59 protein-coding genes, 2 pseudogenes and 1 riboswitch (1 of these 62 running past the window's edge) are annotated in these 53561 nt (G+C 68.3%); of the genes and pseudogenes, 24 read left to right on the top strand and 37 right to left on the bottom strand.

From position 1 onward, the window contains the following. Positions 1 to 351 (top strand): annotated as a pseudogene (locus tag L632_RS22595) (hypothetical protein); the annotation flags it as partial. Here the strand turns inward: L632_RS22595 and L632_RS24900 are convergent. The 4 genes and pseudogenes from L632_RS24900 to L632_RS0111930 form a co-directional block, all read right to left on the bottom strand. Continuing rightward, a pseudogene (locus tag L632_RS24900) lies at positions 342 to 542 on the bottom strand (fumarylacetoacetase); the annotation flags it as partial. The pseudogenes L632_RS22595 and L632_RS24900 overlap by 10 nt on opposite strands. 67 nt (positions 543 to 609) lie before the next feature. Continuing rightward, a complete protein-coding gene (locus L632_RS22600; protein ID WP_198021825.1) occupies positions 610 to 2409 on the bottom strand; it encodes a sigma-70 family RNA polymerase sigma factor in 1800 nt (599 codons plus the stop codon). After that, positions 2406 to 2768, bottom strand: coding sequence for a YciI family protein (locus L632_RS0111925; RefSeq protein WP_028714216.1), 363 nt, complete (start codon positions 2766 to 2768; stop codon positions 2406 to 2408). The genes L632_RS22600 and L632_RS0111925 overlap by 4 nt, the downstream gene beginning before the upstream one ends. 143 nt (positions 2769 to 2911) lie before the next feature. After that, complete coding sequence (locus tag L632_RS0111930) at positions 2912 to 3628, bottom strand: calcium-binding protein (RefSeq protein WP_028716856.1); 717 nt, start codon at positions 3626 to 3628, stop codon at positions 2912 to 2914. Between the two features lie 243 nt (positions 3629 to 3871). Between L632_RS0111930 and L632_RS0111935 the strand changes: the two genes are divergently transcribed. The 3 genes from L632_RS0111935 to L632_RS22605 are packed head-to-tail and all read left to right on the top strand — an operon-like array spanning position 3872 to position 6272. Beyond that, positions 3872 to 4204, top strand: coding sequence for a PepSY domain-containing protein (locus L632_RS0111935; RefSeq protein WP_028714214.1), 333 nt, complete (start codon positions 3872 to 3874; stop codon positions 4202 to 4204). After that, a complete protein-coding gene (locus L632_RS0111940) occupies positions 4204 to 4887 on the top strand; it encodes a response regulator transcription factor (RefSeq protein ID WP_028714213.1) in 684 nt (227 codons plus the stop codon). The genes L632_RS0111935 and L632_RS0111940 overlap by 1 nt, the downstream gene beginning before the upstream one ends. Further along, a complete protein-coding gene (locus L632_RS22605; protein WP_036698134.1) occupies positions 4884 to 6272 on the top strand; it encodes a HAMP domain-containing sensor histidine kinase in 1389 nt (462 codons plus the stop codon). The genes L632_RS0111940 and L632_RS22605 overlap by 4 nt, the downstream gene beginning before the upstream one ends. A 42-nt stretch (positions 6273 to 6314) precedes the next feature. Here L632_RS22605 and panC read toward each other — a convergent pair whose 3' ends face one another. Together panC and panB are read right to left on the bottom strand one after the other, a co-directional pair. After that, the gene (gene panC / locus L632_RS0111950; protein WP_028714211.1) at positions 6315 to 7163 is read right to left on the bottom strand and encodes a pantoate--beta-alanine ligase; all 849 of its coding nucleotides are present in this window, start codon (positions 7161 to 7163) and stop codon (positions 6315 to 6317) included. Further along, on the bottom strand, positions 7160 to 7990 hold the full coding sequence (panB, locus tag L632_RS0111955; RefSeq protein ID WP_028714210.1) for a 3-methyl-2-oxobutanoate hydroxymethyltransferase: 831 nt from the start codon (positions 7988 to 7990) through the stop codon (positions 7160 to 7162). The genes panC and panB overlap by 4 nt, the downstream gene beginning before the upstream one ends. Positions 7991 to 8467: 477 nt before the next feature. Here panB and argC point away from each other — a divergent pair, with 477 nt between their 5' ends. Together argC and L632_RS24650 are read left to right on the top strand one after the other, a co-directional pair. Continuing rightward, positions 8468 to 9496 carry an N-acetyl-gamma-glutamyl-phosphate reductase gene (gene argC, locus L632_RS0111960; protein WP_028714209.1) on the top strand — a complete coding sequence of 343 codons (1029 nt, stop codon included), beginning with the start codon at positions 8468 to 8470 and terminating at the stop codon, positions 9494 to 9496. Positions 9497 to 9619: 123 nt separating this feature from the next. After that, positions 9620 to 9787: a hypothetical protein gene (locus L632_RS24650; RefSeq protein ID WP_198019378.1), complete on the top strand. Its 168-nt coding sequence runs from the start codon at positions 9620 to 9622 to the stop codon at positions 9785 to 9787. Between the two features lie 87 nt (positions 9788 to 9874). Here the strand turns inward: L632_RS24650 and efp are convergent, their stop codons facing one another. After that, positions 9875 to 10441 carry an elongation factor P gene (gene efp / locus L632_RS0111970; protein WP_028714208.1) on the bottom strand — a complete coding sequence of 189 codons (567 nt, stop codon included), beginning with the start codon at positions 10439 to 10441 and terminating at the stop codon, positions 9875 to 9877. 134 nt (positions 10442 to 10575) lie between these two features. On the opposite strand from efp, the gene epmA reads away from it, so the two are divergent. Further along, positions 10576 to 11622 carry an EF-P lysine aminoacylase EpmA gene (gene epmA / locus L632_RS0111975; RefSeq protein ID WP_028716858.1) on the top strand — a complete coding sequence of 349 codons (1047 nt, stop codon included), beginning with the start codon at positions 10576 to 10578 and terminating at the stop codon, positions 11620 to 11622. Positions 11623 to 11771: 149 nt separating this feature from the next. Beyond that, a complete protein-coding gene (locus tag L632_RS0111980; RefSeq protein ID WP_028716859.1) occupies positions 11772 to 13046 on the top strand; it encodes a lytic murein transglycosylase in 1275 nt (424 codons plus the stop codon). A gap of 592 nt (positions 13047 to 13638) precedes the next feature. Here the strand turns inward: L632_RS0111980 and chrA are convergent. Then, on the bottom strand, positions 13639 to 14850 hold the full coding sequence (gene chrA / locus L632_RS0111985; protein WP_028714205.1) for a chromate efflux transporter: 1212 nt from the start codon (positions 14848 to 14850) through the stop codon (positions 13639 to 13641). 151 nt (positions 14851 to 15001) lie between these two features. Here chrA and L632_RS0111990 point away from each other — a divergent pair, with 151 nt between their 5' ends. After that, positions 15002 to 15244 carry a BolA/IbaG family iron-sulfur metabolism protein gene (locus L632_RS0111990; RefSeq protein WP_028714204.1) on the top strand — a complete coding sequence of 81 codons (243 nt, stop codon included), beginning with the start codon at positions 15002 to 15004 and terminating at the stop codon, positions 15242 to 15244. A gap of 51 nt (positions 15245 to 15295) precedes the next feature. Next, positions 15296 to 15658 (top strand): Grx4 family monothiol glutaredoxin, encoded by a 363-nt coding sequence (gene grxD, locus L632_RS0111995; RefSeq protein WP_028714203.1) that lies wholly within the window; start codon positions 15296 to 15298, stop codon positions 15656 to 15658. 289 nt (positions 15659 to 15947) lie between these two features. On the opposite strand, the gene L632_RS0112000 is transcribed toward grxD, so the two are convergent. The 3 genes from L632_RS0112000 to L632_RS0112010 all read right to left on the bottom strand — a co-directional run bounded on the left by L632_RS0112000 (position 15948) and on the right by L632_RS0112010 (position 18345). After that, positions 15948 to 16658: a phage holin family protein gene (locus L632_RS0112000; protein WP_028716860.1), complete on the bottom strand. Its 711-nt coding sequence runs from the start codon at positions 16656 to 16658 to the stop codon at positions 15948 to 15950. A gap of 8 nt (positions 16659 to 16666) precedes the next feature. Next, positions 16667 to 17095 (bottom strand): YqjD family protein, encoded by a 429-nt coding sequence (locus tag L632_RS0112005; protein ID WP_028714201.1) that lies wholly within the window; start codon positions 17093 to 17095, stop codon positions 16667 to 16669. Between the two features lie 122 nt (positions 17096 to 17217). After that, complete coding sequence (locus tag L632_RS0112010; RefSeq protein WP_028714200.1) at positions 17218 to 18345, bottom strand: aminotransferase class V-fold PLP-dependent enzyme; 1128 nt, start codon at positions 18343 to 18345, stop codon at positions 17218 to 17220. Between the two features lie 140 nt (positions 18346 to 18485). Between L632_RS0112010 and L632_RS0112015 the strand changes: the two genes are divergently transcribed. The 3 genes from L632_RS0112015 to L632_RS0112025 all read left to right on the top strand — a co-directional run bounded on the left by L632_RS0112015 (position 18486) and on the right by L632_RS0112025 (position 21931). Further along, on the top strand, positions 18486 to 19199 hold the full coding sequence (locus L632_RS0112015; protein ID WP_028714199.1) for a type 1 glutamine amidotransferase: 714 nt from the start codon (positions 18486 to 18488) through the stop codon (positions 19197 to 19199). Continuing rightward, positions 19196 to 20554 (top strand): glutamine synthetase family protein, encoded by a 1359-nt coding sequence (locus L632_RS0112020; RefSeq protein ID WP_028716861.1) that lies wholly within the window; start codon positions 19196 to 19198, stop codon positions 20552 to 20554. Before L632_RS0112015 ends, L632_RS0112020 begins: the two co-directional genes overlap by 4 nt. A 66-nt stretch (positions 20555 to 20620) precedes the next feature. Beyond that, on the top strand, positions 20621 to 21931 hold the full coding sequence (locus L632_RS0112025; RefSeq protein WP_028716862.1) for an FAD-binding oxidoreductase: 1311 nt from the start codon (positions 20621 to 20623) through the stop codon (positions 21929 to 21931). Here the strand turns inward: L632_RS0112025 and L632_RS0112030 are convergent. The 4 genes from L632_RS0112030 to folK form a co-directional block, all read right to left on the bottom strand. Continuing rightward, positions 21928 to 22569, bottom strand: a complete 642-nt coding sequence (locus L632_RS0112030) for a DUF2062 domain-containing protein (protein ID WP_028714196.1) — start codon at positions 22567 to 22569, stop codon at positions 21928 to 21930. The two genes, L632_RS0112025 and L632_RS0112030, sit on opposite strands and share 4 nt — an antisense overlap. 12 nt (positions 22570 to 22581) lie before the next feature. Beyond that, positions 22582 to 24699: a bifunctional (p)ppGpp synthetase/guanosine-3',5'-bis(diphosphate) 3'-pyrophosphohydrolase gene (locus L632_RS0112035; RefSeq protein WP_028714195.1), complete on the bottom strand. Its 2118-nt coding sequence runs from the start codon at positions 24697 to 24699 to the stop codon at positions 22582 to 22584. 22 nt (positions 24700 to 24721) lie between these two features. After that, a complete protein-coding gene (gene rpoZ, locus L632_RS0112040; protein ID WP_028714194.1) occupies positions 24722 to 25078 on the bottom strand; it encodes a DNA-directed RNA polymerase subunit omega in 357 nt (118 codons plus the stop codon). A gap of 69 nt (positions 25079 to 25147) precedes the next feature. After that, positions 25148 to 25741, bottom strand: coding sequence for a 2-amino-4-hydroxy-6-hydroxymethyldihydropteridine diphosphokinase (gene folK / locus L632_RS23855; RefSeq protein WP_028714193.1), 594 nt, complete (start codon positions 25739 to 25741; stop codon positions 25148 to 25150). A gap of 12 nt (positions 25742 to 25753) precedes the next feature. Here folK and L632_RS0112050 point away from each other — a divergent pair, with 12 nt between their 5' ends. From L632_RS0112050 to L632_RS0112070, 5 genes are all read left to right on the top strand, one after another. Further along, positions 25754 to 26308, top strand: a complete 555-nt coding sequence (locus L632_RS0112050; protein WP_028714192.1) for an NYN domain-containing protein — start codon at positions 25754 to 25756, stop codon at positions 26306 to 26308. Between the two features lie 148 nt (positions 26309 to 26456). After that, positions 26457 to 26649: riboswitch (cobalamin riboswitch) on the top strand. A gap of 147 nt (positions 26650 to 26796) precedes the next feature. After that, positions 26797 to 27810 carry an ABC transporter substrate-binding protein gene (locus L632_RS0112055; RefSeq protein WP_028714191.1) on the top strand — a complete coding sequence of 338 codons (1014 nt, stop codon included), beginning with the start codon at positions 26797 to 26799 and terminating at the stop codon, positions 27808 to 27810. Further along, positions 27807 to 28856 carry an iron ABC transporter permease gene (locus L632_RS0112060; protein WP_028714190.1) on the top strand — a complete coding sequence of 350 codons (1050 nt, stop codon included), beginning with the start codon at positions 27807 to 27809 and terminating at the stop codon, positions 28854 to 28856. The genes L632_RS0112055 and L632_RS0112060 overlap by 4 nt, the downstream gene beginning before the upstream one ends. Next, positions 28853 to 29614, top strand: coding sequence for an ABC transporter ATP-binding protein (locus L632_RS0112065; protein ID WP_028714189.1), 762 nt, complete (start codon positions 28853 to 28855; stop codon positions 29612 to 29614). The genes L632_RS0112060 and L632_RS0112065 overlap by 4 nt, the downstream gene beginning before the upstream one ends. Positions 29615 to 29624: 10 nt before the next feature. Continuing rightward, complete coding sequence (locus L632_RS0112070; protein WP_028714188.1) at positions 29625 to 30050, top strand: pseudoazurin; 426 nt, start codon at positions 29625 to 29627, stop codon at positions 30048 to 30050. A 141-nt stretch (positions 30051 to 30191) separates the two neighbouring features. On the opposite strand, the gene L632_RS0112075 is transcribed toward L632_RS0112070, so the two are convergent. The 3 genes from L632_RS0112075 to L632_RS0112085 all read right to left on the bottom strand — a co-directional run bounded on the left by L632_RS0112075 (position 30192) and on the right by L632_RS0112085 (position 33819). Further along, positions 30192 to 31583 carry a peptidoglycan -binding protein gene (locus L632_RS0112075; protein WP_028714187.1) on the bottom strand — a complete coding sequence of 464 codons (1392 nt, stop codon included), beginning with the start codon at positions 31581 to 31583 and terminating at the stop codon, positions 30192 to 30194. Beyond that, on the bottom strand, positions 31573 to 33183 hold the full coding sequence (locus tag L632_RS25165) for a hypothetical protein (RefSeq protein ID WP_028714186.1): 1611 nt from the start codon (positions 33181 to 33183) through the stop codon (positions 31573 to 31575). Before L632_RS25165 ends, L632_RS0112075 begins: the two co-directional genes overlap by 11 nt. A gap of 81 nt (positions 33184 to 33264) precedes the next feature. Then, the gene (locus L632_RS0112085) at positions 33265 to 33819 is read right to left on the bottom strand and encodes a gamma-glutamylcyclotransferase (protein WP_028714185.1); all 555 of its coding nucleotides are present in this window, start codon (positions 33817 to 33819) and stop codon (positions 33265 to 33267) included. 92 nt (positions 33820 to 33911) lie between these two features. Between L632_RS0112085 and L632_RS0112090 the strand changes: the two genes are divergently transcribed. Continuing rightward, a complete protein-coding gene (locus L632_RS0112090) occupies positions 33912 to 34919 on the top strand; it encodes a DUF2125 domain-containing protein (protein WP_028716864.1) in 1008 nt (335 codons plus the stop codon). On the opposite strand, the gene L632_RS0112095 is transcribed toward L632_RS0112090, so the two are convergent. The 11 genes from L632_RS0112095 to yajC form a co-directional block, all read right to left on the bottom strand. Beyond that, positions 34916 to 35851, bottom strand: coding sequence for a prephenate/arogenate dehydrogenase family protein (locus L632_RS0112095; RefSeq protein ID WP_028716865.1), 936 nt, complete (start codon positions 35849 to 35851; stop codon positions 34916 to 34918). The genes L632_RS0112090 and L632_RS0112095 overlap by 4 nt on opposite strands. Beyond that, entirely contained in the window at positions 35851 to 36954 is a 1104-nt protein-coding gene (gene hisC, locus L632_RS0112100) for a histidinol-phosphate transaminase (RefSeq protein ID WP_028714182.1), read from the bottom strand. The genes L632_RS0112095 and hisC overlap by 1 nt, the downstream gene beginning before the upstream one ends. Positions 36955 to 37146: 192 nt before the next feature. Then, positions 37147 to 37665, bottom strand: coding sequence for a DsbE family thiol:disulfide interchange protein (locus tag L632_RS0112105; protein ID WP_036698161.1), 519 nt, complete (start codon positions 37663 to 37665; stop codon positions 37147 to 37149). A 13-nt stretch (positions 37666 to 37678) separates the two neighbouring features. Beyond that, positions 37679 to 37822 carry a heme exporter protein CcmD gene (gene ccmD / locus L632_RS0112110; RefSeq protein WP_028714180.1) on the bottom strand — a complete coding sequence of 48 codons (144 nt, stop codon included), beginning with the start codon at positions 37820 to 37822 and terminating at the stop codon, positions 37679 to 37681. Continuing rightward, a complete protein-coding gene (locus L632_RS0112115; protein ID WP_028714179.1) occupies positions 37819 to 38544 on the bottom strand; it encodes a heme ABC transporter permease in 726 nt (241 codons plus the stop codon). Before L632_RS0112115 ends, ccmD begins: the two co-directional genes overlap by 4 nt. Positions 38545 to 38596: 52 nt before the next feature. After that, entirely contained in the window at positions 38597 to 39253 is a 657-nt protein-coding gene (ccmB, locus tag L632_RS0112120; protein ID WP_028714178.1) for a heme exporter protein CcmB, read from the bottom strand. 30 nt (positions 39254 to 39283) lie between these two features. After that, positions 39284 to 39916, bottom strand: a complete 633-nt coding sequence (gene ccmA, locus L632_RS0112125) for a heme ABC exporter ATP-binding protein CcmA (RefSeq protein WP_028714177.1) — start codon at positions 39914 to 39916, stop codon at positions 39284 to 39286. Continuing rightward, positions 39913 to 40269, bottom strand: a complete 357-nt coding sequence (locus tag L632_RS0112130; RefSeq protein ID WP_028714176.1) for an Mth938-like domain-containing protein — start codon at positions 40267 to 40269, stop codon at positions 39913 to 39915. The genes ccmA and L632_RS0112130 overlap by 4 nt, the downstream gene beginning before the upstream one ends. Then, entirely contained in the window at positions 40269 to 41261 is a 993-nt protein-coding gene (secF, locus tag L632_RS0112135; protein ID WP_028714175.1) for a protein translocase subunit SecF, read from the bottom strand. Before secF ends, L632_RS0112130 begins: the two co-directional genes overlap by 1 nt. Before the next feature lie 12 nt (positions 41262 to 41273). Beyond that, positions 41274 to 42938, bottom strand: a complete 1665-nt coding sequence (secD, locus tag L632_RS0112140; protein ID WP_028716866.1) for a protein translocase subunit SecD — start codon at positions 42936 to 42938, stop codon at positions 41274 to 41276. A 15-nt stretch (positions 42939 to 42953) separates the two neighbouring features. After that, a complete protein-coding gene (gene yajC, locus L632_RS0112145) occupies positions 42954 to 43286 on the bottom strand; it encodes a preprotein translocase subunit YajC (protein WP_028714173.1) in 333 nt (110 codons plus the stop codon). Positions 43287 to 43476: 190 nt separating this feature from the next. On the opposite strand from yajC, the gene mazG reads away from it, so the two are divergent. Both mazG and L632_RS0112155 read left to right on the top strand, forming a co-directional pair. Then, positions 43477 to 44328, top strand: a complete 852-nt coding sequence (gene mazG / locus L632_RS0112150) for a nucleoside triphosphate pyrophosphohydrolase (protein WP_028714172.1) — start codon at positions 43477 to 43479, stop codon at positions 44326 to 44328. Between the two features lie 73 nt (positions 44329 to 44401). After that, positions 44402 to 45247 carry a phosphotransferase gene (locus tag L632_RS0112155; RefSeq protein ID WP_232215735.1) on the top strand — a complete coding sequence of 282 codons (846 nt, stop codon included), beginning with the start codon at positions 44402 to 44404 and terminating at the stop codon, positions 45245 to 45247. On the opposite strand, the gene dusA is transcribed toward L632_RS0112155, so the two are convergent. After that, the gene (gene dusA, locus L632_RS0112160; protein WP_084637898.1) at positions 45231 to 46241 is read right to left on the bottom strand and encodes a tRNA dihydrouridine(20/20a) synthase DusA; all 1011 of its coding nucleotides are present in this window, start codon (positions 46239 to 46241) and stop codon (positions 45231 to 45233) included. The genes L632_RS0112155 and dusA overlap by 17 nt on opposite strands. A 112-nt stretch (positions 46242 to 46353) precedes the next feature. Between dusA and L632_RS0112165 the strand changes: the two genes are divergently transcribed. Further along, positions 46354 to 47439: a site-specific integrase gene (locus tag L632_RS0112165; protein ID WP_028714169.1), complete on the top strand. Its 1086-nt coding sequence runs from the start codon at positions 46354 to 46356 to the stop codon at positions 47437 to 47439. Positions 47440 to 47684: 245 nt separating this feature from the next. Further along, entirely contained in the window at positions 47685 to 48905 is a 1221-nt protein-coding gene (locus L632_RS23525) for a Hint domain-containing protein (protein ID WP_028716867.1), read from the top strand. A gap of 8 nt (positions 48906 to 48913) precedes the next feature. Here the strand turns inward: L632_RS23525 and L632_RS22610 are convergent, their stop codons facing one another. From L632_RS22610 to L632_RS0112200, 5 genes are all read right to left on the bottom strand, one after another. Beyond that, positions 48914 to 49219 (bottom strand): hypothetical protein, encoded by a 306-nt coding sequence (locus tag L632_RS22610; protein ID WP_036698139.1) that lies wholly within the window; start codon positions 49217 to 49219, stop codon positions 48914 to 48916. A 34-nt stretch (positions 49220 to 49253) separates the two neighbouring features. Continuing rightward, entirely contained in the window at positions 49254 to 49493 is a 240-nt protein-coding gene (locus L632_RS0112180; protein WP_028716868.1) for a hypothetical protein, read from the bottom strand. Positions 49494 to 49677: 184 nt separating this feature from the next. Beyond that, the gene (locus tag L632_RS0112185; protein ID WP_028716869.1) at positions 49678 to 50169 is read right to left on the bottom strand and encodes a ferritin-like domain-containing protein; all 492 of its coding nucleotides are present in this window, start codon (positions 50167 to 50169) and stop codon (positions 49678 to 49680) included. 606 nt (positions 50170 to 50775) lie between these two features. Beyond that, entirely contained in the window at positions 50776 to 50976 is a 201-nt protein-coding gene (locus L632_RS0112195) for a hypothetical protein (RefSeq protein WP_028716870.1), read from the bottom strand. 3 nt (positions 50977 to 50979) lie between these two features. Continuing rightward, a complete protein-coding gene (locus tag L632_RS0112200) occupies positions 50980 to 51804 on the bottom strand; it encodes an N-acetylmuramidase domain-containing protein (RefSeq protein ID WP_028716871.1) in 825 nt (274 codons plus the stop codon). Positions 51805 to 51987: 183 nt separating this feature from the next. On the opposite strand from L632_RS0112200, the gene L632_RS0112205 reads away from it, so the two are divergent. After that, positions 51988 to 52194, top strand: coding sequence for a hypothetical protein (locus L632_RS0112205; RefSeq protein ID WP_028716872.1), 207 nt, complete (start codon positions 51988 to 51990; stop codon positions 52192 to 52194). Positions 52195 to 52515: 321 nt separating this feature from the next. Here the strand turns inward: L632_RS0112205 and L632_RS0112210 are convergent, their stop codons facing one another. Then, positions 52516 to 52794: a hypothetical protein gene (locus tag L632_RS0112210; protein WP_036698140.1), complete on the bottom strand. Its 279-nt coding sequence runs from the start codon at positions 52792 to 52794 to the stop codon at positions 52516 to 52518. 129 nt (positions 52795 to 52923) lie between these two features. After that, a protein-coding gene (locus tag L632_RS0112215) for a hypothetical protein (protein WP_156933646.1) crosses the window boundary here: on the bottom strand, positions 52924 to 53561 show its 3' portion. 28 nt of this gene lie beyond the right edge of the window; the window shows 638 of its 666 coding nt (coding positions 29-666); its start codon lies off the right edge, out of view — the gene reads right to left on this strand; the stop codon is at positions 52924 to 52926.

Consider the following 53561-nt stretch of genomic DNA (forward strand, 5'->3'; position numbering starts at 1 on the left):
ATCGCCGCGGCCGGCATGGCGTTCATGCCCGGACCGCCGGACACCTATTACGAGATGTCGCATCGCCGGGTGAAAGGCCATCAGGAGCCCATCGAGCGCATGAAGAAGCACGGCATCCTGATCGACGGCGANGGGGTCGTGGGCGGCGGCACGACCCGGGTGCTGCTGCAGATCTTCTCGAAGACGGTGATCGGGCCGATCTTCTTCGAGTTCATCCAGCGCAAGGGCGATGACGGTTTCGGCGAGGGCAATTTCCGCGCCCTGTTCGAATCCATCGAAGAGACGGCAGGATCAGGATCGCCTGACCGTTGGCGGCCCTTCCGTCGAAATGACAGAAGATATCGCGCGTAAGGATCAGGCAAGGCTGCAATAACCTTGCCGGTCCGATCCCCGAAGCCGATGCTGTAGCCGTCCCCCCGGGCGGTGCCGCGCAGGGTCAGGGTATCGTTGTCCTCGACAAAGCTGCGCGCGGCGCCGTTCCAGCTCAGCTCCAGCAGGCTGCCCCTGCTGGCCTTCTCCAGCCCCGCGATCGCCTGGGACCCGAACTGGCGGCGCAGCTGGAAACCGCGCTGCGCCACCTGATGCGCCCCGAGCAGGGGGAAGGCAAGCTCACAGCGATTTCGCCAGCGTCTCCAGCTGGTCGGCGGCCATGTTCCAGCCGTCGTGAAAGCCCATCTGCTCGTGCTGCTTCAGGGTCTCCTCGTTCCAATGCATGGCGCGGGCCAGATAGCGCGTCCGCTCCCCCTGCGGCTCGAACTCGACATGCGAGACCATGAAGGCCCGCTCGGTCGGCACCCAGCCCGGCCGGAAGGCATCGGTCGAGACCAGCCGGCGCTGCGGCTCGATCTCCAGGAAGACGCCGATATTCTCGAACCGCTCGCCCTCGGGCCCGTTCATGACAGAGAAGAATTCGCCGCCCGGACGCAGGTCCATGCGCGCCTCGGACACATACCAGGGTTTCGGGCAGAACCATTGTTTCAGCAGCTCCGGCTCGGTCCAGCAGCGCCAGAGTCCGGCGACCGGCGCGTCCAGCACGCGGTCCAGCGTCAGCACATGGGCAGGTGGGGTGGTCATGGCATTTCTCCTTGTGGGCTTGATGGTCTGCTTCAAGGACGCGGGCCGGGCGGCGATCCCGACAGGGGCCGCGAAAAAATTTTCAACCCGGTTCCGGGCCGGCCCGCAGGCCGTCGAGCTGGCGGCGGATATGCGCCGCCTCGGCTGCCGTGCCTGCCAGCGCGATGGCCCGGGAAACGCCTCGCGCGCCGCGTCGTTCCGGCCCAGCTGGCGCAGCAGGGCGCCGCGCAGCCCGTGCAGGTAGAAATAGCCGTCCAGCCGCTCGCGCAGCGGCTCGACCATCTCCAGCGCCGCCTCGGCGCCTTGCAGCTTCATCACCGCCACGGCGCGGTTCAGCGTCACCACCGGCGAGGGGGCGTGCCGCTCCAGCGCGGCATAGAGCCGGTCGATGCCGGCCCAGTCGGTCTCCTCCGGCCGGGCGGCGCGGGCATGCAGCGCCGCGATGGCCGCCTGGATCTGATAGGGGCCGGGCCGGCGGTGCAGCATCGCCTTGTCCAGCATGGCCAGCGCCTCGGCGATCATGGCGCGGTTCCAGCGGCCGCGGTCCTGATCCTCCAGCAGCACCGGCCCGCCCTCGGCATCGAAACGCGCCGCCTGCCGCGAATGCTGGATGAGCATCAGCGCCAGCAGGCCCATCATCTCGGGCTCGGCGGGGAAAAGGCGCAGCAGCAGCCGCGCCAGCCGGATCGCCTCGTCGCACAGCGCCGCGCGCTCGCTGGCGGGGTTCGCGTCGGTATAGCCCTCGTTGAAGACCAGATAGATCATCGCCGCGACGGCGGCGAAACGCTGGGCCCGTTCGACGGGGCCGGGGGTGTCGAAGGGGATCTCGGCCCGTGCGATGCGGGCCTTGGCGCGGGTGATGCGCTGCTCCATGGCGCGCGGCGCGACCAGGAAGGCGCGGGCGATGCGCTCGACCGGCAGGCCCGAGACGATGCGCAGCGCCAGCGCGATCTGCTGCGTCGCCGGAAGCTCGGGGTGGCAGCAGATGAACAGCAGCCGCAGGATGTCGTCGCGGTAATCCGCCGCGTCCAGCCGCTCGGCCAGATCGGGGCCGTCGGGCTGGCCGGGAACCGCGTCGCCGGGCGGCAGCTCGGTCTGGCGGGTCCGGCGACGAAGCTGGTCCAGCGCCGCGTTGCGCCCGACCATGACCAGCCAGGCCTCGGCATTGCGCGGCGGGCCGTTCCGCGGCCAATGCCGCAGGGCGCGCAGGCAGGCTTCCTGATAGGCCTCCTCGGCCAGGTCGAGATCGCGGAAATAGCGCAGCAGCGCGGCCATGGCGCGCGGGCGGGCCCCGACCAGCCGCGTCTCGATCCAGTCGGGATCGGCTTCGATCATCCGGGCGCCTCCGTGCCGGGGGAATAAAGCATGACCGGCCGGATCTCGTAGGCACCGCCGGGATTGGCCTCGCCCAGGTCGCGGGCGATCTGCAGCGCCATGTCCAGCCCCTCGACCTCGACGAGGTAGAAGCCCAGAAGCTGCTCCTTGGTCTCGGCATAGGGGCCGTCCAGCACCACCTGCTCGTCCTTGCGGAAGGTGGTGGCGGCGCTGGTCGGCATCAGCCGGGCGACGGGACCGAAATGCGCGGCCCATTTGCGGTGCACGCCGTCCAGCCGCGCCATCACGGCCGCCTCTTCCTCGCTTGTCCAGGCGGAGGTCATCGCCTCGTCGTTATAGCAGAGCAGGGTATAGAGCATCGGGTTCTCCTTGCGCCAAGGACGGACCGGGGTCCGCCGTCCCGACACTGGCCGGAAAATTTTCCGGGGCCTAGCCCGGAGGCGACGAAAACGCCGCCGCGGGCGGGCCGCGGCGGCGTCATGCCGGCATCCGGCGGGCCGGATCAGAAGACGAAGTCGTTCATGTCGAGCTGCGACAGCTGCATGTCGCGGATGGTCACCGAACTGTCGGCCGACAGCCGCAGCACGACGTCGTCGCCGACCTGCCGGGCAGTGTCGATCACCGCCTGAACCTGCGCCCGGCTGAAATCGTCGAAGTCGAGCCGGTCCACGCCGTTCTGGAAATCGGTGACGATGTCGCGGCCGTCGCCGCGCTCGAACTCGAAGACATCGGCGCCGGCGCCGCCGGTCAGGATGTCGTTGCCGCGGCCGCCCTCCAGCCGGTCGCGGCCCGCGCCTCCGTGCAGCCGGTCGTTGCCGGCATCGCCGTCCAGCTCGTCATTGCCGATGCCGCCGAACAGCAGGTCATTGCCGCCGCCGCCCTCGAGCTCGTCATGGCCGGCCCCGCCGTAAAGCGTATCGGCCCCGGCATCGCCTTCCAGCTCGTCATTGCCGTTGCCGCCATGCAGGATATCGTTGCCGGCGCCGCCTTCCAGCTCGTCCGCGCCCTCGCCGCCATGAAGAAGGTCGTCGCCGTTGCCGCCGCGCAGGGCGTCGCGGCCGGCCCCGCCATAGAGCGAATCGCGGCCGTCGCCGCCATCAAGCCGGTCGTCGCCGGCAAGGCCGAACAGCCGGTCATTGCCGCCCAGGCCCGACAGCCAGTCGCCGAATGCCGTGCCGTTCAGCGTATCCGCGAAATTCGTTCCGATCTTGCGCACCATGTCCTGATCCTTTCCTGTGCTGAGGCGGCGGGTCGCCCCTGCCGCGAAGGTCATGGCGGGAATGCCACGGACCGGCTGACAGTGCTCTGACCCCGGCTGTCAGCGGGCTGTCAGAATGCCCCGACCTGGGCGGAAAGCCGCCCATGGCGGGCTGTTGCCGTTTCGGCACGCCGGGGTCACGGCGCGGGCCGGCACCGCGCCTTGTCAGCCGGCTGTCAGGCCGCCGCCGCTATGACCGGCGGCATGAGACCGCTTGTCCTTCTGTCCCTGGCCCTGACGCTCTGCCCGCCGCCGGTCACGGGGCAGGGCCTGTCGGCGCCGGATTTCGAATTCGCCCGCGACGCCGTGGAGCGCGGCGAGATCCTGCCCCTTGCCGAGGTGCTGGCGCGGCTGCAAGGATCGCATCCGGGCCGGGTGGTCGAGGTGGAGTTCGAGGATGAGGACGGCATCCTCGCCTATGAGATCGGGCTGGTCACCGCCGACGGCCGGCTGATCGAGGTCGAGCTGGACGCCCGCACCGGGCGGATCCTGGCGCTGGACGAAGACGATGCGGATGATGCGGATGAGGATGACTGATGCGCGCCCTGATCGTCGAGGATGAGCCCCGGATCGCCGCCGACCTGGAGCGGGCGCTGAAGGCGGCAGGCTTTCTGGTCGAGCGCGCCGCCGATGGCGAGACCGCCTGGTTCCGCGGCGGCACCGAGAGCTACGACCTGATCGTGCTGGACCTGAACCTGCCGCGGCTGGACGGGCTGACGGTGCTGAAACGCTGGCGGGCCGAGGGCTGCGAAAGCCCGGTGCTGATCCTGACCGCGCGCGGCGCCTGGACCGAGCGGGTCGAGGGCATCGATGCCGGCGCCGACGACTACCTGCCCAAGCCCTTCCGCATGGAGGAGCTGATCGCCCGCGCCCGGGCGCTGGTGCGCCGCGCCGGCGGGCGGGGCAACGCCACCCAGCAGGTCGGGCGGCTGACGGTGGACCTGAACCGCATGACCGCCGCCATCGACGGCATCCCGGTCCCGGTGACGCCGCTGGAATTCCGCCTCGTCTCCTATCTGGCGCTGAACCGCGATCGCAGCGTGCCGCCGACCGAGTTGCTGGAACATCTCTACGGCGACGACGATTCGCGCGAGACCAATGCCGTCGAGGCGGTCGTCACCCGGCTGCGCCGCAAGCTGGGGCCGGGGGTGATCGGCACCCGGCGCGGCTTCGGCTATCACCTCGACGGCGGCCCGGCGGCGTCGCAGGGCAAGGCATGATGCGTTCGATCCGCTGGCGGCTGGTGCTGGCCGGAGGGCTGGCGATCGCGCTGGCGCTGGCGCTGTCGGGCATGGGGCTTGCCGTGCTGTTCGAGCGTCATGTCGAGCGCGTCGCCGTCGCCGACCTGCAGGCGCGGGCCCTGGCGCTGGCCGCCATGGTGCGGCCCGGGGGCGAGGCCGGCGCCAGCCTGCGCGCGCCGCCGGACGACCCGCTCTACGACCAGCCCTTCTCGGGCCATTACTGGCAGGTCATGCTGGGCGCCGAGCTGCGCCGCTCGCGCTCGCTGTGGGACTATACCCTGCCGACCGGCGAGCCCGCGCCGGCGCCGGGCGAAACCGCGGTGCGAACGCTGGCCGGCCCGCAGGGCGAGCCGCTGCTGGCGGTCGAGCAAAGCCTGACGGTCGGCCGCGGCGACCCGCCGCTGCCCTTGCGCATCATCGTCGCCTCGGACCGCGACGAGCTGGCGCTGGCCCGACGCGGCTTTCTGGACGACCTGCTGCCCTATCTGGCGCTGCTCGGCGCGGCGCTGCTGCTGGCCAGCTGGCTGCAGATCACCGTCGGGCTGCGGCCGCTGGGGCAGGTCGGGGCGCGGGTGGCGGCGCTGGCCTCGGGCGCGCGCGCGCGCATCGGGCTGGACCTGCCGACCGAGGTGATCCCGCTGGCGACCCAGATCGACCGACTCCTGGACGCGCGCGACGAAGAGCTGGCCCGGGCCCGCCACCGCGCCGCCGACCTGGCGCATGGCTTCAAGACCCCACTGCAGGCGCTGCTGGGCGATGCGGCCCGGCTGCGCGCCGACGGCGAGGCCGAGATCGCCGCCAGCATCGAAACCGTCGCCACCCAGATGCGCCGCCATGTCGACCGCGAGCTGGCGCGGGCGCGCATCCAGTCCTCCCGCAGCGGCCAGTCCGCCGATCCGGGGGCGCTTCTGGCCAAGCTGATCGGCGTGCTGCGCCGTACGCCGCGCGGTGCGGAGATCGACTGGCGGCTGTCCGCGCCGCCCGGCCCCCTGGCCCGGATCGATCCCGACGACCTGACCGAGGCGCTCGGCGCGCTGCTGGAAAACGCCATGCGCCATGCCCGGGCGCGGGTCACGGCCTCGGTCCGCGTCGCGGGCGCGCGGCTGGTCATCGCCATCCGCGACGACGGGCCGGGCGTGCCCGAACCCGCGCTGGCCCGGCTGACCAGGCGCGGGCTGAGCCTCGATCCCGACGGCGAGGGGCAGGGCATCGGCCTGGCCGTGGTCTCGGACATCGCCGATGCCGCGCAGGGCGCGCTGCGGCTGGAAAACGCCCATCCCGGCCTGCGGGCCGAGCTGCATCTCGACGCTCTGCCGCCCGCCGCCCGGGACTTGGCGCTTTCACCGTTTTCCAAATACTCATGAGGCAACCGCGCATCCCGCGCCGCCTCGCGGCAAAGGGGCCATTCAGCGCAGCGTCACCGCGACGTTGTCGATCAGCCGCACGCCCTCCAGCCAGGCCGCGACCAGCAGCCGCGCCGGCCGGCCCGGGCGCGGCTCGCCCAGCGACTCGCCGTCGCGCAGCTCAAGATATTCGACCGGCCCCAGCCCCGCCGCCTCCAGCCCGGCCCGGGCCGCCGCCAGCGTGGCCTCCACCGGCTCGCCGGCCTCGATGCGCCGCGCCGCCTCGAACAGCGCCTGCGGCAGGGCCGAGGCCAGCGCGCGGCCCCCGGCCGTCAGGCGCTGGTTGCGCGAGGACAGGGCCAGCCCGTCCTCGGCCCGCACGCAGGGGCAGGGGACGACCTCGACCGGCAGTTTCAGGTCCTGCACCAGCCGCCGCACCAGCTGCAGCTGCTGCCAGTCCTTTTCGCCGAAGAAGGCGCGGTCGGCCTGGGTCATGTTGAACAGCAGCGTCACCACCGTCGCCACGCCGTCGAAATGCCCCGGCCGATGCGCGCCCTCCAGCGGGTCGGACACGCCCGAAACCGAGATCACCGTGGCATGGCCGGGCGGATAGACCTCGTCGCCCTCGGGCACGAAAAGCGCGTCCACGCCCAGCGGGCCGAGCAGCGCGGCATCGGCATGTTCGGTGCGCGGATAACGGGCGAAATCCTCGGCATTGTTGAACTGGCGCGGGTTGACGAACAGGGTGACGATCACCCGGTCGCAGCTGGCGCGCGCCGCGCGGACCAGGCTCAGATGCCCCTCGTGCAGCGCGCCCATGGTCGGCACCACGCCGATGGTTTCGCCGCGGGACTTCCAGCCGCGCACCAGCGCACGCAGCTCGGCCAGCGGCCGGACGATGGGCGCGCTCATGCAGGCTTGCCCTCGGCGAAGGCGTGCTCGGGGCCGGGAAAGCGGCGGGCCCGCACCTCGGCGGCATAGCCGGCGATGGCGGCATCGGCATCCTGGCCCAGCTCGGCGTAGCGCTTGACGAATTTGGGCCGGAAATCCGAGAACAGCCCCAGCATGTCGTCGACCACCAGAACCTGGCCATCGCAATCGACCCCGGCGCCGATGCCGATGCTGGGCACCGGGATCTCTTGGGTGATGCGCCGCCCCAGCGCCTCGGGCAGCTTTTCCAGCACCACGGCGAAGGCGCCGGCATCGGCCAGCGCCGCGGCATCGAGGGCGATGCGGTCGGCCTCGTGATGCCCGCGGCCCTGCACCTTGTAGCCGCCCAGCGTGTTGATCGATTGCGGCGTCAGCCCGACATGGCCCATCACCGGGATGCCGCGCGCCACCAGGAAGGCCACGGTGTCGGCCATGTGCCGGCCGCCTTCCAGCTTGACCGCCTGGCAGCCGGTCTCGGCCATCAGCCGCGCGGCGTTGCGGAAGGCCTGCTCGCGCCCCTCCTCATAGCTGCCGAAGGGCATGTCCACCACCATGCAGGCGCGCGCGCAGCCCCGCGCCACCGCCTTGCCGTGCAGGATCATCATCTCCATGGTGACGCCAAGGGTCGAGGGCAGGCCGTGCAGGACCATGCCCAGGCTGTCGCCCACCAGCGCGATATCGCAATGCGCATCCACCAGCCGGGCCATGGGGGTGGTATAGGCCGTCAGGCAGACCACGGGCTCGCCGCCCTTGCGGGCACGGATGTCATCGGGGCTCAGACGGCCCTTGCGATCGGGGGTCGCGCTCATCACTCTCTCCGTTATCCAGGGCCTCGGCGGCCGCTGCCCGAATATTTGATTCCTTCCGCCATGTCTCGCAATAAAATGATGCAGATGCAGCATTTCTGCGCACGAAAAGAAGCCCAACCTATTCGCGTCCCTTGCAGCCGGGCCGGTTTCCGTCGTCGATTCAATCGGATCACCGGCTGCAGGTGGGGGAGACAACGGCAATCGCGACAGGTGATGCCTCCAGCTCTGCTGTCAGGGAGAATCTGCCGCGCTGAATTACAATATTTGAAGAAATTTCCACCGATTGGATAAGCTTCGTTGCCCTGCTTTCTGGAAAGATGGCAGCAAGCGGGGCAGGGCGGCCCCAAAACGGGCGGGCCTTGCGATCCGGCCGGCGGCTTGACATGCCGGGGGACCGGGCCTAGTGCCGGTTTTCGGCCCCTGCGGGCCTGACCAACCAGCGCCGCGCCTGCGCGGCCGTTTCCTCGGGATCGAGACATGACGCTGAAAGCTGCCATCCTTGGGGCCTCGGGTTACACGGGGGCGGAACTCGTCCGCCTCCTCGCCACCCATCCCCGGATCGAGATCGCCGCGCTTTCCGCCGACCGCAAGGCGGGGCAGGGCTATGACGAAGTCTTTCCGCATCTGCGACACCTGAAGCTGCCGGCGCTGGTCAGGATGGAGGAGATCGACTTCTCGGCCATCGACCTGGTGTTCTGCGCCCTGCCGCACGGGCTTAGCCAGCCGCTGGTCGGGCAGCTGCCGGGCGATGTGAAGATCGTCGACCTGGGCGCCGATTTCCGGCTGCGCGATCCGGCGGATTACAGGAAATGGTATGGGCTCGACCATGCCGCGCCCGGGATCCAGCCGCAGGCGGTCTATGGCCTGACCGAATTCTATCGCGACCAGATCCGCGAGGCGCGGCTGGTCGCCGGCACCGGCTGCAATGCCGCCACCGTGCAATTCGCGCTGCGGCCGCTGATCGCATCAGAGCTGATCGACCTGGACGACATCATCTGCGACCTGAAGAACGGCGTGTCCGGGGCAGGGCGCTCGCTCAAGGAAAACATGCTCTTCGCCGAGCGGTCCGAGGATGTGGCGGGCTATTCCCAGGGCGGCAAGCACCGCCACCTGGGCGAGTTCGACCAGGAATTCTCGGCCCTGGCCGGGCGCGAGGTGCGCATCCAGTTCACCCCGCATCTGGTCCCGGTGAACCGCGGCATCCTGGCATCCTGCTACCTGAAGGGCGAGCCGCAGGCGGTACATGCCGCGCTGGCGGCGGCCTATGCCGACGAGCCGTTCATCGTGGTGCTGCCCTTTGGGCAACTGCCGGCAATGGCCCATGTCCAGGGCTCGAACTTCTGCCATATCGGCGTGACGGGCGACCGGATTTCGGGGCGGACGCTGGTCGTCTCGACGCTGGACAACCTGTGCAAGGGCTCCTCGGGGCAGGCGGTGCAGAATGCCAACCTGATGCTGGGCCTGCCGGAAACCGAAGGGCTGATGCTGGCGCCGATCTTCCCCTGACGGGCGCCGCCAGAGGGCACCTCGTCCACGATCCTCAAGGGCGGCGCGCGGAACCGGAAGGCGGGCCCGCGCGTCTTGTCCAATATGAGCGGCGCCTTGCCGCTTCACAGGAGGACATACGAGATGCGTAGCCTGATTGCGACAGCCGTTTCCGCGTTGGTGCTTCTGCTGGCCGGTTGCGGCGACAACCCCACCGAACGCGCTGCGACCGGCGGGCTGGGCGGAGCCGTCATCGCCGGTCCGGCCGGTGCGGTGGTGGGCGGGACCATCGGCGCCGCGACCGCGGATTGATCCGCAGGGTCCCGCCGTTCCCCGGATGACGCTGCATGACGAGAAAGGGCAGGGCGCGAGCACGCCCCTGCCCAAGGGCGTCAGAAATCAGCTCTTGGCGCGCTCGACATAGGTCAGGTCGGCGGTGTTGATGATCACCTTGGTGCCCACGCCGATATGCGGCGGCACCATGATGCGCACGCCGTTATGCGCCATGGCCGGCTTGTAGCTGGACGAGGCGGTCTGGCCCTTGACCACCGGCTCGGTCTCGACCACCTCGACCGTCACCTTCTGCGGCAGTTCGATGGCGATGGCGACGCCGTTATGGACCTGCAGGAAAACGCTGATGCCGTCCTCCAGGAAGACCTTGTCGTCGCCGACCACGTCGGGCGAGACGACGACCTGCTCATAGCTTTCCGGCTCCATGAAATGGAAGCCCTCGCCGTCCTCGTAGAGGAAGTTGTAGGCGCGTTCGTCCACATGGGCACGCTCGACCTGTTCGGTGGTCTTCCAGCGTTCCGAGACCTTGTTGCCGTCCGAGATGCGGCGCAGTTCGACCTGGGTCGTCGGCGTGCCCTTGCCGGGGTGGAAGTTGGTCGCCGTCAGGACGACATGGAGCTTGCCGTCGATCTCGACGACATTGCCTTTGCGAAGGCTGGAGGCGATGACTTTCAAGGCGGTTCCCTTGCCTGCTTTTCAAATTCCGGGGTGCCGGATACGAAGTCCGGCAAAGATGATGTCCCATAGCGTTTTCCGCAGCTTTGCGCCAGCCGCAAGCGGAAAACGACGCAAATGCAGGAGTTGTGCGCATGAAATCCGCCGATGAAAGCCCCTGGTGGGACCGCGACCGCCATGCCGGGCGCCGGCCGCTGCTGCTGGCGCGAAACCGCATCCAGGCCGCGACCCGCGACTGGCTGGGCGCCCAGGGCTTCATCGAGGTCGATCCGCTGGCGCTGGCCGTCAGCCCGGGAAACGAGGCGCATTTGCATGCTTTCGAGACCCGGCAGATCGGCAATGACGGCGTGCCGCGGCGGATGTATCTGCATACCAGCCCGGAATTTGCCATGAAGAAGCTGCTGGCGGCGGGCGAGGAGCGCATCTTCGCCTTCAGCCATGTCTGGCGCAACCGCGAGCGGGGGGCGCTGCACAGCCCGGAATTCACCATGCTGGAATGGTATCGTGCCGGTCAGGATTATCGTGTTCTTTTCGAGGATTGCGCGCAATATCTGCGGCATGCGGCGGAATGCGCCGGTGCCGATCTTCTGCGTTTTCGCGGCGCCGAATGCGACCCCTATGCCGCCCCCGAGGTGATGAGCGTGGCCGAGGCGTTCCGCGACTATGCCGGCATCGACCTGCTTTCGACCTGCGACGGGACCGAGACCGATGCTGCGGCGCTGCGCGCCCAGGCCGAAGGGCAGGGGGTGCGGCTGGCCGAGGATGACGGCTGGTCCGACATCCTGTCCCGCGTGCTGGTCGAGAAGGTCGAGCCGCATCTGGGCCATGGCCGGCCGCTGATCCTCGACCGCTATCCCGCCGCCGAGGCGGCGCTGGCCCGCCGGGCCGCGGACGAGCCGCGCGAGGCCGAGCGGTTCGAGCTTTACGCCTGCGGGGTCGAACTCGCCAACGGTTTCGGCGAGCTCACCGACCCGGTCGAGCAGCGCCGCCGCTTCCAGAAGGAGATGGAGGAAAAGGCGCGAATCTATGGCGAGCGTTACCCGCTGGACGAGGATTTCCTGGCCGCGCTGGCCTTCATGCCGCCGGCCTCGGGCTGCGCGCTGGGATTCGACCGGCTGGTGATGCTGGCCACCGGCGCGCCGCGGATCGACGAGGTGATCTGGACGCCTCTGGCGGAATGATCCGCAAATCAATTCCCTGCACGGATGATCTGAACCCGTTTGCGCAACCCGATAGAAAGGGCGGGCTGCCGCCGGAGCGGAATTTCCGGCTTTCGGCCTTGCGGATCGGGCGCTAGGCTGGGCCAAAACGCTCGACCAAGGGGACAGGAATGCGGTTTTCATTGCGACTTTCGGCAACGCTCACGGCCATGGCCCTGCTGCTGGGCGGCTGCGCCGGCAACTATCCCGGCACGGGGGTGCCGCAGCAGAGCCAGGAAATCAAATGGGGCCGCTACCAGAACCCGCCGCCCGAGAAGGTCGCCGGCCTGCGCGGCTGGGTCGAGGGCTTCAAGACCCGCGCCCGCAGCCAGGGCATCAGCGACAGCACCCTGGACTTCGCCTTTCGGGACGTGACCTATAACCCCGAGGTCATCCGCCGCTCGCAAAGTCAGGCCGAGTTCAAGAAATCCGTCTGGGAATATCTGGAAAACGCGGTTTCGGAAAAACGTCAGACCAACGGCCGGGCGGCGCTGGCGCAATATGGCGGCGTGCTGAGCCGCGTCGAGGCGGCCTATGGCGTGGAGAAGGAAATCGTCACCGCGGTCTGGGGCATGGAATCGACCTATGGTGAACGGCGCGGCGACCTGCCGCTGATCGAAAGCCTGGCCACGCTGGGCTATGAAGGCTACCGGGGCGAATTCTTCCGCAGCCAGCTGATGGCGGCGCTGCGCATCCTGCAGGCCGGCGACATCGATCCCGGCCACATGACCGGCAGCTGGGCCGGCGCCATGGGGCACACCCAGTTCATCCCGACCACCTATCTCAGCTTCGCTGTCGATTTCACCGGCGACGGGCGCCGCGACATCTGGTCGAACGACCCGACGGACGCGCTGGCCTCGGCGGGGAACTATCTGGCGAAATCCGGCTGGCAGCGCGGCCTGCCGGCGGCGGTCGAGGTCACGCTGCCGCCCGGCTTCAACACCGGCTTGGCCGGCAAGGGCAAGCGGCGCAGCGTCGCCGAATGGCAGTCGCTGGGCGTGCGCCAGGCCAACCAGCGGCCCTTGCCGCCCGCCGGCACCCCGACCGAGCTGATCCTGCCGGGCGGCTCCTCGGGCGCGGCCTTCCTGATCACCCGCAACTTCCACGCCATCCTGCGCTACAACAATGCCGACAGCTATGCGCTGGCGGTGTCGCATCTGGCGGATCGGTTGAAGGGCTATCCGGGGCTTGCCAATCCCTGGCCGGCCGACCATCCCGGCCTGCGCATCGAGCAGCGCAAGGAGATGCAGCGCCTGCTGACCGCGCGCGGTTTCGACACCCAGGGCGTTGACGGCAATGTCGGCTCGAACACGATCAGCGCCATCCGGGCCTATCAGACCTCGCGCGGCTTGCCCGTCACCGGCGAGCCCACGGCGGCATTGCTCGAACAGCTGCGCCGCGGCTGAGCAACAGTCTTCCGGGCCAGCGCCAGCGCGCGCTTGCCCGGTCGCTTCTGGCGCAGAGCCGGAATCCTTGCTGCTTGCGTGGCGGGTCGAAGCTGCTTGCGTGGCGGGTCGAAGCTGCTTGCGTGGCGGGTCGAACATGAGCCCGAGGCTTGGCTAAGCTCAGGCCGCATTAACCGACGTGAAGGCCAAGCCGACCTGGCATGAAGGTTGATGACATAACTCTGGTTATCATGATTTTCAGCGAATGTCGCGACAACCGAAAGAATGACCACTCTCGTGCAGGCTTCGACCCTTGACGCGCGATTGGAGGCGCCGCCCGCTCGGCACCGAAGACCAGCCCCAGGCAAATGCATGGAACTCGCCAAGATGGTGCGGCGCCCGTTCCAGTCCGGCTTTCTCATATAAACTCGGCTCTGGCGCCTTCGGAGTCACGGCCTCGGCCTCCACGTCCCACGATGGGAAAGCGCGTCGAGGGACAAGCCCGCTGCCCGATATCCGAAATCGGTCCTTCCGCCCCAAGGGGCCAGCCTGCCTTCGGGTTATTTTTCCTCCGCCGGAACCCCCTTCCGATCAAGGGCCGGCGCAAGCCCGCTCATCCGGCCAGCGCCAGTGCAGCGCCCGCCATCGCGGCCAGAAGCACCACCCGCCAGGGCGCGAGCTTCCAGCCCGTCAGGGCCACGAAACAGGCGAGCGCCAGCGCCAGGTCCGGCAGGCCGCCGATCGCGGTGGTAAAGACCGGGGAATACAGCGCCGCGCCCAGAATGCCGACCACGGCGGCATTCGCCCCCTGCATCAGCGATTGCGCCCCGGCCATGCGGCGGAAGCGGTCCCAGAACGGCAGGACGCCCAGCAGCACCAGAAATCCCGGCAGGAAGATCGCCAGCAGCGCAAGCGCGGCGCCCGGCACCCCGTTCGGCTCGGGCCCCAGGGCCGCGCCCAGATAGGCGGCAAAGGTGAAAAGCGGCCCCGGCACCGCCTGCGCCGCGCCATAGCCGGCCAGAAAGGCCTGCGGGCCGATCCAGCCGGGCTGCACCACCTCGGCATCCAGAAGCGGCAGCACGACATGGCCGCCGCCGAAGACCAGCGCCCCGGCGCGATAGAAGCTGTCGATCATCGCAAGCGCCTGCGACCCGTCCGCCAGCAGCGGCAGCAAGGCCAGCAGCGCCAGGAACAGCAGCAGGGCCGCCGCCCCCGCGCCTCGGGACAACGGCATGACCAGATGCCCGCTGACGGGCCTTGCCGCGCCGCGGCCCAGGGCAAGCCCCAGCCCCGCGCCGGCGGCGATGGCGAGAATCATGCCGGGGGCGCCCGGCAGCGCGGCCAGCACGACGACCGCGAGCACCGCGATCGCCGCGCGCTCGCGATCCGGGCACAGCTGCCGCGCCATGCCCCAGACCGCCTGGGCCACGATGGCCACCGCCACGACCTTGAGCCCGTGCAGCGCCCCCTGTCCCAGCGGCCCCGAAATCGCCGTCGCAGCCCCGGCAAACACCAGCAGGATCAGCGCCGAGGGCAAGGTGAAGGCGGTGAAGGCTGCAAGCGCCCCCAGCCAGCCGGCCCGCATCAGGCCCAGGGCAAAGCCGACCTGGCTCGAGGCCGGGCCGGGCAGGAACTGGCACAGCGCGATCAGATCGGCATAAGCGTGATCGTCCAGCCAGCGCCGCCGCACCACCAACTCGTCGCGGAAATAGCCCAGATGCGCAATCGGCCCGCCGAAGGAGGTCAGGCCCAGCCGCAGGAAGGCCCCGAAGACCTCGCCGGCGCTGCCGCGCGCGGGGTCGCTGTCGGAAACCGCGTTCGACATCCTGATCGCCCCTCTGCTGCCGCGGGCAGAGTGGCATCCCCGCCGCGCGGGGGCAAGCTGCCCGATCTCCTGGCGGAATGCGGCGTGAAGGGCGATCTTGCGGGCCGCGCGGGCTTCCCCTACATCATGGAGAACAGTGAAAGGAACCGCCATGGCGATGGAAGCCCAGGATATCGAAGCCCTGATCCGCGCTGCATTTCCCAATGCCCAGATCACCATCACCGACCTTGCCGGGGACGGAAACCATTATGCTGCCGAGGTGATCGACGAAAGCTTCCGCGGCCAGAACCGCGTGCAGCAGCAGCGCGCAGTCTATGCGGCGCTGCAGGGCCACATGGACGGCCCGAACGGCGCGCTGCATGCGCTTGCCCTGACCACCAAGGCCCCCGAATAAGATCAACCGCCAGCGTCGCGCCATGGCGACGCTTCAGCAAGGACCAGCAGAATGACCGACGCACGCCAGCAGATCCAGGACACCATCGACGGCAACGATGTCGTCCTGTTCATGAAAGGCACCAAGGAGATGCCTCAATGCGGCTTTTCAAGCCGCGTCGCCGGGGTGCTGAACTATATGAACGTCCAGTATCGCGACGTGAACGTGCTGGCGGACGAGGCGATCCGCCAGGGCATCAAGGAATTCTCGGACTGGCCGACGATTCCGCAGCTTTATGTCAAGGGCGAGTTCGTCGGCGGCTGCGACATCGTCACCGAGATGACCCTGTCGGGCGAGCTTGACCAGCTTTTCGAAAACGCGGGCGTGACCTATGACAAGGAAGCCGCCGACCGCATCCGCGAGGCCAATGCCTGACCGGGCGCCTGCCCTCACTGACAACGACGGCCCCGCATTGTCGGGGTCTTTTCCTTTTGAAAATAATGACTTACCGGAGGTTTATCAGAGTTCTTCCAGCAACCTCCGGCCCCGGGGGATGCATGGCGCGGACGGTCATCTGAAACGCTTGGCCGGCGCCTGCGGTTTTAGACAGTCAGCAGCGCCGGGAATCCTAACGACCTTCCGGCTGCCGCGTCGTTGGCGCGGCACCGACGAGCAAGAGCAAGACAAAAAACTTTAATAAAATAATCGTCCTATGGCATACACTTCAACCATCCTCGTAAGGATCGTCCATCCAGTCCTCGGCGGCGTCCCATTCCGGGGTGTCACGCTGCCGCCAGTCCTGGAAGCGCGAGGCCAGCGTCATGCCGACCGCGAAGGCCCCGATCAGCGGCGCTATGGCCGCTGCCCGCGATTGCGAGGCTGCCTGGACCTGTCCCGCGGCGCGGCGCAGCGCATCCGGGGGCAGGCCCAGCCGTTGCGCGGCCTGCTCTCCGGCGCGGCGCGCGGTGCCATAGACCCGCGCCTCGGCCCGGTCGGCCAGGCGGTCGGCCTTGTAGGACAGGCTGTCGGCGACGCTGTGGACGCGCTGCTCGGCCTGTTCCATCAGCCGATTGGCCTTTTGCGAGGCCCGCTCAAGCGCCGCATCCGCTGCGCCGGTGGCTTTCCCGATGGCGGCATCGGCGGCCAGCATCAGCCGCTGCTCGACCTCGGCCTTCAACTCGTCGGTGGTGGGCACGGGATGGCGCTCCTTGCGCGCCATCAGCATCACCAGCAGCCCGATCACCAGAAAGCCGATGCCGATGGCGAGGGAGGCGCCGAGCGCCCCCCAGCCAAGATGATCCGCCAGCCAGGTCCACAGCGCCGCAAGCAGGAAGCCGGCGCCGATCAGCAGGGCCAGCCCTGCCCCGGCGCCCAAGCCCGCGCGGCGCAGCCTGTCCGTCAGGGCAAGCTGCAGGTTCCGGGTGTAATCGAACATCGCCGGCCTCAGCGGCGCGCGATGATCAGGCCCAGCAGGAAGCCGACGCCCGCCGCGATCCCCAGCGCCTGGGCGGGGTTGCGGCGCACCATGCCCGAGACCTCGTCGTAATATTCCTCGGCATGGGCCGCGACCTCATGCGCCTGCCGCTCGCCCTGGCGATACAGCCGGCGAGCCTCATCGCGGGCGCGTTCGGCATAGTCATGGCCACGCTCGCGGACCGTCTCGGCATATTCGGCACCCCGCTGACGGGCGGTCTCGACGAATTCGGCGCCTTTCTCGCGCGCGGTTTCGTAAAGCTCGGCGCCGCGCTCGCGGGCGGTCTCATAGGCTTCGGTCGCCTCGTCGGCGGCGCGGCGGGCGTGGCGGCCCACCTCGTCGGCGGCCTCGCGCGCCTGGGCTTTCACTTCGTCGGCGGTGGCTTCAGGTTTCGCCATGACATTGTCCTTTCACAGGGCTGTATGGGTTTCGCAAGGCAAACACCCAAGCCGGCAGATCGTTCCCGGAACCGCCCGGATTTCCCGCCCGCCGCGTCAGGACGTCGCGTTACCGGGCCGGGTCACAGGGCTGCGTCGAAGGCCGGGATCAGCCGCGCCAGCGTGCCCTCGACATCGCCGAGCTTGTCCAGCCCGAACAGCCCGATGCGGAAGCTGCGGAAGCCCTCGCCCTCGTTCACCTGCAAGGGCACGCCCGCGGCGATCTGATAGCCGGCGGCCAGAAACTTGCGGCCGCTCTGCACCTCGGGGTCGTCGGTATAGCAGACCACCACGCCCGGCGCGGCAAAGCCCTCGGCCGCGACCGAGCGCAGCCCGCGCCGCGCCAGTTCCGAGCGCACCGCATCGCCCAGCCGCCACTGCGCCTCTCGCGCCGCCTCGAGGCCGAAGTCGCGCGTCTCGTTCATTGCATCGCGCAGGCCCAGCAGCGCGTCGGTCGGCAGAGTGGCGTGATAGGCATGGCCGCCATCCTCGTAAGCCTTCATGATCGCGCGCCATTTCTTCAGGTCCAGCGCGAAGCTGTCGCTGACCGTGGTCTCCAGCCGCTCGATCCCGCGCGGGGACAGCATCACCATCCCGGCCGAGGGCGAGGCCGACCAGCCCTTTTGCGGCGCCGAGATCAGCACGTCCACGCCCGTCTCGCGCATGTCGACCCAGATCGCGCCCGAGGCGATGCAGTCCAGCACCATGATCGCGCCGACCTCATGCGCGGCATCGGCCAGCGCCTTGATGTAATCGTCGGGCAGGATCATGCCCGCCGCCGTCTCGACATGCGGGGCGAAGACGGCATCGGGGCGGGCTTCGCGGATCTTGGCCACCACCTCCTCGACGGGTGCCGGGGCGAAGGGCGCGCGCAGCTCGTTGCCCTGGGGCCGGGCCATCATCACCGTGGTCTGGCGGGCAAAACCGCCGGCCTCGAAGATCTGGCTCCAGCGATAGCTGAAAAAGCCGTTGCGGACGATCAGCGCATGGGCGTCGCGGCCGAACTGGCGGGCCACCGCCTCCATGGCGCAGGTGCCGCCGCCCGGAACCAGCGCCACCGCCTCGGCCCCGTAGACCTCGCGCAGCATGGCCGAGATCTCGCGCATCGCGGCCTGGAATTTCTGCGACATGTGGTTGAGCGAGCGGTCGGTGAAGACGACCGAGAATTCCTGCAAGCCCTCGGGGTCCACATCGGGGCGAAGTCCGGGCATGGCCGATCCTTTCTGCTGTTGCAGGCCAACCCTAGCGCGACCCCGCGCCGCCGGCCAGCCCCACCGAGGTCGCAGCGCCCCCTTGCCGCCCGCGCCCCGCACGACTAGCTTCGGGGGGAACAACCGACAGGCCAACCACCATGCGTATCGGCATTCTCAAATGCGGCCAATCGCCCGAAGAGCTTCGCGGCGAACTGGGCGATTATGACACCATGTTCGAGCGGCTCCTTGCCGGGCGGGGCTTCGATTTCGCCAGCTATCACGTGGAGAACATGCAGTTTCCGCAGGACGTCCGCGAGGCCGGGGGCTGGCTGCTGACCGGCTCGCGCCACGGCGTCTACGAGGACCACGCCTTCATCCCGCCGCTCCAGGACTTCATCCGCGCCGCCTATGCCGCGCGGGTGCCGATGGTCGGCATCTGCTTCGGCCATCAGATCATCGCCCAGGCGCTTGGCGGCCAGGTGGCGAAGCATCCCGAGGGCTGGGCCGTGGGGCCGCAGGATTACGATTTCGGCGGCGAACCGGTGCGGCTGAACGCCTGGCATCAGGACCAGGTGATCCGCCGCCCCGAGGCCGCCGAAATCGTCGCCAGCAACCCGTTCTGCGAAAACGCCGCGCTGGTCTATGACGACCGCGCCTTTACCGTGCAGGCGCATCCGGAATTCGACGACGCCTTCATCGAGGGCCTGATCGAGCACCGCGCCCGCGGCACGGTGCCCGGCGCGCTGCTGGACCGGGCCCGCGCCCGCATGGGCGGGCCGCTGCAATCGGGCAGCATCGCCGACCGGATCGAGGCCTTCTTCAAGGCGCCGCGCAGCTTTGCGGCGCAGGCGACACGGCAGGGGGCCGCATGAAATCGCACTGGATCGACGAAACCCCGCAGGCCGCGCAGGATTACGTCGCCGGGCGGCGGCTGGACGAGGTGGAATGCATCGTCGCCGACATCGCCGGGGTGGCGCGCGGCAAGGCCATGCCGGCCTCGAAATTCGCGCATCAGGAACGGTTCTACCTGCCGAATTCGATCTTCCTGCAGACCATCACCGGCGACTGGGCCGACAACCCGTCGGGCGCCTTCACCGAGCCCGACATGATCCTGACGCCGGATTTCTCGACCGCGACGGCGGCGCCCTGGACGGCGGACGTCACGCTGCAGGTCATCCACGACGTGTCCGACCAGTCGGGCAATCCGGTGCCGATCGCGCCGCGCAACGTGCTGAAACGCGTGGTCGATCTTTACCGGCAGAAGGGCTGGCGCCCCATCGTCGCGCCCGAGATGGAGTTCTTCCTGGTCGCGCGCAACATCGACCCGAACCAGCCGATCATGCCGCCCATGGGCCGCACCGGCCGCCGCGCCGCCGCCAAGCAGGCCTATTCCATGTCGGCGGTGGACGAATACGGCAAGGTCATCGACGACATCTACGACTTCGCCGAGGCCCAGGGCTTCGAGATCGACGGCATCCTGCAGGAAGGCGGCGCCGGCCAGGTCGAGATCAACCTGAACCACGGCGACCCGGTCGCCCTGGCCGACCAGATCTTCTATTTCAAGCGGCTGATCCGCGAGGCGGCGCTGCGCCACGACTGTTTCGCCACCTTCATGGCCAAGCCCATCGAGGGCGAGCCGGGCAGCGCCATGCATATCCACCATTCGGTCGTCGGGCTGGCGGACGGGCGCAACATCTTCTCGGACGAGCGGGGCCGCGAGACGCCGGCCTTCATGCATTTCATCGCCGGCATGCAGAAGCACCTGCCGGCGGCGGTGGCGCTGCTGGCGCCCTATGTCAACAGCTATCGCCGCTATGTCCCGGATTTCGCGGCGCCGATCAACCTGGAATGGGGGCGCGACAACCGCACCACCGGGCTGCGCGTGCCGATCTCGAAACCCGAGGCGCGGCGGATCGAGAACCGGCTGGCGGGCATGGATTGCAACCCCTATCTGGGTCTCGCCGCCAGCCTGGCCTGCGGCTATCTGGGCCTGGTCGAGGGCGAGAATCCGCGCGCCGAATGCCTGGGCGACGGCTATATGTCCGAGGACGAGCTGCCCTATAACCTGGGCGACGCGCTGGACCTGATGGACGAGAACACGGCGATGCGCGAGGTGCTGGGATCCGAGTTCATCGACGTCTATCAGGCGGTCAAGCGCAATGAATACAAGGAATTCCTGCAGGTCATCAGCCCATGGGAGCGCGAGCACCTGCTGCTGAACGTGTAGAGCCGGGCGCGGCCGGGCCCTTGCGCGCCGTCGGATGAGTATTTGAGAAACGGTGAAAGCCGAAGCATGAACCTGCTGTTTTCCAACGACCGGCGGGGGGAATATCCGCCCAGCCTCTATGCCGCGACCCGCGACCCGCTGCCGCCTTTCCCCGAGCAGCGGGGCGAGGAGCGCGCCGATGTCGTGGTGGTCGGCGCCGGCTATACCGGGCTTTCCGCGGCGCTGCATCTGGCCGAGGCGGGGCGCGACGTCGTGGTGCTGGAGGCGCATCGCGTCGGCTTCGGCGCCTCGGGGCGCAATGGCGGCCAGCTCGGCTCGGGCCAGCGGCTGGAGATCGACGAGCTGGAGCGGATGGCCGGGCGAGAGGCCGCCCACCGGCTTTGGAACATGGCCGAGGAGGCCAAGCGCCTGACCCGCGATCTGGCGGCGCGCGCCGGGGTGCCGGTGGCCGACGGCATCGCCCATGCCTTCCGCAAGCCCGCCGAGTTCGACCATGCCCGCGCCCTGATCGACAGGCTGGGGCGCGATTACGGCTATGACCGGATCGAGCCGCTCGACCGCGACGCCTTCCGGGCGCTGGTGCCGTCCGAGGCCTATATCGCCGGCGAGCTGGACCATGGTGCCGGGCATCTGCACCCGCTGAACCTGGCCATAGGCATGGCGCAGCTGGCCGATGCCGCAGGCGCCCGGATCCGCGAGCTGAGCCATGTCCACCACATCCGCCACGGCCGGCGCGCCGGCGAGAAAAGCGTGGTGCAGACCGGCAAGGGCCGGGTGGCCTGCGACCATGTCATCCTGGCGGCCAATGGCTATCTGGGCCATCTCGATGGCCATGTCGCCGCCCGCGTCATGCCGATCAACAATTTCATCGTCGCGACCGAGCCCCTGGGCCGGCGTGCAGCCGAGGTGCTGACCCGGCCCATCGGCGCGCATGACACGAAATTCGTGGTGAATTACTGGCGGCTCGATCCCGAGGGCCGGCTGATCTTCGGCGGCGGCGAGAATGTCAGCTATCGCTTTCCCGCCGATATCGCCGCCAAGGTGCGCAAGCCGCTGCTTGAGATCTATCCGGGCCTTGCCGATGTGGCGCTGACCCATGCCTGGGGCGGCACGCTGGCGATCACCATGAACCGGATGCCCTGCTTCGCCCGGCCGGCGCCCAACTGCCTGTCGGCCAGCGGCTATTCCGGGCACGGGCTGGCGCTGGCGACGCTGGCCGGCAAGCTGATGGCGCAGGCGGTGCAGGGCCAGGCCGAGGGATTCGACACCATGGCCGCCCTGCCCTCGCCCGCCTTTCCCGGCGGCGCTGCGCTGCGCTGGCCGCTGCTGGTCGCCGGCATGGGCTGGTATTCGCTGCGCGACCGGCTGGGCTTCTAGGATTTCCCGGCCAGCTCGCGTTCGCGCCTGGCCTTGGCGCGGGCGATGCGCTCGGCCATCTGCCTTTCGCGGTGGCGGTGATAGGCCCGGATCACCGGCACGGTCAGGTAATGCGCCGCGACGGAAACCGCGATTCCGGGCAGGATGCCCCCCACCGCATAGGGCAGGAAGATCTGCTGGTTGAACTGCAGCAGCTGGTCCCAATGCGCGACGCGGTCCGTCACCGGCGCCAGCAGGTTGTTCCACAGCTCGCTGCCGGCGCGGGTGAATTCGTCGAAGATCAGGTGCGGGGTGAACTTGCCCTCGACCCCCAGCATCCAGCGGCCGAGCCCGACCGAGGTCAGCGCGATGAAGGGCGTGGTCAGCGGATTGCCGACGAAGGTGCCCAAGAGCGCCGCCAGGATATTGCCGCGGATCAGCCAGGCCAGCGCCGCCGCGCCCATGAAATGGAAGCCGAAGAAGGGCGTGAACGAGATGAAGATGCCGCAGGCCCAGCCCCGCGCCACCCGATGCGGCTGGTCCGGCAGGCGGCGCAGCCGGTGCAGCACATATTTCGAGGCCCGCTTCCAGCCCGAGCGCGGATAGAACATCTCGGTCCACATCTGGGCATAGCTGAGCGGCTTGCGTCTCTTGAACATGCCGGGCCGACCTCAGCTCATATGGGCCGAAGGGTCCCGGATGCGCGAGACCTGCGCCACGTCGCTTTCGGCCTCGAGCGCGGTCAGCAGCGTGTGCATGTGCTCGCGGTCGCGCAGCTCGATCTCGACGCGCAGCCGGTAGAAATCCGGCTTGCGATCGACGAATTCCAGATCCGAGATATTCGCCCCCTGCGCGCCGATCAGCGTGCAGATCCGGCCCAGCACCCCGGCATCGTGGCGGATGGTCAAGGACAGCATGGTCGAATAGGCCGCCGGGTGCTGGCCCTCGCGCCAGTGCAGGTCGACCCAGCGTTCCGGGCTGTCCTCGAACTCGGCCAGCACCGGGCAGTCGATGGCATGGATCACCACCCCCTTGCCGCGATAGGTGATGCCGACGATGCGCTCGCCCGGCAGGGGATTGCAGCAGGGCGCGCGGGTGAATTCCTGATCGGCCTCCAGCCCGGCGACGGCGCGCTTGGCGTCGATCTCGCTGCGCTTCTGGGCCAGTTCGGGATAAAGCGTGGTCAGCACGTCATGGGCCGAGATCTCGGCGCTGCCGATGCGGGCCAGCAGCTCGTCCGTATCGGGCAGCGCCATGGTCTTGGCCGCGATGCGCAGCGCCTTGTCGCTGACCTTGCGCCCGACATGCTCGAAGGCCACCCGCACCAGTTCCGAACCCAGCCGGATGAAGCGCGTCCGGTCCTCCTGCCGCAGCGAGCGGCGGATGGCGGCCTTGGCGCGGCCGGTGACGACGATGTCGAGCCAGGTCGCCTGCGGCCGCTGGCCGGAGGCGGCGATGATCTCGACCGACTGGCCGTTCTTGAGCCGCGTCCACAGCGGCACGCGGATGCCGTCCACCTTCGCGCCCACGCAGGAACTGCCCAGCCGGGTATGGATGGCATAGGCGAAATCCAGCGGCGTCGCGCCTTTCGGCAGCGGGATCACGTCGCCCTTGGGCGAGAAGCAAAACACCTGGTCGGAATACATCTCAAGCTTCACATGCTCGAGGAATTCGTCGTGGTCCTCTTCGCCGAAACGCTCGGTCAGGCTGGCGATCCATTCGCCCGGATCGATGGCAAAGGGGTTCGCCGTGCGCACCCCGTCGCGATAGGCCCAATGCGCGGCCACGCCCGCCTCGGCCACCTCGTGCATCTGCCGGGTGCGGATCTGCACCTCGACCCGCTTTCCGTCGCGGCCCGAGACGGTGGTGTGGATCGAGCGGTAGCCGTTCGCCTTGGGCTGGCTGATGTAATCCTTGAACCGGCCGGGCACGGCGCGCCAGCGGTGATGGATGACGCCCAGGGTGCGATAGCAGTCGGCCTCGGTCCGGGTGATGATGCGGAAGCCGTAGATGTCCGACAGGCGCGAGAAGGAAAGCTGCTTTTCCTGCATCTTGCGCCAGATGCTGAAGGGCCGCTTGGCGCGGCCGTAGACATCGGCCTCGATCCCCTCGCGTTCAAGCTCGGCGCGGATGTCGGCGGTGATCTTGGGAATCACGTCGCCGGATTCGCGCTGCAGGCTGACAAAGCGGCGGATGATCGAGTTGCGCGCCTCGGGGTTGATGACCTTGAAGGCCAGGTCCTCAAGCTCCTCGCGCATCCATTGCATGCCCATGCGGCCGGCCAGCGGCGCATAGATGTCCATGGTCTCGCGCGCCTTCTGCAGCTGCTTTTCCGGGCGCATGGACTTGATGGTCCGCATGTTGTGCAGACGGTCGGCCAGCTTGACCAGGATCACGCGAAGATCGCGCGACATGGCCATGAAAAGCTTGCGGAAATTCTCGGCCTGCTTGGAATGCGCGCCCGAAAGCTGCAGATTGGTCAGCTTGGTGACCCCATCGACCAGATCGGCGATCTCGCGCCCGAAGATCTGCGCCACCTCGGCCCAGGTCGAACGCGTGTCCTCGATCGTGTCGTGCAGCAGGGCGGTGACGATGGTGGCATCGTCCAGCCGCATCTCGGTCAGGATGGCGGCGACCGCGACGGGATGGGTGAAATAGGGCTCGCCCGAATGGCGGAACTGCCCCTCATGCATGCGACGCCCGTATTCGTAGGCGTCGCGGATCAGCTCGGCATTGGTGCGCGGGTTGTAATTGCGGATAAGCGCGATGAGGTCTTCGACGTCGATCATGTTCAGCCCAAGACCTTTGGACTCAGTTCCTGCCTTGCGCTTCCAGCATCATGCGCAGCATGCGCTCCTCGGATTCCTCGTCGGCGGGCTTCGGACGGTCGATCTCGGCGCCCAGAAGCAGCGCCATCGCGTCCTCCTCGGGCTCGTCGACCTCGATCTGGGTCTGCTGGGCCTCGATCATGCGCTCGCGCAGTTCGTCCACGGGCTGGGTCTCGTCGGCGATCTCGCGCAGCGAGACCACGGGATTCTTGTCATTGTCGCGGTCGACGGTCAGCGGGCTCCCCGCCGCGATTTCACGCGCGCGATGGGCCGCCAGCATCACCAGGTCAAAACGGTTCGGAACCTTGTCGACGCAATCTTCGACTGTAACGCGGGCCATCGGTCACCTTATCAGCTGGAATCGGGGTGCAGGGCGAAGCCGGATATTTGGGTGCGCGAAACGGAAATGTCAAGCACTTGCCGGCCGCATCCCGGCCATGGCCTCGGGCGGCAGCGCCGCCAGCATCTGCGCCACGCTGAGCCCAAGGCGCGGATGCACCCAGCCGGGCGCGATCTCGGCCAGGGGCGCCAGCACGAAGCCGCGGTCCTGCAGCCGCGGATGCGGCAGGATCAGCTGCTCGGGCGTGTGGCGCGGCTGTTCCTCGGGCGGCAGGCTGCGCCAACGGTCCTGCGCATCCGCGTCGGGCAGCACCAGATCGCCATGCGCCAGCAGGTCCAGGTCCAGCCCCCGCGCCTGCCAGCGCGGCCCGTCGCGGCGGCGTCCCAGCGCCGCCTCGATCGCGTGCAGCTCGCGCAGGAGTTGATCGGGCGGCAGCGCGCAGGAAAGTGAAACCGCAGCGTTCACATAATCGGGACCGGAACCGGCCGGCACCGCCGGGGTGGACCAGAATCGGCTGACGGCAAGCGGCACAACCGCAGGTAATTTCAAAAGCTTATCCAGCGCGAAACGCAAGCTGTCCGATGGGATACCTGCCGAACTAGGCAGGTTTGCACCCAGCGCCACCAGGACTAAGTTCGCCTTCTGACTTTGGTAAAGAGACATCTTGGGGGAATCGTGTTTTACAAGGATGATCGGCTGGCGTTGTTCATCGACGGGTCGAATCTTTATGCTGCCGCGAAGGCGCTTGGCTTCGATATCGACTACAAGCTCTTGCGGCAGGAATTCGAGCGGCGCGGCAAGCTGATCCGCGCCTATTACTATACGGCCCTGCTGGAGAACGAGGATTACTCACCGATCCGTCCGCTGGTCGACTGGCTGCATTACAACGGCTATTCCATGGTGACGAAACCCGCGCGTGAATATACCGACGCTCTGGGCCGCCGCAAGGTCAAGGGCAACATGGATGTCGAGCTGGTCATCAACGCCATGGAGCTGGCGCCGCGGCTGGACCATGCGGTGCTGTTCTCGGGCGACGGCGATTTCCGGCCGCTGGTCGAGGCGCTGCAGCGCCAGGGCGTGCGGGTCTCGGTGGTCTCGACCATGCGCAGCCAGCCGCCGATGATCGCCGACGAGTTGCGCCGCCAGGCCGACAATTTCATCGAACTGGACGCGCTGCGCGACATCATCGGTCGCCCGCCCCGCGAAAGCGCCCCGCAGCAGGACGCCTGAACCCCCGGCGCCGCCGAAGACCCCGTCCCGGCGGGCCGGCGCCTTTCCCTTCCCCCGCCGCGGCGGGCCAAGGGTCTTTCTTTCCCCGATCATCCACCGCTTCCTGACAGGCTTGGCCATATCCGGCTTGCCAGGCGGCCGCGTTTCGGCGATACGCCCCCTTGCCGGTCCCGAAAGGGCCAAGAGGGAATCCGCGGCGCATCCCTGCGCCAACCGGAACTGCCCCCGCAACTGTAGGCGGCGAGCCGCGTCCGATCACGTCACTGGGTCCTCGACCCGGGAAGGCCAGGACAGGCAGAGACCCGCCAGTCAGGAGACCTGCCGGCGCCTTGACGTTCACACCGGGCGGGGTTGTCCGGGGAGGGTGAGATGACGACAGCCAGACGCGGTCCCATGCCGCCTGCCCCGCCTTGCGGGCAGGACGCGGTCCGCCAAGCCCAACGTTGCGCCGCCTCCGGCCCCTGGTCCCAACCAGATGGAGACGGAGCATGTTCCTGCGTTCGGGCCTGATCGGCCTTTCCCTGTCCCTTGCCGCATTCGCCGCCCATGCCGGCGCGACCGGCTATCCGCTGACGGTCGAGAACTGCGGCCAGACGCTGGAATTCGACGCCGCGCCGGCCTCGGCGGTAAGCGTCGGCCAGGCCGCGACCGAGGTGCTTTACGCGCTCGGCCTCGGCGACAAGGTCGCCGGCACCTCGGTCTGGTTCAGCGAGGTGCTGCCGCAGTTCCGGGACATCGACGCCAAGGTCGCACGGCTGGCCGACAACGATCCCAGCTTCGAAAGCGTGGTGGCCAAGAAGCCGGGGCTGGTCGCGGTGCAATATGAATGGCATGTCGGCCCGCAGGGCATCGTCGCCACCCGCGAGCAGTTCCACGAGCTCGGCATCCCGACCTATGTCATGCCGGCCGATTGCGTCGGCAAGGACAACACGGTCGGGCTTGACGGCACGCGGCTGGCGATGTTCTCGACCGCGAGCCTCTACCAGGGCATCGAGGAACTGGCGGCGATCTTCGACGTGCAGGACCGGGGCGCCGCGCTGGTCGCAGACCTGAAGGCGCGCGAGGAGACGGCCGAGGCCGAGGCCAGGGCGCTGGGGCTCAAGGACGGATCGGCGGTGTTCTGGTTCTCCTCGGCCGAGATGGACATCGATCCCTATGTCGCCGGCCGCAAGGGTGCGCCGGGCTACATGATGGAGACGCTGGGATTGCGGAACATCGTGGAATCGGACGAGGAATGGCCGACCGTCGGCTGGGAGACCATCGCCAGGGCCAATCCCACGGTGATCGTGGTGGCCCGGATGGACCGCCGCCGCTTCGAGGCCGACGACGTCGAGAAGAAGCTCGCCTTCCTGAAATCTGACCCGGTGGCCAGCCAGATGGACGCGGTGAAGGCCGGCCGCATCGTCGTCATGGATGCCGGCGCCATGGACGCGACGATCCGGGTGATCGACGGGCTGGAAGAGCTGGCGGCGGCGCTGAAATCCTACGGCCTGCCGCAATGACGCCGGCCGCGGCCGGACCGCGCAGGGCGCTTGTCGCCGCGCTTCTGGCGCTGGCGGTGCTGGCGGCGGCGGTGCTGGCCGGGGCGATGATCGGCGAGACCCGCATCGCCCCGGATCTGGTGCTGAAGGTGCTGGCCAACCGGCTGTGGCAGGCGGGCCATGCGCTCGACCCGCTGGATCAGGGCATCGTCTGGAGCTATCGCGTGCCCCGCGCGCTGGTCGCCGCCGCCTGCGGCGCGGGGCTGGCCGTCTCGGGCGTGGTGCTGCAGGCGCTGCTGCGCAACGCCCTGGCCGATCCCTATATCCTCGGCATCTCGGCCGGGGCCTCGACCGGGGCGGTGGCGGTGACCATCGCCGGGCTCGGGGCGGGGCTGCTCTCGATGTCGCTCGGCGCCTTCATGGGGGCGCTGATCGCCTTCGGGCTGGTGGCGGCGCTGGCCCGGGCCGCCGGCGCCGACGCCGGACGCGGCGGCGCGGCGCAGATCGTGCTGGCGGGCATCGCCGGCTCGCAGCTCTTCAACGCCCTGACCGCCTTCGTCATCGCGAAATCGGCGAATGCCGACCAGGCGCGCGGCATCATGTTCTGGCTGATGGGCAATCTCAGCGGCGTGCGCTGGCCCGAGGTGCAGCTGGCCGTGCCGGTCGCCGTCATGGGCTGGCTGATCTGCCAGCTGCATGCGCGCGGGCTGGACGCCTTCGCCTTCGGGGCCGACAGCGCCGCCTCGCTGGGCGTGCCGGTGCGGCGGGTCCGGGCGGTGCTGATCCTGGCCGCGGCGCTGGTGACGGCGGTCATGGTGTCGATCCTGGGCTCGATCGGCTTCGTCGGGCTGGTGATCCCGCATGCGGCGCGCTTCCTGGTCGGCGTCCGCCACGGCCGGCTGATCCCGGCCGCGGCGCTGATCGGCGCGGTCTTCCTGATCGGCGCCGACATCCTGTCGCGCGTCATCATCAGGGGCCAGGTCCTGCCCATCGGCGTCGTCACCGCACTGATCGGCGCCCCGGCCTTCGCGCTGATCCTGATCCGCAGCCGGGGCCAGATGCGATGAGGCTTTCGGCGCAATCCCTGTCCCTCGCCCTGCGCGGGCGCGAGATCATCCGCGACGTCTCGCTGGAGGTGACGCCCGGCGAGACGCTGGCGCTGGTCGGGCCGAACGGTTCGGGCAAGTCGACGCTGCTGCGGCTGCTGGCCGGGCTGGTCCGCCCGGACCGGGGCGCCATCCGGCTTGAGGGTCAGCCTCTTGCCCGGCTGTCGCGTCGCGGGATCGCGCAGCGCATCGCGCTGGTCGAGCAGCAGGCCGACACCGCCGAACGCCTGACCGCCCGCGCCGCCGTCGAGCTGGGCCGCACCCCCTGGCTCTCGGCGCTCGCACCCTGGAGCGAGCGGGACGAGCGGCAGGTCGCCCGCGCGCTCGACGCGGTGGAAATGAGCGCGCTGGCGGATCGCAGCTGGGCCACCCTGTCGGGCGGCGAGCGCCAGCGGCTGCACATCGCCCGCGCCCTGGCGCAGGAGCCGGGACTGCTGCTGCTCGACGAGCCGACCAACCATCTGGACATCCACCACCAGCTGGCGATCCTGGGCTTCATCCGGCAGCTGCCCATCACCACCGTCATCGCGCTGCACGACCTCAACCAGGCCATGGGCTGCGACCGCGTCGCGATGCTGGACGGCGGCCGGCTGGTCGCCTGCGGCCCGCCCCCCGAGGTGCTGCGGCCCGATCTGGTCGCGCGCGTCTTCGGCATCCGCGTCCGGCGGGTGCCCGATCCGGCCGGCGGGCCGGACATCCTGACCTTCTCGATCACCTGAAAGGACGCCCATGGTTTCCCGCAGCCTCGCCCTGCTCCTGCTGACCGCCGCCCCTGCCCTCGCCGAGATCCACGAGGTCAGGATGCTGAACCGCAACGAAACCGGCCCGATGGTCTACGAGCCGGACCATCTGGTGGTCGCGCCCGGCGACACGGTCCGCTTCCTGCCGACCCAGCCCGGCCATAACGCCGCGACCATCGACGAGATGATCCCCGCCGGGGCCGAGCCCTTCAAGAGCGGCCTCAACAAGGAATTCGAGGTCACGCTGACCGTGCCCGGCATCTACGGCATCAAATGCAGCCCGCATTACGCCATGGGCATGGTCATGCTGATCCGGGTCGGCGAGGCGGCCGCGCCCGAGATCCCCGCCGCCGTCCCGGCCCGCGCCAGAACGCGCTTCGAGGAGATCCTCGCCCGTCACGGTTCCCCGGACTGAGCCGGCCGGAGCGCCGCGGCCCCGGCGCCGGGCCTCCGATTGCAAATGTCCCCGGTTCTGCGGCGGCAAGGGGCCTTGGCGATCCCGTCGGCGGACCTGCCGGGACTGCCGTCCCATGCGGCTTGCGCGATGCCGCGCGTCCTAGCGTTCGGTTAGCTTCAGCTCGATGCGGCGGTTCTGGGCCCGGGCCTGGGCCGTGTCGCCCGCCGCCACCGGCCGGGTATCGGCAAAGCCGGCCGGGGCAAGGCGGGTGGCCGGAAAGCCCAGCTGGTCCACCATGTAGCGCACCACGGCCAGCGCCCGCGCCTGGCTCAGTTCCCAATTGTCGCGATAGCGCCCCAGCCCGGACAGCGGCTGGTCGTCGGTATGGCCGTCGACGCGGATCATCCAGTCGATCTCCGGCGGGATATCGCCCGAGATCTGCTTCAGCATGTCGGCGACCCGCGCGATCTGCTCTCGGCCGCCGGGCGACAGCGTCGCCTCGCCCGGCGCGAACAGCACTTCCGAGGAAAACACGAAGCGGTCGCCCACGACGCGCACGCCCTCGCGCCCTTCCAGGATCTGCGACAGCCGGCCGAAGAATTCCGAGCGATAGCGCGCCAGATCCCGGGCCTCGGCCTCGGCCTTGCTGCGCGCCTCCTCCTCCAGCGCGCGGCGCTTGCGCTCCTCTTCGGCGGCGCGCAGCAGGGCGACGTTGAGCTGCCGGCCCAGATCCTCGGCGCGCAGGTCGGCCTCGCGGCGTTCCTCGCCCGCGGCGTCCAGCACCGCGCGCAGGCTGCCCAGCTGGTCGTTGAGCTGCGCCACCTGCCGGTTGAGCAGCGCGACGCGGCGCTGGTCCTCGGCGGAAAGCGCCTCCTGCTCGGAAATCTTCTGCCGCGCCAGCGCCAGCAGCCCGGCCTGCTTCTCGGCCTCGCTGGCCTGGGCCTCGGCCTGCTCGCCCAGCTCCTTCTTGGCCGCCTCGGCGGCGGCAAGCAGGGTCAGCGTCTCCTCGGCCTGTTTGCGCGCTGCCTCGAGCTCCAGCGTGGCGGCGTCGAGCTCGGCGTCGGATCTCGCCAGCCGCTCGCGCAGCGCCTCGGCGGCGGCGGCGTCGGCCAGGCGGGCGGCTTCGGTCTCGTCCAGCTGCTGCCGGGTCTCGGCATTGCGGCGGCGCAGGTCGCCGACCAGCGCCTCCAGCGCCTCGCGCCGGGCGGCGGCCAGCCGCGCCGCCTCGGTCTGGGCGTCGATCTCGGCCCGGGCGGCGGCCACCGCCTGCTCGGAACGGCGCAGCCGCTCGCGCTCGGCCGTCAGGTCGCGGTCCAGCGTGGCGGCGCGGGCCTGCGAGCTGGACAGCGCGTCCGACAGCTGCGCCACCTGCCGGCCGAGCTGGTCGAGCTCGCTGTCCTGGGTGGTGATCTGGTCGCGCAGCACCGATTGCACCAGCAGGAAGATGGTCAGCACGAACATCATGACCATCAGAAGCGCGGTCATCGCATCGACGAAGCCCGGCCAGATCGTCGCCGAAAAGCGGTTGCCGCTGCCCCGGCTAAGTCCCATCGCCGCGCTCCAGGTTGCGGATCGCCCGGGTCAGCGCCGCCATGTCCTCGCGCAGCTCCGAGATCAGCCCGTCGCGGCCGCTGGCGGCTTCCTCGACCAGCCGGCCCAGTTGCACGTCGATCGAGCGCAGCCGCATTCGCGCCTCGGGATCGTCGCCCGAAATCGCGGCATGGGCCTGACCCGGCCGCTGCGCGCCAAGATCGAGGATGCGGTCCTGTCCCTCGGCCAGCCGCTCCAGCGCCCGGACCAGCCGCGGGCCGTCCAGCGCGGGCGCCGGTGCCTCGGCCAGCGCGACCAGCCGGGCCTGCCCTTCGGCCAGCCGTTCCAGCGCCTCGGCCAAAGCGGCGCCGTCGAAGGACGGCTGCGGCGTCTCGGCCAGGGCCGCAAGCCGGGCCTGGCCCTCGGCGACCCGTTCCAGCGCCGCCGCAAGCGCCGGATCGTGGCGCGGCTCGGCCAGCCCGGCGATTGCCCGCTCGACTCCGGCAAGCGCCTGCGCCGTGGCCTCGCGCTCGGCGCTCAGCGCGGCCCCCAGCTGGTCGCGGTCCGAGCCGAGCAGCCCGGCCAGCCTTTCCACGCCCTGCGCCAGCGCCAGCGAACGCTGGTCGGCGGCGGCGGCTTCCTCGTCGCGCAGGACATCGCGCCCGGCATAGAACTCCTGCAGCCCGGCCAGCTGCGCCTCGACCCGCTCGATGAAGCCGGCCAGCGCCGCCTCGCCCAGCCCCTGCCCCTCGGCGCCGCCGAGGCCGATGCGGGTGAATCCCGACATCCATTCCTCGAGCTCGCGATAGAAGCGGTTCTGGCCATGGGCGGCGAAAAGCTCCAGCAGCCCGACGACCAGCGAGCCCGCCAGCCCCAGCAGCGAGCTGGAAAAGGCCGTGGCCATGCCGCCCAGCTGCGATTCCAGCCCGGTCATCAGCTTGTTGAACACCTCGAGCCCGGTCTCGCCATCCTGGGGGGCCAGCGCGCGGATGGTGTCGACCACGGCCGGAACCGTGGTGGCCAGCCCATAGAACGTGCCCAGAAGTCCCAGGAAGATCAGCAGATTCGCCAGATAGCGGGTGATGTCGCGCGCCTCGTCGATCCGCGTCGCCACCGATTCCAGGATCGAGCGCGACGATTCGGTCGAGATGGCCCCGCCCGCCGGCCCGCGCTGGCCCAGAAGCGCGGCCAGCGGCGCCAGCAGCCGCGGCGCGTCGTCCGGCCCCTCGGGCTCGGTCGCGCCCAGGCCCTTTTCGGCGGCATGGCGGCGGCGGGCGGCGAAACGCTCGATCCAGCTGACGGATTTGACCAGTTCGGCCACCTGCCAGAAACAACCCAGCACGCCCATCACGAAGACGGCTAGGATCAGCCCGTTCAGATATTCGTTCGAGTGAAAGATCGACAAGATCCGGCCGTAGGCGAACCAGGCCCCGGCCACGACCAGCGCCAGCACGATCAGCATCAGCACGATCTGCCGCACCGGCTGCGAGAATTGCGGCGGCGCCGGGCCGGCCCCGCCGGGCCCCGTGCCGCGCGTCGCCGCCAGACGGGCGGCGCGGGAACGGCGGCCTTCGGGCGCGGCGGGCGGCCCCTCGGGCGGTTCGGCGTCGGTTCGGGACAAGACGACCCCCTTGCTGCTTTCGGCCCGACTGTAGAGGCGGGACCGGCGCCTGCCAAGCGCCGTCGCAGCGGCGGATCGCCTCTATTCCGGCCCGGGCGACAGCAGGCCGCGCACCTGCCGCGCCAGTTCGGCCATGGCCAGGTCCTCGATACCCATCTGCTCAAGGTGGCGGGCGGTGTTGAACAGGTAATCGGCGTTCGGCCCGCGCCCGCCCTGCGCCCGGGCGATGATCCGGGCCTGTTCCTGCAGGTCGATGGCGCCGGCATATTGGTCGTGGTCGCGGCGGATCACATAGGTGACCGCCTCGACCCGGCGGCCGTCCTCCAGCGCCAGCGGCAGCCACAGCTCGGCATAGGCGTTGGTGGTCAGCTCGCGCGCGCGCAGGCCGGCCAGCGTCTCGTCCCAGTCCGGCTCGGCGACGCGCAGCGCCAGGCCCAGGCAATGCGCCCCCGGCTCGGCATCGAGGCCCAGGACCAGCCCCGGCGCCTCGACGGTGCCGCGATAGACGACCGAGCGCAGGCAGAAGCTGCGGGCATAGCCGTCGAGCCGCGCCGACACCATCTCGGCCACGCGAAAGCCCGGGTCCCACATCAGCGAACCATAGGCAAAGACCCAATGTTGCGGCCGTTCACCCATTCTTTACCCCGGTGCCCTAGATCATTCGGTCAGGAAAAACTTAGGACAGCAGGGCCGGCGTTCCAAGACGCCATGACAGACGCGAGGATAGGATGCGCCGACTGCCAGCCCTGCTGATCGTGCTTGCCCTGATTCTGGGCGGGCTTTGGCTGGGCGGCGAAAGCCTGATGGCGCAGCAGCTGCGCCGGATCGCCGCCGGACAGCCGATGCTGGAACTCGGCGCGGTGCGGGAATTGCGCGACCCGCGACGGATCGGGGTGCAGGCCGCGGCGCTGGAATTGCAGACGGAGGCCGGCAAGGTCGCCCTGCCCCGGGCCGAGCTGTGGCTGAACCCGCTGCGCCCGACCGAGCTGCGGCTGGACCTGCCGCCCCGCGCCACGCTGGACCCCGGATCGGGCCCGCTGGAGCTGGGCCTTGCCGACGCCTCGGCCCGGCTGCGGCTGCAACCGCTGAACGGCCTGGCGATGGCCTCGGCCGGGGTCGCGGCCGGACGGCTGACGGTCGAGGATGCCGAACTGGCCCGGGCCCTGCGCGCCGATGCCGAACTGGCTGCGCTGGAGGCGGATGCGCCGCCGGGGGCCGCCGCGGCCTATGACCTGGACCTGACCGTGGACGATCTGGACCCCGCCCTGTTCGCGGCCCTGCCCCTGCCCGGCCGGCTGAGTCTGACTGCGACGGGCCGGGTCTGGCTGGACGCCCTGCCCCGCCCCTCGGCCCTGTCCGCCGATCCGGCGCCGCTGCCGGTGGGCCTGCGCCTGGACGATGCCGAGCTGCGGCTGGGCACGCTGCAGGCGCGCATCCTCGGCCGCGTCCAGGCCGATGCGCAGGGCCGCGCCCAGGGCCGGCTTGCGCTTTACACCCGGGATGCCGAGCCGCTCTTGCAGGCCGCGGCCGCGGCCGGGCTGATCCCGCCGAAGGTGGTGAGGCTGGCCGGGACCATGCTGAAGAACATCTCGGAGCTTCCGCTGCCCGAGGATGCCGGCTTCCGCTTCCCGCCGCCGGCAGAGGGTGAATTGCGCCTGCCGCTGACCTTCGCCGACGGCAAGACGAGCCTCGGGCCGCTCACGCTGGGCCCGGCGCCAGCCTTCCCGCGCCGCTAGGGCTTGTGCGCCTCACCCGCGGCCAGGCTGCGGCCGAAATCCGGTGCCGCGATGTCCTGCCCGGCCTCGATGATGCCGCGCCGGATCGCCCGGGTGCGGGTGAAGTAATCGTGCAGATGCGCCCCGTCGCCCATGCGGATCGCCCGCTGCAGCACGAAAAGCTCCTCGGTGAAGCGGCCCAGGATGTCCAGCACCGCCTCCTTGTTCTGCAGGAACACGTCGCGCCACATGGTCGGGTCCGAGGCGGCGATGCGGGTGAAATCCCGGAAACCCGCGGCGGAATACTTGATGACCTCGCTTTCGGTGACGCGCTTGAGGTGATCGGCCACCCCCACCATCGTATAGGCGATCAGGTGCGGCGTGTGGCTGGTCACCGCCAGCACCAGGTCGTGATGCGCGGCGTCCATCTCCTCGACATTGGCCCCCATGGCGCGGATCAGCGCCGACAGCCGCGCGACCGCCGCCGGATCGCTGCCCTCGACCGGGGTCAGCAGCCACCAGCGGTTGCGAAACAGCGAGGCAAAGCCCGAGCGCGGCCCGGAATGCTCGGTCCCGGCCAGCGGATGGCCGGGAATGAAATGCGCACCCGCGGGGATATGCGGCGCCACCGCCTCGATCACCGCCTGCTTGACCGAACCGACATCGGTGACGGTCGCGCCCGGCTTCAGATGCGGCGCGATCTCGGCCGCGACCGCGCCCATGGCGCCGACCGGCACCGCCAGAACCACCAGATCGGCGCCATCGACTGCCTCGGCGACACTCTCGGCCACGCGGTCGACCAGGCCGATCTCGGCCGCGACCGCGCGGGTCTCGGGGCTGCGGGCATGGCCCACCACCTCGCCCGCCAGCCCGGCCTCGCGCATGGCCAGCGACATCGAGCCGGCGATCAGCCCCAGCCCGATCAGCGCCACCCGGTCATAGATCGCGGCCATCAGCGGCTTCCCGCGCGCTCGGCCATGAATTGGCCGATGACATGGGCGACCCGCCGGCAGGACGCCTCGTCGCCCACCGTGATGCGCAGGCATTGCGGCAGGCCGTAGCCGGCGACGCGGCGCACGATCAGCCCCTGGGTCTTGAGATATTCGTCGCAGGCCCCGGCGGTTTCCACGTCGGCAAAGCGCGCCAGGATGAAATTCGCGCAGGAGGTGTCCGAAGGCACGCCCTTCTCGGCCAGCGCCTCGGCCAGCCAGGCGCGCATCCGGGCATTCTCGGCCTGGCAGCGGGCGATGTGCTCGCGGTCGCGCATGGCGGCCTCGGCGCCTTCCAGCGCGACATTGGACAGGTTGAAGGGGCCGCGGATGCGGTTCAGCACGTCGACGATCTGCCGCGGGCCGTAGCCCCAGCCGACGCGCAAGCCCCCCAGCCCGTAGATCTTGGAAAATGTCCGGGTCATGAACACGTTGGGCAGCCGCGTCGCCAGCTCGGCGCCGCCGTCATAGTCCTCGACATATTCGGCATAGGCGGCATCGACCACCAGGATCGCCTGCGGCACGGCGCGGGCCAGCCGCTCCAGTTCCGGCAGGCCGATCATGGTGCCGGTCGGATTGTTCGGATTGGCGACGAAGATCAGCCGCGTGCGCGGGGTCGCGCCGGCGATCAGCGCGTCCACATCGGTCACCCGGTCGCGCTCGGCCACCTGCACCGGCGTCGCCCCGGCGGCATGGGCCGAGATGCGATACATCAGGAAGCCGTGCTCGGTGAACAGCACCTCGGTCCCGGGCCCGGCATAGGCCTGGCAGAGGAAATGGATGATCTCGTCCGACCCCACGCCGCAGATGATGCGGTCCGGGTCCAGGCCATGCACCTCGCCGATGGCGCCGCGCAGCCCGGCATGGTCGGTATTGGGATAGCGATGCAGGCTGTGGGCGGCGCGGATCACCGCCTCGCGCGCCTTGTCCGACGGCCCGAAGGGGTTCTCGTTCGAGGAAAGCTTCACGACATTCTCGACCCCCGCCACCTTCGAGGCCCCGCCTTCGTAAAGCGAGATCTCCATGATGCCGGGTTGCGGAGCGATGGTCGTCTGGTTCTGCGACATGGCGGCCCTCTTGCAAGCCCGGCCGTCTTAGCGCCCGCCGCCCGGCTTGGAAAGCCTCCGCGCGACCGCCCCGGCCTTCACCGTTTCCCAAATACTCCTGCGACGGCGCAGGCTGCGAAGGCGCCCGGTCTCCTCCAGGCTTCTTCGTTCCGAAAATACCCATGCAAGGCCGCAGCCAGGCCGGCGCGGCCCTCATTCGGCCGCCAGCGCCTTCTCCAGCTCGGGCAGGAAGCGGTTCGTGTAATCCTCGCGCACCAGCGGGCCGGCATGGCGATAGAGGATGCGGCCCGAACCGTCGATGATGAAGGTCTCGGGCGGCGCCGTCACGCCCCAGTCGATCGCCACCCGGCCGCGCGGATCGGTGGCCAGCGCATGGAACGGGTCGCCATGCTCGGAGAGGAACCCCAGCGCCGCGCCCTCGGGATCCTTCAGGTCGACGCCATAGACCGGCAGCCGGGCGGAAAGCTCGGTCAGCGTCGGATGCTCGGCGCGGCAGGGCGGGCACCAGCTGGCCCAGAAATTCACCAGCTTCACCCCCGGCTGGCGCAGCATCTCGTCGGTCAGCTGCGCCTTGCCGGGCAGCGTGGTCTCGCCCACCGAAGGGGCCTCGCGCCCGACCATGGCCGAGGGCAGCGCGTCGGGATCGTCGCGCAAGAGCGCCCAGCCGGCCAGCCCGGCGAAGCCGGCGAAGACCGCCACCGGCAGCATCATCATCGGCGAGACCCTAGCCACGGCGCTCATGCTCCTGCAATTCGCGGCGGGCCCGGGCATTGGCCAGCACGGTCTGGACGATGATGCCGACCAGCAGCACCAGGCTCGCGCCATAGGCGGCCAGGACGGTGGTGGCGTATTTGCCAAGCTCGGTCATGCGCGGTTCTCCCTTGCCAGCAGCGCGGCCAGGCGGCGGCGGCGGATCTCGGTGCGGGTGCGGATCAGCAGAAGCGCCAGGAACAGCAGGAAGAACCCCGCCATGGTCAGATACAAGGGATAGCGATAGACCGCCGCCATCCGCTCGCCCGGCGCCAGCGACAGCGAGGCGCCCTGGTGCAGGCCCTGGTTCCAGAAATTCACCGCATAGCGCGACAAGAGCGCGAAGACCGAGCCGACAAGGCACAGCACCCCGGTCAGGTCGGCGGCGCTGTCGGGGTTCTCGACCGCCTCCCACAGCGCCATATAGCCCAGATAGAACAGGAACAGGATCAGGAACGAGGTCAGGCGCGGATCCCATTCCCACCAGGTTCCCCACATCGGCTGGCCCCAGATCGCCCCGGTGATCAGCGCGATCAGCGTCATCACCGCACCGACCGGCGCGGCGGCCTTGGCGGCCAGCGCGCTGACATGGTGGCGCCGGATCAGCCAGATCAGCGAGGTGACCAGCATCATCAGCCAGATGTTGATCGCCATCAGCGCCGCGGGCACATGCAGGAAGATGATCTTGACCGTCGAGCCCTGCTTGTAATCCTCGGGGGTCAGGAACCCCCAGACCAGCCCCGCGACGGTGCAGATCGCCGCCCCCGCCACCACCCATGGCAGGATCGCGCCCGAGATGCGCATGAATTTGACGGGGTTGGCATATTCCCAGATCGACATGATTGCTCCGTAAACCGGGCGCGCCGCCCGCTCAAGTGGCTCGATGTCGCATTCACCGCAGATTGACGCGCAGGGCCGCGGCGGCGGCAAAGGGCGCCAGCGCCCAGGTGGCGAGCGTGATCGCGGCAAGAAAGACCAGCGGCACCGTCGGGTCGGCGCCTGCGGCACCCCGCCGCACCGCCTCGGCCCCGAAGATCAGCGTCGGCACGTAAAGCGGCAGCACCAGAAGCGACAGCAGCAGGCCGCCCCGCCGCAGCCCCACCGTCACCGCGGCCCCGAAGGCGCCCAGCATCGACAGCGCCGGGGTGCCGAGGATCAGCGAGGCGACCAGCCAGGGATAGGCCGGCCCCGGCAGGTGCAGCAGCAGACCGAAGACCGGCGCCGACAGCGCCAGCGGCAGCCCGGTCACCAGCCAATGCGCCAGCGCCTTGATCGCCACCGCCCCCTCCAGCGGCAGCGGCGCCGTGCCCAGCAGGTCGAGGCTGCCGTCCTCGAAATCCAGTGCGAAGATGCGGTCGAGCGACAGAAGGCAGGAGAGCAGCGCCCCCACCCAGAGAATGCCGGGGGCGATGCGCGACAAGGTGCCGCCCTCGGGGCCGACGCCGAAGGGGACCAGCGTGCAGACGATCAGGAAGAAGGCCAGCGCCAGCCCGAAGCCGCCGCCGGCCCGCGTGGCCAGCCGCAGGTCGCGGATCAACAGCGCCTTCATCCGCCCGTCCCCGTCATCCGCCCGTCCCCGTCATCCGAATGCCTCGTTGAATCCGGCCGGGCGCGATTCGCGGCGGGCCTGCGTGGCGCGATAGGGGCCAAGGTCGAGGATCTCGGCCTCGGGCATGCCCAGGTCGATATGGGTGGCGATCACCGCCGCACCGCCCCGGCCCAGATGGGCGCGCAGCATGGCGGCGAACAGCGCCACCGAATCGCGGTCCAGCGATACCGTCGGCTCGTCCAGCAGCCAGACCGGCCGGCCCGTCACCATCAGCCGCGCCAGCCCCAGCCGCCGCTTCTGCCCGGCGGAAAGCGCGTGGGCCGGCCGCGCCGCCAGCTCGCGCAGGTTCATTGCCTCCAGCGCGGCGGCGATGTCGCGGCCGCCGAAGATCTCGGCCCAGAAGCGCAGGTTCTCGGTCACCGTCAGCGCCGGTTTCAGCCCGTCGGAATGCCCGGCATAGGCGACGACCTCCGGCACGGCCTCGATCACGCCGGCGACCAGCGGCTGCAGCCCGGCCAGCGTGCGCAGAAGCGTGGTCTTGCCGATGCCGTTCGGCCCGCGCAGCACCAGCGCCCGGCCGGCATCGAGGCTGAAGGAAACCCCCTCGACGGCACGCAGCCCGCCCCGCGCCACGGCCAGGTCGCGGACCGCAAGCAGGCTCATAGCGGGATCAGCGCACAGGCCACGCGCCGGCCTTCGGACAGCGTGACGTTGTAGCTGCGCGCCGCCGAGGGCGAGCTCATCGGCTCGGCCATGACGCCCGCCTCCTCCAGCGCCGCGGCCAGGTCGCGCGGCGGGAAGGCGATCTCGGCCCCCATGCCCAGGAACAGCACGTCCACCTGCCCGGCCAGCGCCAGCAGCGCCGCGCGATCCGCAAGCCCGGACCAGGGCCGCACGCCCTCGGCGGTGACGATCACCGCGCCGTGATGCACCACGCCGCCGACTCGGAAAAAGCCGGGGCCGTAGCCGTCCACCGGCACGGCCCCGGAAAATTCCGTCGGCACCATCGTGGGCATCAGGGGGCGTCCCGGAAGGCGGCGGGGATATCCTCGCCCGGGGCCTTTTCACCCGCGCCGGGCTTGGACCAGTCGCGCTTGACGCCCAGCCACAGCACGATGTTCTTGGCGACATAGATCGTCGAATAGCAGCCGACGATCACGCCCCAGAGCATGGCGATGACGAAGTCGCGGATCACGTCGCCGCCAAAGATCAGCATCGCGGTCAGCGCGATGGCGGTGGTGACGGCGGTCATGATGGTGCGCGACAGCGTCTCGTTGCAGGTCAGGTTCATCAGGTCGAGCAGCGGCCGCGTCTTGTATTTGATCAGGTTCTCGCGCAGCCGGTCGAAGACCACGACCGTATCGTTGCAGGAAAAGCCCAGCGTCGTCAGCAGCGCCGCGATGGTGGTCAGGTCGAAGCGCAGCTGGAACAGCGAGAACAGCCCGACCGTCAGCAGCACGTCGTGGATCAGCGAGATCACCGCCCCCAGCGCGAACTGCCATTCGAAGCGCAGCCAGATGTAGAACATGATGCCGATGGTCGCCGCGCCCACGGCATAGAGCGCGGTCTTGATCAGCTCGCCCGAGACCTTGGGGCCCACCGATTCCACCGCGGCGAAGGTCACCTGCGGATCGACGGTCTTCAGCGCCGCCTCGATCTCGTTCAGCTGCTCGGGCGTGACCGAGCCGGTCTCGTCCGTGGTGCCGATGCGGATCATGGCGACATGCTTGGTGGTGCCGAAGGCGGGATCGAAGACCTCGGTGATCGAGACGTCGCCCAGATCCAGCTGATTCATCGCCTGCCGATAGTCGCCGACCTCGAAGGCCGTCGGGCTTTCGGTGCGGATGGTAGTGCCGCCCTTGAAGTCGATGCCGAAGTTCAGCCCCATGACCAGCAGCAGCAGGACCGAGGCGACCATCGCCGCGGCCGAGATGCCGAAGGTCAGCCATTGCCAGCGGAAGAAGTTGAAGCTGGTATTGTCGGGAACGAGTTTCAGACGAAATGCCATGGTCCTGCTCCCTTACAAGATCAGTTCTTTGGGCTTGCGCCATTCCAGCCAGAACACGATCAGCAGCCGCGTCAGGTAGATCGCGGTGAAGACCGAGGTGACCAGGCCGATGGTCAGCGTCACCGCGAAGCCCTTGACCGGGCCGGAGCCCAGGAAGAACATGACCATGGCGGCGATGAAGCTGGTGACGTTGGCGTCGATGATCGCGCTCATCGCCTCGTTGAAGCCGTCGTCGATGGCCTTGACGATGCGCTTGCCGGCGCGCAACTCCTCGCGGATGCGCTCGTAGATGATGACGTTGGCGTCCACGGCGGTGCCGACGGTCAGCACGATGCCGGCGATGCCGGGCAGGGTCAGCGTCGCCCCCATCATCGACATGACCGCCAGGATCAGGATGACGTTGACGATCACCGCGACCGAGGCGAAGATACCGAACAGCCCGTAGCTGGCGACCATATAGGCCACCACGGCGACCGTGGCGATGACCGAGGACAGCCGGCCGGCGTCGATGGAATCCTGCCCCAGTTCCGGGCCGATGGTGCGTTCCTCGAGGAAGGTCATCTGCGCCGGCAGGGCGCCCGCGCGCAGCAGCACGGCCAGCCGGGTGGATTCGTCCACGTTCATCGCGCCCGAGATCTGGCCCGAGCCGGTGGTGATCGCCTGCCGGATCACCGGCGCCGAGATCACCTGGTTGTCCAGCACGATGGCGAAGGGCTGGCCGATATTGGCCGAAGTATAGGCCCCGAACCGCTTGGCGCCCGAGGGGCCGAAGCGGAAATCCACCGCCGGCTGGCCGTTCTGGTCGAAGCTGGGCCGGGCGTCGGTCAGCTCCTCTCCGGTCACGACCGGGTTTTCCTCGATGACGTAATAGACGCCGGGCTCGTCCATCGAGGGCAGCAGCACGTTGCCGGTGCCGGGGCGCGCATTGGCGTCGGTGGTGCGGTTCACCACCGGGTTGAAGGTCAGCTTCGCCGTGGTGCCGATGAGCTGCTTGAGCTCTTCGGCCGAGCCGATGCCGGGCACCTGGATCAGGATGCGGTCCTTGCCCTGGCGCATGATCGTCGGCTCGCGCGTGCCGACCTCGTCGATGCGGCGGCGGATGATTTCCAGCGACTGCTGCACGGTGCGATCATCGGTCGCGGCCTTTTCCGCGTCCGAAAGCTGCACGTGGAGCCGGTTGCCCGAGGCCGAGATCGCCAGATCGCTCTGCCCCGCCCCGGTCAGCGAAGTGACGGGCGTGGCGAGGCCGCGCGCGATCTCGACCGCCCTGGCCATCTGCTCGGGATTGCCGATCTCGACCGCCAGCTGGCCCGCGGGGGCCTGGACGCGGCGGACGGCGCCGACCACCTCGCGCTGCGCCACCAGCGCGTCGCGCAGTTCCGGCCAGAGCAGATCCATCCGCGCCTTGTAGACATCCTGGACATGCACCTCGCCCAGCAGATGGGCGCCGCCGCGCAGGTCGAGGCCCAGGTTGACCAGGCCCGAGGGCAGCCAGTTCGGCCATCCGGCGCGGGCTGCGGCTTCCTCCGGGGTTTCGAACCCGTTGCGTTCGGCGGCGGTGATGGCGTCGTTATGCTGCTCGACCTTGGTATAGAACAGGTTCGGCATCGCATAGAGCAGGCCCAGGGCGACCAGCCCCAGGATCAGCAGACGCTTCCAGAAAGGGATGTCCAGCATGGCGGGATGTGGTCTTCAGCTGTTGGCGGCGGCGGGCTGGGTGCGGTTCACCAGCCCGGTCACGGTCGAGCGGATCACCCGGACCTTGACGCCGGGGGCGATCTCGACCTCAAGCTCGTTCTCGCGCACCGAGGTGACCTTGCCGATCAGCCCGCCCTGGGTGATGACCTCGTCGCCCTTCTTCAGCGCCTCGACCATGGCGCGATGTTCCTTCATGCGCTTCTGCTGCGGGCGGATCATCAGGAAATACATGATGACGAAGATCAGGATGAGCGGCAGGAACGAGGCGAGTCCTGCGGCGCCGGAAGCGCCTCCGGCGGCCTGGGCATAGGCGGGGGTCACGAGCATTAAGTCTATCCCTGTGCTGTCGATCTCCGGGCGGTCCCCCGGCGGAATTGGCGCGCACCCTATCCGCGGCTCGGACCGATGGCAAGAAAGCCCGGACCGGGCGCCGGCGACGCCGCGCCGTGAACGCCGTGGACATGGGGCCGCGCATGTGGCAGGTCAATGCGGGCCAAGCCTATCTAGGGGGATCACCATGGCTGAGGACAAGGCGCCCCATCCCGCGCCGGACCATCCCGCGCTGGCCCGCGATGCGGCGGACCGCACCGGCATCCGCCGGCTGCTGGCGATCATGGCGGCGCTGCGCGATCCGCAAAGCGGCTGCCCCTGGGACATCGAGCAGGACTTCGCCTCGATCGCGCCCTATACCATCGAGGAGGCGCATGAGGTCGCCGACGCCATCGCGCGCGAGGCCTGGGACGAGCTGCCGGGCGAGCTGGGCGACCTGCTGCTGCAGGTGGTCTTTCACGCGCAAATGGCCGAAGAAGCGGGCATGTTCGATTTCGCCGACGTGGTGGCGACAATCTCGGACAAGATGATCGACCGCCATCCGCATATCTTCGGCGACGAATCCCGCGACAAGTCGGCCGCCCAGCAGATCAAGGACTGGGAGGCGATCAAGGCCAGGGAACGCGCCGCCAAGGCGGAAAGGGGCGTGCTGGACGGCGTGGCGCTTGGCCTGCCGGCGCTGACCCGCGCGGTCAAGCTGCAGAACCGCGCCGCCCGCGTCGGCTTCGACTGGCCAGGGCCCGCCGAGGTGCTGGACAAGATCGTCGAGGAAAGCCGCGAACTGGTCGAGGCCCGGGCGGGCGCCGATCACGCCCATTTGACCGAGGAATTCGGCGATCTGATGTTCGTGATGGCGAATCTGGCCCGGCATCTGGACATCGACCCCGAGGAGGCGCTGCGGCTGGCCAATGCCAAGTTCACCCGCCGGTTCCGCGCCATCGAAGCGGCGCTGGCCGCGCGGGGCCGCCGCCCCGAGGACAGCGACCTGGCCGAGATGGACGCGCTTTGGAACGAGGCCAAGGCTGCCGAGCGCGCCTGACCCGCTGGCCGCCATCGCGGCGCTGCCGGGGATCGAGCCGCTGCGCCTGCTGCGCGACCGGCCCGACCGGCTGGTGCTGCAGATCCGGCTGGACGGGCGCCCGGCCTGGCTGAAGCTGTGGCGCGGCCCCGATCCGGCGGCCGCGGTCGCACAGGCCGAGTCGCGGCTGCGCGCCGCGGCGCTTGCGCTGGGACAGGCGCTTGACGCGGTCGCCCCGCCGCTCCTGGTCCTGCCCGAACGGGGCATCCTGATCACCGCGCCCGCGCCGGGCCGGCCGGTGGCGCAGGCCCTGGCCGGCGCCGGCGAGGCAGAGCGCGCCGCGCTGATCGCGCGCATGGGGCTCTGGCTGCGCCGGCTGGCCGGCACGACGCGCGCCCGCGGTCGCTTCGGCCCGCGCTTCTGGCTGAACGGGCTCGAGGCGCGGATCGCCGCCGCCACGGGCGACTGGATCGACCGCGATCTAGTCGCCGGCCATATGCGGCGGATGCGGGCCGAGGCCGAAAGCCTGCGCAGCGCCGCGGTCGAGCGCGGCCTCTGCCACGGCGACCTGACCCCCGACAACCTGTTCGTGGATGCGCCCCGTCCCGGCCTGCTGCGGCTGACCGCCATCGACATGGAGGGCGCGACCGAGATGGCGCTGGCCCGCGACATGGCGCGGCTGCTGGTCTGGCTGGCAAGCCGGCGCGAGCCGCCCCCGGCCCGGACCCGCGACGGCATCGCCCTGCCCGACTGGCTGGCGCTGACCGGGGTGCCGGGCCTGATGGCGCCGGACCAGGCGCCGATCCTGCGCTTCCTGATCGGAGAGCTGATGCTGGCCTATTATCTCGACAGCGCGCGCCAGCCCGCGCGCCGCCGGGCGCTGGTCCGGGCGATGCGGGACTGGGGCGGGCAGGATCGGGCGATCACGCCGGCGCCATGACCTCGGCCAGCGCGGCGTCATAGACCGCCAGCGCCTCGGCCCGGTCGCGGGCGCGCGACGCGCCCTCGGACAATTGCCGCCGCCAGCCGCGCGCGCCGGGGCGGCCGTGGAACAGGCCCAGCATGTGCCGCGTCGCCTGATGCAGCCGCCCGCCCCGGGCCAGATGCGCCTCGACCAGCTCGCGCAGCGCCCGCGCCGCCTCCAGCGGGTCGGCGAAGCGCGGCTCGTCGCCCCAAAGCCGGTCCGCCTGTCCCAGCATGTCCCAAGGCTGGTGATAGGCCGCCCGTCCGATCATCACCCCGTCCATCGCCGCCAGATGATCGCGCGCGGCGTCGAGCGAGGCGATGCCGCCGTTGATCGACAGGTGCAGGTCGGGAAACGCCTGTTTCATCCGATGCACCAGCGGATAGTCCAGCGGCGGGATCTCGCGATTCTCGCGCGGGGAGAGGCCCTGGAGCCAGGCCTTGCGGGCATGGATGGTCAGGCGGCGGACGCCCGCCTCGCGCATGCGGGCGATGAAATCGGGCAGCACCGCCTCGGGATCCTGCTCGTCCACGCCGATGCGGCATTTCACCGTGACCTCGACCGGGCTGGCGGCGATCATCGCCGCAGCGCATTCGGCGACCAGTTCGGGCCGGGTCATCAGCACGGCGCCGAAACAGCCCGATTGCACCCGGTCGCTGGGGCAGCCGACGTTCAGGTTGATCTCGTCATAGCCCCATTCCGCGCCGATCCGCGCCGCCTCGGCCAGCTGCGCGGGGTCCGAGCCGCCCAGCTGCAGCGCCACGGGATGTTCGGCCGCGTCGAAATCCAGCAGTTTCGCGCGGTCGCCGTGGATCAGCGCCGGGGCGGTGACCATCTCGGTGTAAAGCAGCGCCCGGCGCGACAGCAGCCGGTGGATGCGGCGGCACAGGCTGTCCGTCCAGTCCATCATCGGGGCAACGGACAGCATTGCGCTATTGTTTTTATTGATAAAATTGCCAGTTCTGGCCATTTCTAGCACCCGTTGCGGCCTCTTATCCTGCCTTGTTTTTGCTGGTTTAATTCCGTTCCCGTTTTTGCTTTGCTTACGTTTAGCAAGAATCGCAGAGGCTTTAGCAAATCACATGGGAACGATCACCGAGCGCCGCCTCAAAGACGGCTCGATCGTCTATACCGCACAGGTCCGGATAATGCGAGATGGCAAGAAGGCCTCCGCGTCCTCCACCTTCGAGAGGAGGTCGGCAGCCGAGGCATGGCTGCGCCGTAAGGAAGCTGAGCTAAAGAAGCCAGGCGGGTTCGAGAAGATGGAACGCCAGCGCACCGGCGGCGCCACGTTGGCCGAGGCGATCGACACATATGCCAGGACGTCGACAAAGCAAATCGGCAAGACCAAGGCGCAGGTGCTGAAGTCCATCAAGTCCTTCGAAATAGCCTCCCTGCCCTGCGCCGCCGTAACTTCGCAAAAGCTCGTCGAGTTCGCGCAGGAGCTTTTCGACGGTGGGCGCCAACCCCAGACGATCGGCAACTATCTGTCCCACCTATCGGCGATCTTCGCCATCGCAGAGCCGGCATGGAAGATTCCGCTGGACCCGGCCGAGATGCGCGCCGCGACGACCGTGTGCAAGAACCTTGGGCTGATAGGCAAATCCAAGAAGCGCGACCGGCGCCCCACCCTTGAGGAGATGAACAAGCTGATGGCGCATTTCGAGGACCGCTGGCGCAAAGGCCGCGCGCTTCCCATGCACAAGGTCTGCGCCTTCGCGATCTTCTCGACCCGCCGTCAGGAGGAAATCGTGAGCATCACCTGGGCGGATCTCGAAGCCGGCCGCGTCCTGGTGCGCGACATGAAGCACCCAGGCGAGAAGGAAGGCAACGACATCTGGGTTGACCTGCCGCCAGAGGCCGAGCGTATCGTCAAGACCATGCCGGCCGAGAGCAGCCGCATCTTCCCCTACACAACCGATGCGGTGAGTACCGCGTTCACCAGGGCATGCAAGCTGCTTGGCATCAAGGACCTGCATTTTCACGATCTACGCCACGAAGGCGTGTCGCGGCTTTTCGAGATGGGCAAGACCATCCCCCAAGCTGCCAGTGTGTCGGGACACAGGAGCTGGCCCAGCTTGCAGCGCTACAGCCACCTGCGAGCGACGGGTGACAAATGGGCAGGCTGGAAATGGCTCGACAAAATTGCACCGCCAGCACCAAGCTAATGGGCGGCTACGATGATGATGGCTTCCGGAGCCCGAGCGCGTCCTTGCATCGTTCAGTTCAGAGTCAGCTGCACAAGAAATACGCACGCGACTGTGATTTTATTTGATCGCCAGCGAAGAATCGTCCATAGATAGAGTGCCGCGCTTCTTTTTCAAGCGTGCAATGTAAATTGCTCGGTGTCCCGGTTTCCTTTTCAACCTATCGACCGGCCAGGTTGGCGGCGGTCTGACAAAAGGTGGCATTCATGCCTTATATTACCGAGATCCCCTCAAACCTCATCACCGTGGGCCTTGATGGCGTCGTTGCCTTCGTTCCCGACACGTCACTGCTCAACGCGTTCGAATCCTCCCAGGAGTTCGCGCAGTATGACGTTGACGCCAACGGCGCCACGACGCTCAGCAACGGCGACAACATCACGCCGGTGGATGCTGAAGGCAATCCTCTCACCGGTACGGGCACCTATCTTGGATCTACCACGGTCCAGAACGCCGCGGCGTCTGTCGGCATTCCGGGCTTGTCAACCATCGGGTTGCAGGTGAATCCGATCAGCGGTCACCTGATGGAAGCCGATGGCTCTTATTATTTCGTGAGCGACGAGCCGCTGGACGACGACCATCTGTCGGTCACAGCTTCGATCACGGTCGCCGGTCAGACCGTTTCCGTGACGGGGCCCATTTCGGACATTGCCGAACAACTGGCGGCGGCAGTTGAGGGTATCCCGATAGCCGGACCGGTGGCTGCCGGCCTCATCCGGGGATCCGCCGATCTGATCCAGTCCACCGCCAACACGGCCATCGTAACGATGGAGCATGACCCCAACGGCACGCTGGAGTTGACCGACGACGAAGTCATCTGCTTCGCTTCCGGAACACTTATTGAAACCGAAAGGGGTTTCGTGGCGGTCGAGGATCTCAAGGTCGGCGACCTGATTGCAACGCGGGACAATGGCTATCAGCCCATCCGTTGGATTGGCTCCGTAAAGCTCTCCGCCGCAGTGTTGAAAGCCAAGCCGAAGCTGCTGCCAATCCGCATCAAGGCCGGCGCTCTTGGCAGAAAAACCCCTTCCACCGATCTTCTCGTGTCGCCGCAGCACCGGGTTCTCGTCCGGTCGAAAGTGGCGCAGAAGATGTTCGGCGCCATGGAAGTCCTGGTCGCAGCCAAGCAGCTGCTCCAGATCGAAGGTGTGGATATCGCCAAGGATATCGACAGCGTGGAATATTTCCACTTCCTCTTTGATCGGCACGAAGTAGTGAACTCCAACGGGGCCGCCACTGAGTCTCTCTACACCGGTGCCCAGGCGCTTAAAACGGTGGGCCCGGCCGCACGCGAAGAGATCTTCTCCCTTTTCCCGGAACTCCGGGAGGAGGAATTCGTACCTGCGCCCGCACGCCTCCTGCCGTCCGGCCGCAAGGCGCGCAAACTAGCAGTCCGTCACATTCAGCACCATCGCTCCATGGTCTGCTGATCGCAGATTCATAGCAGCTTCCAGGGGTCACGGAGGAATCCGTGGCCCTTTTTTATCGACGCGCTCAAGATGCCGGCAACTACCTCCCCCCATCTCGCAAAGATCGCGCCGGAGAGGCCTGCGGCCGCGACCGCGGCGCCGATCACCGCCTCTACATTGATCGACAGCATATGGGTGGCGACGTCATAGGTGACACCCCAGCCCCGTTCCTTGGGCTCGGTATAGATGTCCCAAGACCACTCGCCGCCCCATTCGCGCCGCACCCCGCCGACGACCACAGAGTTGCGTAGCATGTCGTAAGCATCCTCGATCACACCCGCAATTTCATCGCGTTACCGAGGCAGGCACTCACGCCGCCATGTCGAGGATGTCGAAGGCCAGATACAGATCATCCTCGATCAGATCGGCCTTGATCGTGACTTCGGCGTCTCCGGCCTCGGCCGAGTGCAGCCGCGCCGTCCATATCTCGTCCTCGCCGCGTAGGTCAACCGCGGCATGCCCGGGAAACCGGAATGCGAGATAGCGGCGCACATGCGCCTCCATGCTGTCATCTGGCTCGACCGCCAGAACGTTACCGATGATCATCATGACAGCCTCCTGATTCTCAACCCCCAAAGGAGGACATGAAGAGAACAATTGTGTCTAGATGCTCGGTGATCACGCTGCCGTAGGGACCTGTCCCGCCTCGTTCGAGCCGAGGCGAGACGGTGAACTGTCGTGCTGTATCCGTTAGCTAGCAGGCTCAACAACCTAAGTCACAAAAGAGCAACGCTTATTTCTTGGAGGGTTGCTTGGCCTCATTCACGGCGGTTACCGCAAGGGCAGTCAGTTTTGCGTTCGCAGCTTTTTCCTCGTCCAGGATGGATGTAAGCAACGTGTGCGCCTCGTCATGGCCCAGAACCTTGGCCCATTCGCGCAACGTGCCATAACGTGCGATCTCGTAGTGTTCGACCGCTTGGGCTGCTCCGATCAGCGCCACATCCAAAGCATGGCCCGAAGCCTCTTCAATCAGGCCATCGGTCTCCTTCAGCAGGCCGTCCATGGCGTCGCATTTTTCCCCTTTGGCCTCCTGCCCGATTGACTTGAAAACCGCCTCCAGGGTCTTAATGTGTCCTTTGGTTTCCTTGAGATGGCCGTCAATTGCTGTCTTTAGCTCGGCGTTGTTTGCGGATTTGGAGACCTTGGGCAAGGACTTGGACAAGGCGTTCTCTGCCCAGTAGATATCCTGCAAAGTATGCTCGAACGCGTCCTGCAATGTTTTCATCAGATAGTTCCTCCACAAAACTCACCGCTTGGCGCGGTATGCCTCTGTAACGCCACAATGGATGGGCGGTTCCAGAAACGACGCTCGGACGAGGCACGGTGATGATGGACCACTGACGTGGAGACCAGAGCGGCTTGAAGCGCCCTTAACACGAAAAAGCCCCGCCCCGGCGAACCGAGGCGGGGCGCAGGTCAATTATGGCGGAGATCAGACCGCTCTTCAGCGTCGAGCCTCGCCACCATGGCATCAAACAAGCTCTTAGCTTCATCGTCCGTCAGCTTCTCGAACTTCTGTCCCTCAGTCTGCCGGTATTCCGGGTCATGTAGTTCGGGAACGAATTTTTGCCCCATCTCTTCACCCTCCACCTGACTGATGTGGGGAGGCTAGCATGGAGACAAATAGATGCCGAATCCTGACGCGCACACCGGCAGGTTTTTGCCGATCTTCTGCACGACGCACGAATGTTGTGAGGATATCGGTGATTTATGAAGCACAGCACGGCGCCCCCATTGGCCGGGCCGTGATCAGCACGGCCGCCACGAGGGTGGCGCCGACCGTGAGGCCGGCCACCAGAGACGCGGCCAGCGCGGCCTCATAGGGCGCGCACTACCTCACCCCCCACCTCGCAAAGACCGCGCCCGACAGACCGGCAGCTGCAACAGCAGCGCCGATCACCGCCTCTACATTGATCGACAGCACATGCGAGGTGGCGTCATAGGAGACGCCCCAGCCGCCCAGCAGGCCGGCCAGCATGGTGAGCAGCGGCGACAGGATGTAGATCGCCATGCGAACGAAAACGGAATTCATGGATCAGTTCTCCTTGAGAAGCACAGCCCAGGTCTTGGGCCCAATGATGCCGTCGCGCGCGAGGCCGGCGGCTTTCTGGAAGGCGACGGTAGCGGCGCGGGTGTTTGCGCCAAAGATGCCGTCCACGCCCTTGGTGTCGAAGCCGAGATCGGTCAGGCGTTGCTGGGCGTGGCGCACTGCATTCCCTCGACTGCCGAGGCCAATTTTCGGGCAGGCAGGCGCCAGCGCGTCGGGGATTGCCTGCCAGCGCTTGAAAGCGACCGCGAGCTTGGTGTGATAGCCATGCGTGGCGTAGCCCGCCCCGTTATAGCCGCGGGCGAAGCCGGACCAGTCATGCCGGCGCAGCTCATCATCGAGACCCTCGGAGATGATGAAGCTGATCATCGCCTCTAGGTGCGCGGTCTCGTTGTCACAGAATGCCGCGACCATATCGCCCGGCGTCGGATAACCCGCAGCCTTGTGGTTGCCGCCGAGGATCTGCCCCAAGCCCCAGCTGGCCGAGCGCAGCGCTGCGTTGATGTCGATGCCCATGGCAAGCGTCAGGCGCGGATAGCTATCCCTGGGATAGGGTGCGGTGCCCCACCGCTGATAGGCCAGACCCTGCGCCTCGGCCCTGGTGCGCTTCGGACCGGCACCCAGTTCGCGCCAGAACACATGCGGCTCGAAAAGCATCTTCGGCCGGCCGTGACTGTCGAAGCCGCCACCCGAGGTCTCGACCTCGATCACTGCACGGATTTCATCCTCGCCGGCGCCGATCAGGCGCCCTACGCGGGCCACGTCGATATCGGTGAGCCGCGACGCGCGGCCCTTAAACCCTGCTGGGATCATGCGTTTCTCCATGATGTGAAGAAGCCCCGCGCGATGGCGGGGCGTTGTGGCCGGGATGTTCCGCGTTCATTCGCGGTTCGGTCCCGATTCTGAACTGATCGGTATAGTTTTGGTCTGGGTTTGGTCCCGAGCGTTCTCCAGGCACCCCTTGCAGCCGACCGCGCCCCGCCGCAAAACGCCGCCATGAAAGCGACGCATGACGAAACCACCTTCACGCTGACTGGCGAGATCTGGTCGGCCACCTACCCGTTGGACGAGTTGCCGAAATGGCTGCGCTGGTATCGCAGCCGCAAGGCGCGGTTCCCGAAGGCCGGGAACAGCTACGACGCGACGATTGCCGCGCTGGAGGGGCTGGGGGCCGAGTTGGGCGTTACGGTTGACAAAGACTGATCGCACACGACACGAGGGTGGCCCGCCCTTGACAATCGATCCTTCAGGCTTAGCGTGCGCGGGGCCCGCCGGACCCTGAACCCCGGCAGGCCGGCCCCGGCGGCAATGCATCTCGGCGCCGGGGCCAGAAATTCTCGTTCAAGTTGATGGATTGGCGCGCGGCACTTCGGAAGGTGGGGAACCGTCCCGCGCCGTGCCGTTGACAGGGGCATGGCAACTGTCCCACCTTCGACCCGTTCCGAGTATCGCGAACAGGCAGGCCCCGGAGCACGATTTCGGACGCTATTCCGGGGCCTGTTTGCTGGGCTGGCGGCCACACCGTCAGGGATGCGGACCCCGCTCAACCCGCGCCTCGATCTTCCGGAGGCTGTCGAGGATCAGCACCATGCGCTCATCCTGACGCGCGGTCGCCGTCTCCAGCGCCCGGATGCGTGCCTCGCTGGCGGCGATCTGCGCCGACTGATCGGACATTTTCGACATCAGCGCGCTGGTGTTCGTGGTCCATGCCCCCCAGGCAACCGCCACCGACGCCAGCATGCCCCCCAGAACGATCATGTTTCCCATGCTGATCCTGTTATCCACCGAAGGCACTATGGTCATTCTCCTGTCTCCATGCGGTTACGGATAAAAAATCCCGCACGAAGCGGGTTGATCGGGGCAGACATTCCGTCTCCGTTGGTGATGAAAGCCCCCGCCGAAGCGGGGTTGTGCGTCCTGCAATTAAGGTGATCACTGGCCGGGATTTGTCGCGACGGCACGCGCCTTGGCTTGCTCAGGATCGTTATAGGCCGCGACGGTCAGAGCCTTGATGGACCTATGGAATGACCTGATCGCAACTCGCTCGTTAAGAGCGGCAACGACAAGCTCTGGATCCGAGGTCGCGATCTCGCGGGCGGCGGGCGGCGCAAACGGGTCGAAAATGTGCCCGAGGCGCGCTGCAGCATCCGCCCGTCGGCGCTGCGCGATACATGCCGCTTCGTGCGCCTCGATCACCTTTGCCACCAGGTCCTCATAACCCAGAACAATCCACCTATTGCTTAGATAAGGCGGCTTTTCCAAGGTAGGACAAGCCGAGCCATCAGGAACAAACCCGACACTATCCGTCGCGCATTGCTCATATTGCGTCACATCCACCAATGTCCCATCCGTGAGGCGGACTATGGCGTGGTGAACGCCCTCAATCATAATGCCGGGGAGGATCGAGACCAGGTATCCGCAGACCACCTCCCCACCCCATTTTTCTGCGACCCTGGTCGCGGCCCAGTAGCAAGTCGACGCTGGGGCGAGTGGCCTGACGGGCACCGAGACGAGAGGTCCGCCAAATAGGCCGGCGAAATCGATACTATTCGATGCTGGGTTCTGCGGCA

Origin of the sequence: Paracoccus sp. J39 (assembly GCF_000518925.1) — a bacterium.
Lineage (GTDB): Bacteria > Pseudomonadota > Alphaproteobacteria > Rhodobacterales > Rhodobacteraceae > Paracoccus.

What these genes read in the sequence shown, in the direction of transcription:
- L632_RS22600 (WP_198021825.1), bottom strand. Translation starts at nt 2,409, where the DNA reads ATGATCGAAGCCGATCCCGACTGGATCGAGACGCGGCTGGTCGGGGCC.
- L632_RS0111925 (WP_028714216.1), bottom strand. Translation starts at nt 2,768, where the DNA reads ATGCTCTATACCCTGCTCTGCTATAACGACGAGGCGATGACCTCCGCC.
- L632_RS0111930 (WP_028716856.1), bottom strand. Translation starts at nt 3,628, where the DNA reads ATGGTGCGCAAGATCGGAACGAATTTCGCGGATACGCTGAACGGCACG.
- L632_RS0111935 (WP_028714214.1), top strand. Translation starts at nt 3,872, where the DNA reads ATGAGACCGCTTGTCCTTCTGTCCCTGGCCCTGACGCTCTGCCCGCCG.
- L632_RS0111940 (WP_028714213.1), top strand. Translation starts at nt 4,204, where the DNA reads ATGCGCGCCCTGATCGTCGAGGATGAGCCCCGGATCGCCGCCGACCTG.
- L632_RS22605 (WP_036698134.1), top strand. Translation starts at nt 4,884, where the DNA reads ATGATGCGTTCGATCCGCTGGCGGCTGGTGCTGGCCGGAGGGCTGGCG.
- panC (WP_028714211.1), bottom strand. Translation starts at nt 7,163, where the DNA reads ATGAGCGCGCCCATCGTCCGGCCGCTGGCCGAGCTGCGTGCGCTGGTG.
- panB (WP_028714210.1), bottom strand. Translation starts at nt 7,990, where the DNA reads ATGAGCGCGACCCCCGATCGCAAGGGCCGTCTGAGCCCCGATGACATC.
- argC (WP_028714209.1), top strand. Translation starts at nt 8,468, where the DNA reads ATGACGCTGAAAGCTGCCATCCTTGGGGCCTCGGGTTACACGGGGGCG.
- L632_RS24650 (WP_198019378.1), top strand. Translation starts at nt 9,620, where the DNA reads ATGCGTAGCCTGATTGCGACAGCCGTTTCCGCGTTGGTGCTTCTGCTG.
- epmA (WP_028716858.1), top strand. Translation starts at nt 10,576, where the DNA reads ATGAAATCCGCCGATGAAAGCCCCTGGTGGGACCGCGACCGCCATGCC.
- L632_RS0111980 (WP_028716859.1), top strand. Translation starts at nt 11,772, where the DNA reads ATGCGGTTTTCATTGCGACTTTCGGCAACGCTCACGGCCATGGCCCTG.
- chrA (WP_028714205.1), bottom strand. Translation starts at nt 14,850, where the DNA reads ATGTCGAACGCGGTTTCCGACAGCGACCCCGCGCGCGGCAGCGCCGGC.
- L632_RS0111990 (WP_028714204.1), top strand. Translation starts at nt 15,002, where the DNA reads ATGGCGATGGAAGCCCAGGATATCGAAGCCCTGATCCGCGCTGCATTT.
- grxD (WP_028714203.1), top strand. Translation starts at nt 15,296, where the DNA reads ATGACCGACGCACGCCAGCAGATCCAGGACACCATCGACGGCAACGAT.
- L632_RS0112000 (WP_028716860.1), bottom strand. Translation starts at nt 16,658, where the DNA reads ATGTTCGATTACACCCGGAACCTGCAGCTTGCCCTGACGGACAGGCTG.
- L632_RS0112005 (WP_028714201.1), bottom strand. Translation starts at nt 17,095, where the DNA reads ATGGCGAAACCTGAAGCCACCGCCGACGAAGTGAAAGCCCAGGCGCGC.
- L632_RS0112010 (WP_028714200.1), bottom strand. Translation starts at nt 18,345, where the DNA reads ATGCCCGGACTTCGCCCCGATGTGGACCCCGAGGGCTTGCAGGAATTC.
- L632_RS0112015 (WP_028714199.1), top strand. Translation starts at nt 18,486, where the DNA reads ATGCGTATCGGCATTCTCAAATGCGGCCAATCGCCCGAAGAGCTTCGC.
- L632_RS0112020 (WP_028716861.1), top strand. Translation starts at nt 19,196, where the DNA reads ATGAAATCGCACTGGATCGACGAAACCCCGCAGGCCGCGCAGGATTAC.
- L632_RS0112025 (WP_028716862.1), top strand. Translation starts at nt 20,621, where the DNA reads ATGAACCTGCTGTTTTCCAACGACCGGCGGGGGGAATATCCGCCCAGC.
- L632_RS0112030 (WP_028714196.1), bottom strand. Translation starts at nt 22,569, where the DNA reads ATGTTCAAGAGACGCAAGCCGCTCAGCTATGCCCAGATGTGGACCGAG.
- L632_RS0112035 (WP_028714195.1), bottom strand. Translation starts at nt 24,699, where the DNA reads ATGATCGACGTCGAAGACCTCATCGCGCTTATCCGCAATTACAACCCG.
- rpoZ (WP_028714194.1), bottom strand. Translation starts at nt 25,078, where the DNA reads ATGGCCCGCGTTACAGTCGAAGATTGCGTCGACAAGGTTCCGAACCGT.
- folK (WP_028714193.1), bottom strand. Translation starts at nt 25,741, where the DNA reads ATGTCTCTTTACCAAAGTCAGAAGGCGAACTTAGTCCTGGTGGCGCTG.
- L632_RS0112055 (WP_028714191.1), top strand. Translation starts at nt 26,797, where the DNA reads ATGTTCCTGCGTTCGGGCCTGATCGGCCTTTCCCTGTCCCTTGCCGCA.
- L632_RS0112060 (WP_028714190.1), top strand. Translation starts at nt 27,807, where the DNA reads ATGACGCCGGCCGCGGCCGGACCGCGCAGGGCGCTTGTCGCCGCGCTT.
- L632_RS0112065 (WP_028714189.1), top strand. Translation starts at nt 28,853, where the DNA reads ATGAGGCTTTCGGCGCAATCCCTGTCCCTCGCCCTGCGCGGGCGCGAG.
- L632_RS0112070 (WP_028714188.1), top strand. Translation starts at nt 29,625, where the DNA reads ATGGTTTCCCGCAGCCTCGCCCTGCTCCTGCTGACCGCCGCCCCTGCC.
- L632_RS0112075 (WP_028714187.1), bottom strand. Translation starts at nt 31,583, where the DNA reads ATGGGACTTAGCCGGGGCAGCGGCAACCGCTTTTCGGCGACGATCTGG.
- L632_RS0112085 (WP_028714185.1), bottom strand. Translation starts at nt 33,819, where the DNA reads ATGGGTGAACGGCCGCAACATTGGGTCTTTGCCTATGGTTCGCTGATG.
- L632_RS0112090 (WP_028716864.1), top strand. Translation starts at nt 33,912, where the DNA reads ATGCGCCGACTGCCAGCCCTGCTGATCGTGCTTGCCCTGATTCTGGGC.
- L632_RS0112095 (WP_028716865.1), bottom strand. Translation starts at nt 35,851, where the DNA reads ATGGCCGCGATCTATGACCGGGTGGCGCTGATCGGGCTGGGGCTGATC.
- hisC (WP_028714182.1), bottom strand. Translation starts at nt 36,954, where the DNA reads ATGTCGCAGAACCAGACGACCATCGCTCCGCAACCCGGCATCATGGAG.
- L632_RS0112105 (WP_036698161.1), bottom strand. Translation starts at nt 37,665, where the DNA reads ATGATGCTGCCGGTGGCGGTCTTCGCCGGCTTCGCCGGGCTGGCCGGC.
- ccmD (WP_028714180.1), bottom strand. Translation starts at nt 37,822, where the DNA reads ATGACCGAGCTTGGCAAATACGCCACCACCGTCCTGGCCGCCTATGGC.
- L632_RS0112115 (WP_028714179.1), bottom strand. Translation starts at nt 38,544, where the DNA reads ATGTCGATCTGGGAATATGCCAACCCCGTCAAATTCATGCGCATCTCG.
- ccmB (WP_028714178.1), bottom strand. Translation starts at nt 39,253, where the DNA reads ATGAAGGCGCTGTTGATCCGCGACCTGCGGCTGGCCACGCGGGCCGGC.
- ccmA (WP_028714177.1), bottom strand. Translation starts at nt 39,916, where the DNA reads ATGAGCCTGCTTGCGGTCCGCGACCTGGCCGTGGCGCGGGGCGGGCTG.
- L632_RS0112130 (WP_028714176.1), bottom strand. Translation starts at nt 40,269, where the DNA reads ATGCCCACGATGGTGCCGACGGAATTTTCCGGGGCCGTGCCGGTGGAC.
- secF (WP_028714175.1), bottom strand. Translation starts at nt 41,261, where the DNA reads ATGGCATTTCGTCTGAAACTCGTTCCCGACAATACCAGCTTCAACTTC.
- secD (WP_028716866.1), bottom strand. Translation starts at nt 42,938, where the DNA reads ATGCTGGACATCCCTTTCTGGAAGCGTCTGCTGATCCTGGGGCTGGTC.
- yajC (WP_028714173.1), bottom strand. Translation starts at nt 43,286, where the DNA reads ATGCTCGTGACCCCCGCCTATGCCCAGGCCGCCGGAGGCGCTTCCGGC.
- mazG (WP_028714172.1), top strand. Translation starts at nt 43,477, where the DNA reads ATGGCTGAGGACAAGGCGCCCCATCCCGCGCCGGACCATCCCGCGCTG.
- dusA (WP_084637898.1), bottom strand. Translation starts at nt 46,241, where the DNA reads ATGGCCAGAACTGGCAATTTTATCAATAAAAACAATAGCGCAATGCTG.
- L632_RS0112165 (WP_028714169.1), top strand. Translation starts at nt 46,354, where the DNA reads ATGGGAACGATCACCGAGCGCCGCCTCAAAGACGGCTCGATCGTCTAT.
- L632_RS23525 (WP_028716867.1), top strand. Translation starts at nt 47,685, where the DNA reads ATGCCTTATATTACCGAGATCCCCTCAAACCTCATCACCGTGGGCCTT.
- L632_RS0112180 (WP_028716868.1), bottom strand. Translation starts at nt 49,493, where the DNA reads ATGATGATCATCGGTAACGTTCTGGCGGTCGAGCCAGATGACAGCATG.
- L632_RS0112185 (WP_028716869.1), bottom strand. Translation starts at nt 50,169, where the DNA reads ATGAAAACATTGCAGGACGCGTTCGAGCATACTTTGCAGGATATCTAC.
- L632_RS0112195 (WP_028716870.1), bottom strand. Translation starts at nt 50,976, where the DNA reads ATGAATTCCGTTTTCGTTCGCATGGCGATCTACATCCTGTCGCCGCTG.
- L632_RS0112200 (WP_028716871.1), bottom strand. Translation starts at nt 51,804, where the DNA reads ATGATCCCAGCAGGGTTTAAGGGCCGCGCGTCGCGGCTCACCGATATC.
- L632_RS0112205 (WP_028716872.1), top strand. Translation starts at nt 51,988, where the DNA reads ATGAAAGCGACGCATGACGAAACCACCTTCACGCTGACTGGCGAGATC.
- L632_RS0112210 (WP_036698140.1), bottom strand. Translation starts at nt 52,794, where the DNA reads ATGACCATAGTGCCTTCGGTGGATAACAGGATCAGCATGGGAAACATG.